This window comes from Sphingobacterium sp. UBA7855, from assembly GCA_002500745.1.
Taxonomy (GTDB): Bacteria; Bacteroidota; Bacteroidia; order Sphingobacteriales; family Sphingobacteriaceae; genus Sphingobacterium.
In genome coordinates, this window is record DLST01000010.1 from 57,672 (window position 1) to 115,342 (window position 57,671).

At 44.4% G+C, this 57,671-nt stretch carries 39 protein-coding genes (2 of these 39 cut by a window edge); 22 read left to right on the top strand and 17 right to left on the bottom strand.

Annotation, left to right across the window (positions count from 1 at the left end; all coding sequences use genetic code 11):
• Both B2107_RS06640 and B2107_RS06645 read left to right on the top strand, forming a co-directional pair.
• Window positions 1-129, top strand: partial view of a hypothetical protein gene (locus B2107_RS06640; RefSeq protein ID WP_293954258.1) — the 3' end only. Its footprint begins 426 nt before the window's first position; 129 of the gene's 555 nt are visible here — the last part of the coding sequence; its start codon lies beyond the left edge, outside the window; it ends in the stop codon at window positions 127-129.
• A gap of 507 nt (window positions 130-636) precedes the next feature.
• Window positions 637-1,506, top strand: coding sequence for a HEPN domain-containing protein (locus B2107_RS06645; protein ID WP_293954260.1), 870 nt, complete (start codon window positions 637-639; stop codon window positions 1,504-1,506).
• A gap of 2 nt (window positions 1,507-1,508) precedes the next feature.
• Here the strand turns inward: B2107_RS06645 and B2107_RS06650 are convergent, their stop codons facing one another.
• On the bottom strand, window positions 1,509-1,736 hold the full coding sequence (locus tag B2107_RS06650) for a helix-turn-helix domain-containing protein (protein ID WP_293954262.1): 228 nt from the start codon (window positions 1,734-1,736) through the stop codon (window positions 1,509-1,511).
• A gap of 555 nt (window positions 1,737-2,291) precedes the next feature.
• Here B2107_RS06650 and B2107_RS06655 point away from each other — a divergent pair.
• The 4 genes from B2107_RS06655 to B2107_RS06670 are packed head-to-tail and all read left to right on the top strand — an operon-like array spanning window position 2,292 to window position 8,679.
• On the top strand, window positions 2,292-2,645 hold the full coding sequence (locus B2107_RS06655) for a hypothetical protein (protein WP_293954264.1): 354 nt from the start codon (window positions 2,292-2,294) through the stop codon (window positions 2,643-2,645).
• 4 nt (window positions 2,646-2,649) lie between these two features.
• Complete coding sequence (locus tag B2107_RS06660) at window positions 2,650-4,044, top strand: TlpA family protein disulfide reductase (protein WP_293954266.1); 1,395 nt, start codon at window positions 2,650-2,652, stop codon at window positions 4,042-4,044.
• 6 nt (window positions 4,045-4,050) lie between these two features.
• A complete protein-coding gene (locus B2107_RS06665; RefSeq protein ID WP_293954268.1) occupies window positions 4,051-7,272 on the top strand; it encodes a SusC/RagA family TonB-linked outer membrane protein in 3,222 nt (1,073 codons plus the stop codon).
• Between the two features lie 42 nt (window positions 7,273-7,314).
• Window positions 7,315-8,679 (top strand): RagB/SusD family nutrient uptake outer membrane protein, encoded by a 1,365-nt coding sequence (locus B2107_RS06670; protein WP_293954270.1) that lies wholly within the window; start codon window positions 7,315-7,317, stop codon window positions 8,677-8,679.
• 59 nt (window positions 8,680-8,738) lie between these two features.
• On the opposite strand, the gene B2107_RS06675 is transcribed toward B2107_RS06670, so the two are convergent.
• The 3 genes from B2107_RS06675 to B2107_RS06685 form a co-directional block, all read right to left on the bottom strand.
• Complete coding sequence (locus B2107_RS06675) at window positions 8,739-9,056, bottom strand: hypothetical protein (protein WP_293939383.1); 318 nt, start codon at window positions 9,054-9,056, stop codon at window positions 8,739-8,741.
• Window positions 9,057-9,242: 186 nt separating this feature from the next.
• On the bottom strand, window positions 9,243-10,118 hold the full coding sequence (locus B2107_RS06680; protein WP_293954272.1) for a hypothetical protein: 876 nt from the start codon (window positions 10,116-10,118) through the stop codon (window positions 9,243-9,245).
• A gap of 25 nt (window positions 10,119-10,143) precedes the next feature.
• Entirely contained in the window at window positions 10,144-11,133 is a 990-nt protein-coding gene (locus B2107_RS06685) for a helix-turn-helix domain-containing protein (protein WP_293954274.1), read from the bottom strand.
• Window positions 11,134-11,762: 629 nt separating this feature from the next.
• On the opposite strand from B2107_RS06685, the gene B2107_RS06690 reads away from it, so the two are divergent.
• The 6 genes from B2107_RS06690 (at window position 11,763) to B2107_RS06715 (ending at window position 15,540) form a co-directional block, all read left to right on the top strand.
• The gene (locus B2107_RS06690) at window positions 11,763-12,506 is read left to right on the top strand and encodes a LytR/AlgR family response regulator transcription factor (protein ID WP_293954276.1); all 744 of its coding nucleotides are present in this window, start codon (window positions 11,763-11,765) and stop codon (window positions 12,504-12,506) included.
• Window positions 12,507-12,555: 49 nt separating this feature from the next.
• Window positions 12,556-12,843: a helix-turn-helix domain-containing protein gene (locus B2107_RS06695; protein ID WP_293954278.1), complete on the top strand. Its 288-nt coding sequence runs from the start codon at window positions 12,556-12,558 to the stop codon at window positions 12,841-12,843.
• A 592-nt stretch (window positions 12,844-13,435) separates the two neighbouring features.
• Window positions 13,436-14,077: a DUF6266 family protein gene (locus tag B2107_RS06700; RefSeq protein WP_293954280.1), complete on the top strand. Its 642-nt coding sequence runs from the start codon at window positions 13,436-13,438 to the stop codon at window positions 14,075-14,077.
• 91 nt (window positions 14,078-14,168) lie between these two features.
• Window positions 14,169-14,555 (top strand): hypothetical protein, encoded by a 387-nt coding sequence (locus tag B2107_RS06705; protein WP_293954282.1) that lies wholly within the window; start codon window positions 14,169-14,171, stop codon window positions 14,553-14,555.
• Window positions 14,474-15,088 (top strand): CHAP domain-containing protein, encoded by a 615-nt coding sequence (locus B2107_RS06710; RefSeq protein WP_293954284.1) that lies wholly within the window; start codon window positions 14,474-14,476, stop codon window positions 15,086-15,088. The genes B2107_RS06705 and B2107_RS06710 overlap by 82 nt, the downstream gene beginning before the upstream one ends.
• Window positions 15,076-15,540, top strand: coding sequence for a hypothetical protein (locus tag B2107_RS06715; protein WP_293954286.1), 465 nt, complete (start codon window positions 15,076-15,078; stop codon window positions 15,538-15,540). The genes B2107_RS06710 and B2107_RS06715 overlap by 13 nt, the downstream gene beginning before the upstream one ends.
• Window positions 15,541-15,722: 182 nt before the next feature.
• On the opposite strand, the gene B2107_RS06720 is transcribed toward B2107_RS06715, so the two are convergent.
• The 7 genes from B2107_RS06720 to B2107_RS06750 form a co-directional block, all read right to left on the bottom strand.
• Window positions 15,723-18,569, bottom strand: a complete 2,847-nt coding sequence (locus tag B2107_RS06720; protein ID WP_293954288.1) for a M16 family metallopeptidase — start codon at window positions 18,567-18,569, stop codon at window positions 15,723-15,725.
• 22 nt (window positions 18,570-18,591) lie between these two features.
• A complete protein-coding gene (locus B2107_RS06725) occupies window positions 18,592-19,725 on the bottom strand; it encodes a TlpA disulfide reductase family protein (protein ID WP_293954290.1) in 1,134 nt (377 codons plus the stop codon).
• Between the two features lie 12 nt (window positions 19,726-19,737).
• Entirely contained in the window at window positions 19,738-21,117 is a 1,380-nt protein-coding gene (locus B2107_RS06730) for a RagB/SusD family nutrient uptake outer membrane protein (protein WP_293954292.1), read from the bottom strand.
• Between the two features lie 18 nt (window positions 21,118-21,135).
• The gene (locus tag B2107_RS06735; protein WP_293954294.1) at window positions 21,136-24,345 is read right to left on the bottom strand and encodes a SusC/RagA family TonB-linked outer membrane protein; all 3,210 of its coding nucleotides are present in this window, start codon (window positions 24,343-24,345) and stop codon (window positions 21,136-21,138) included.
• A 54-nt stretch (window positions 24,346-24,399) separates the two neighbouring features.
• A complete protein-coding gene (locus tag B2107_RS06740) occupies window positions 24,400-25,497 on the bottom strand; it encodes a FecR family protein (RefSeq protein WP_293954296.1) in 1,098 nt (365 codons plus the stop codon).
• A 73-nt stretch (window positions 25,498-25,570) separates the two neighbouring features.
• A complete protein-coding gene (locus tag B2107_RS06745; protein WP_293954298.1) occupies window positions 25,571-26,161 on the bottom strand; it encodes an RNA polymerase sigma factor in 591 nt (196 codons plus the stop codon).
• 287 nt (window positions 26,162-26,448) lie between these two features.
• A complete protein-coding gene (locus B2107_RS06750; RefSeq protein ID WP_293954300.1) occupies window positions 26,449-30,453 on the bottom strand; it encodes a hybrid sensor histidine kinase/response regulator transcription factor in 4,005 nt (1,334 codons plus the stop codon).
• 313 nt (window positions 30,454-30,766) lie between these two features.
• Here B2107_RS06750 and B2107_RS06755 point away from each other — a divergent pair, with 313 nt between their 5' ends.
• From B2107_RS06755 to B2107_RS06785, 7 genes are all read left to right on the top strand, one after another.
• Entirely contained in the window at window positions 30,767-33,334 is a 2,568-nt protein-coding gene (locus B2107_RS06755) for a glycosyl hydrolase 115 family protein (RefSeq protein ID WP_293954303.1), read from the top strand.
• A gap of 2 nt (window positions 33,335-33,336) precedes the next feature.
• The gene (locus B2107_RS06760; RefSeq protein WP_293954306.1) at window positions 33,337-33,495 is read left to right on the top strand and encodes a hypothetical protein; all 159 of its coding nucleotides are present in this window, start codon (window positions 33,337-33,339) and stop codon (window positions 33,493-33,495) included.
• A gap of 53 nt (window positions 33,496-33,548) precedes the next feature.
• Window positions 33,549-35,543 carry an alpha-glucuronidase gene (locus tag B2107_RS06765; RefSeq protein ID WP_293954309.1) on the top strand — a complete coding sequence of 665 codons (1,995 nt, stop codon included), beginning with the start codon at window positions 33,549-33,551 and terminating at the stop codon, window positions 35,541-35,543.
• 183 nt (window positions 35,544-35,726) lie between these two features.
• Window positions 35,727-37,466: a glycoside hydrolase family 43 protein gene (locus tag B2107_RS06770; protein ID WP_293954311.1), complete on the top strand. Its 1,740-nt coding sequence runs from the start codon at window positions 35,727-35,729 to the stop codon at window positions 37,464-37,466.
• A gap of 79 nt (window positions 37,467-37,545) precedes the next feature.
• Entirely contained in the window at window positions 37,546-40,629 is a 3,084-nt protein-coding gene (locus tag B2107_RS06775) for a SusC/RagA family TonB-linked outer membrane protein (RefSeq protein WP_293954313.1), read from the top strand.
• An 11-nt stretch (window positions 40,630-40,640) separates the two neighbouring features.
• Window positions 40,641-42,602, top strand: a complete 1,962-nt coding sequence (locus B2107_RS06780; protein ID WP_293954315.1) for a RagB/SusD family nutrient uptake outer membrane protein — start codon at window positions 40,641-40,643, stop codon at window positions 42,600-42,602.
• A 71-nt stretch (window positions 42,603-42,673) separates the two neighbouring features.
• Complete coding sequence (locus B2107_RS06785; RefSeq protein WP_293954317.1) at window positions 42,674-44,554, top strand: sialate O-acetylesterase; 1,881 nt, start codon at window positions 42,674-42,676, stop codon at window positions 44,552-44,554.
• 171 nt (window positions 44,555-44,725) lie between these two features.
• Here the strand turns inward: B2107_RS06785 and B2107_RS06790 are convergent, their stop codons facing one another.
• Complete coding sequence (locus B2107_RS06790; RefSeq protein WP_293954319.1) at window positions 44,726-45,181, bottom strand: PA2169 family four-helix-bundle protein; 456 nt, start codon at window positions 45,179-45,181, stop codon at window positions 44,726-44,728.
• A 347-nt stretch (window positions 45,182-45,528) separates the two neighbouring features.
• Here B2107_RS06790 and B2107_RS06795 point away from each other — a divergent pair, with 347 nt between their 5' ends.
• Both B2107_RS06795 and B2107_RS06800 read left to right on the top strand, forming a co-directional pair.
• Window positions 45,529-46,515: a YihY/virulence factor BrkB family protein gene (locus B2107_RS06795; protein WP_293954321.1), complete on the top strand. Its 987-nt coding sequence runs from the start codon at window positions 45,529-45,531 to the stop codon at window positions 46,513-46,515.
• A 102-nt stretch (window positions 46,516-46,617) separates the two neighbouring features.
• Window positions 46,618-46,803: a CsbD family protein gene (locus tag B2107_RS06800; RefSeq protein ID WP_046675215.1), complete on the top strand. Its 186-nt coding sequence runs from the start codon at window positions 46,618-46,620 to the stop codon at window positions 46,801-46,803.
• Window positions 46,804-47,071: 268 nt separating this feature from the next.
• Here the strand turns inward: B2107_RS06800 and B2107_RS06805 are convergent, their stop codons facing one another.
• From B2107_RS06805 to B2107_RS06825, 5 genes are all read right to left on the bottom strand, one after another.
• On the bottom strand, window positions 47,072-49,402 hold the full coding sequence (locus tag B2107_RS06805; RefSeq protein WP_293954323.1) for a BamA/TamA family outer membrane protein: 2,331 nt from the start codon (window positions 49,400-49,402) through the stop codon (window positions 47,072-47,074).
• Window positions 49,368-54,689: a translocation/assembly module TamB domain-containing protein gene (locus B2107_RS06810; RefSeq protein WP_293954325.1), complete on the bottom strand. Its 5,322-nt coding sequence runs from the start codon at window positions 54,687-54,689 to the stop codon at window positions 49,368-49,370. The genes B2107_RS06805 and B2107_RS06810 overlap by 35 nt, the downstream gene beginning before the upstream one ends.
• A 91-nt stretch (window positions 54,690-54,780) precedes the next feature.
• A complete protein-coding gene (locus tag B2107_RS06815) occupies window positions 54,781-54,939 on the bottom strand; it encodes a hypothetical protein (RefSeq protein ID WP_293954328.1) in 159 nt (52 codons plus the stop codon).
• A gap of 245 nt (window positions 54,940-55,184) precedes the next feature.
• On the bottom strand, window positions 55,185-55,913 hold the full coding sequence (locus tag B2107_RS06820) for a PRC-barrel domain-containing protein (protein WP_286589780.1): 729 nt from the start codon (window positions 55,911-55,913) through the stop codon (window positions 55,185-55,187).
• A gap of 39 nt (window positions 55,914-55,952) precedes the next feature.
• Window positions 55,953-56,135 carry a hypothetical protein gene (locus B2107_RS06825; RefSeq protein ID WP_028071410.1) on the bottom strand — a complete coding sequence of 61 codons (183 nt, stop codon included), beginning with the start codon at window positions 56,133-56,135 and terminating at the stop codon, window positions 55,953-55,955.
• Window positions 56,136-56,718: 583 nt separating this feature from the next.
• Here B2107_RS06825 and B2107_RS06830 point away from each other — a divergent pair.
• Window positions 56,719-57,671 carry the 5' end (the start) of an ATP-binding protein gene (locus B2107_RS06830; protein ID WP_293954333.1) on the top strand. It continues 2,950 nt past the right edge of the window, so the window shows 953 of its 3,903 coding nt (coding positions 1-953); the start codon lies at window positions 56,719-56,721; its stop codon lies off the right edge, out of view.

Sequence of the window (57,671 nt, forward strand, 5' to 3'; positions counted from 1 at the left end):
CAAAATCCTTTTAAACTTTATCGTGATTTCTATATGCTCAACGAAAGACATGAATATCAACACGAAGAGTATGATGATACTACTGCGAGCGTGGCAAATGCGATGTTAGTTTTAGGTGATAACGTGTGATAGGAACTAATTTTCGGACGAGTATGTCGTTAAAGGAACAATATATCCCTATGTCCCCAATTAAGATATATTAGTGGTATCATAGGTGCAAAAAGGATGATGAATTTGAGATTTAATATGATTGATAATAATACCCTGATGTATAAAAATAAGTCAGTACTTAAGGCAATGCCAAACATGACTGGAAAACCAAACACATTTTACAAGTGTAACCTAATTTTCGGGATATCTTTGTTTCTTTTAACAATTACGGTTAGAACGAATGTAATCTATGATACTGTAGAAAATGTTAGTGTAGCATCCGCTATTATAACATTATGGAATTGGTTCATGCTCTTAAGTTTAGCTATTGCAGCTCTTCAGACTTTGGCACTTTCTTATAAGAATGGTGGGATTCAATACGTGTTTTTAAACATACTACTAGTGATCTGTTTGATTATTACGCTTATAGGTATGTTCCTTATTCCATCAGGAGCAATATTGTCATAATTTTCGTAAATTTACCCTATGAACCAACTGTCTCATTTACCCCAACACAAACAAGACGAATTAGCTGAAATCGTCGGAATTATCTGTGATATAACTAATCCGGCTAAGGTAATTTTGTTTGGAAGTCACGCCACTGGCAAGTGGGTAGAGGATGAGTATATCGATAAAGGAACAACCTATACCTATATTAGTGATTATGATATTTTGGTGGTTCTATCTGACAAGGAAAAAGGTGAGGAAGTTGAGGTTGCGAGTAAGATTGATAATCGTACAGGGAAGTTTAAAAATGAGGTAAGTGCGATTGTACATTCAATTTCTTATATCAATAGCGGTTTAGAAAGGGGGCAATACTTCTTTAGCGATATTGTCGAAGAAGGGATAACGCTCTATGATAGCGGAGAGTATTCTTTTGTCGAAAGTAAGCCTTTGACTAATGAACAGCTAAAGGAACTTGCTATTGAGGATTTCAATAAATGGGTTAAAAGTGGTTCAAGATTTTTGGAAGCCACTAAACTGCTGTATGATGATTTTTCTAAAAGGAATTTACCTTTGAACGAAGTGATGTTTAATCTTAACCAATCAGCAGAAAGATTTTATAGTGGCGTTTTATTAGTATACACCGGATATAAGCCTAAAACCCACCGTATTAAAGCTTATCGTAAATATGCTAAGCATGTCTCAGAAGATCTTTATCGAGTCTTTAGATATCCACCCACTGACGGTGAAGAAAATAGATTGTTTAAAATCTTAAACGATGCTTATATAGATGCCCGTTATAAAGACGATTATTATATTGCACCAAGCGATCTAAAAAAATTAATTAGTAAAGTTGAGAAATTAGAAGCTGTTGTCACTGACCTTTGCGAAGGCAGAATCAATTCCTTATAAGGCTATTTAAAATTACAGAGATCGTCAATCTTCACTTCCAAAGCTTTCGAGATTTGATGAATAATATAGATAGATGGCGTGACTCGGCCATTCTCGATCCTACTTATTGCTTGATAATCTTTAAAGCCAATTAACGCGGCTAATTGAGGTTGAGTTAATTCCTTATCTTGTCTTAATTCCTGAATCCGCGCACCTAGCTGTTTTCTGAATTTTATTTCCTTATCATCCATGTAAGCTAATGAATGGATAAAAAGAAATATTTTAATAAACATATTTGTTTAGTCTTAACTCTTTTTATATCTTTGTATAGTCATTCATTGGTACCAGCGTGAGAAACTGAAAACCCAATATGAATGAGAATTATAAACTTAAAAAAATACAAAAAATTCGTAGAGAGGGCCTCCCTCCTTTATATAAGGATATGGTCGCGTAGTTTCTCACGCTCAACCATTGAGCAGGGGAGGTTCCCTTTCTATTCATCATATGCTGGGAGTATAGTATTTAAGGATCAATTGATTCTTAAAATTTGCCCTCCGGAATAGTTTTTAAATAATTATTCCTTTTCGAATTCAGGTTCGGAGAGGAATAAATCAGTCTACAAAAAGTCTGAACTTCTTAAACTGATGCGGTATCGTTTTTATTAATCTCCGTGTAATTGTTTTATAACCGCATTTGAGACGCCATTTTATTTACCTCGTGTGACTTTTTTCAAAGGGACCATCATATGCGTTAATTTAACGCAATGGAATCATTTTGCTTAAAGTTATGCCCTAAAAACTTAAAAAATGAAACCCAAATGCAATTTCATTCTTGCCTTAGAAAGAACGCTTTATGACGTTCATCAATCTGATTACTACCCGCTAAAAGATATTGAAGCTTTTTGGAAGCAATATCCAATTGGTATGATCAAAGACGATCTTATTGAACTCCAGTCAAAAGTAAATTCAGAACAACTTTCTGCATTCTCACTAGACTTATTGAAAGCTCTTGTTGCTTATCTGTCAGCACATTTAAGCAATTTGGATTTGACTCCACTATCTCTTTCAGAAGTTTTCGAAACTAGCAAAGAAGAGCTAAAGGCATCCGAGGAAATCTCCGATTTCTTTAATCGCGTATCCCAATCCAATACCAATTCCTAAAATAATGAAAAAATTAACAATGCATTTAATTCGCTTTTTAAAGCCATTGAAGAATACAACAATGCTTCTGACATGCATTGCAGTATTTCATATGTTTAGTTTATCAGCTCAGACGCCCCGCAAGGACAGCGGGGCTGATGGGCTTCTTATCAGTCCGCTCAAAGTAGGGGATATCATTCCAGAAGAACTTTGGGATCTTTCATTAAAGGCTACTAACCATCCGGATGCTAAAACCAACATCTTCCTTCAAGATTACCAGCTTAAAAAATTAATTATTTTGGACTTCTGGGCCACCTGGTGCGGCCCTTGCATCAAAGGACTCAATCAGCTCGATAGTATCAAGGCAACCTTATCCAATGAGTCTATCGAATTTATAACTGTCTCAAATGAAGATGAAAAAAAGGTATTGAAAAAAATGACTGATAACCAGTGGAGATTCTTTTCTGTATATGGCGATAACAAGCTCTCTCGGTACTTCCCACATCAGGTATTGCCTCACTTGGTCTGGATCAGGGACGGGAAAGTAATGGCGATTACCGGGCATGAATATTACGATATCGCTTATTTTAAGAAAGCTTTGGCAAAGCCACTAAACCTGACGGAAAAAGTTGTCCCATTGATCTTTGATGCCAACAAATCTGCTTATGAAAATCTGGTAGAGTTTTCCACCGATAAATACCTTCATCGAAGTGTCCTGACTGAATACATCGAGGGCTTATCGGACAATCTTGTCCAACAAACGGATAGTACCCACCTCTACACAAATATGTCTCTGGCCACGCTTTTAGTACAGGCAAATCAGCCTGAAATTCCGATGGCAGGGCATTTAGGCCGCCTGATATTTAACTGCGCCGACTCAGTGAAAGATCGCATACTGATGCCTGCTAAAAGTTTAAATAAGATGGAACGTGCCATTTGGCTACGTGAAAATGGATATTGCTATGCCATAGAAAAGAGATCAAATAAGGGGACGGAATCTATAAAAAGGCAGATGATTGACGATATCAATGGGCTTCTAATGGATAAATGGAACGTCAAAGCTATGGTAAAGCCGACAAAAGTACCTGTATGGGCACTGAAAAGGATTGCCAAGGTGAATAAACTAAAATATCTAGGTAATGACAAGCCCAAAATATGGGATGATAATACACTTATATATTATAGAAATGTGGAGATCGCTGACCTGATATCCAATTTAAATTACATCAATCCTGATCTGGGTATTCCCATAGTCGATAATACTCAAATAGATTTCCCGATAGATGTGCAGATGACCGTCGATCGGGATCTAGCACGCAATCTGAAAGCGCTAAATTCAGATTTGGCCAGCTATGGATTGAAACTCGTACGTAGTCAGGCTACCTTAAATATGCTTGTATTTGAAAATTTAAAAAGATAGTATTTTATGAAAACTATAATTTGCATACTGTGTATGCTGCTGATAAACTTTGGTCGCAGCTATGCACAGTCAAAACATCAAATTCGGATACTTTCTGAAACTGATCATAGGCCTATTGCGCATGCCACAATGGATCTTTTGAATGCTAAGACTTCTTTAAAGGCTGATGAAAATGGTGCCATCACGCTGACACTAAAAGATTCCTTGCATGTCATTGTTCGCTCAATGGGTTTCAGATCAAAAACGCTTTGGCTATCATCAGCGATTAATACGATCCATTTAACTGAAAATAATACCATGCTCGACGAGGTGACTGTGAATACGGGGTATCAGTCTTTTCGAAAAAGTAAGGTGCCCGGTTCTTTTGTGGTTATCGATAGTGCATTGCTGAACCGAGCTATCGGCACTGATGTCATCGCAAGGTTGGAGGGTGTCACATCGGGGCTTCTATTTGACCGAAGAATGGATAATATCCCCGTATCCCAGCCGACATCACTTGTCGCGAACGGTAAACCTCTAAACCTCAATGTGAGGGGACTGAGTACAATTGAATCGGATATGGCTCCGCTGATTGTACTCGACAATTTTCCTTATGAAGGGGACCTAGCCAGTATCAATCCCAATGATGTGGAGAGCATTACAGTTCTGAAGGATGCTTCGGCGTCGGCCATTTGGGGTGCAAGAGCTGGAAATGGGGTTATTGTCATCACAACGAAAAAAGGACGTTATAATCAAGGGAATGCTATTTCCTTTTCGGCCAATCTCTCTTATAGCCCCAAGCCCGACCTGTTTAAAAATCAGAATTATTTGGCATCACGCTCGTTTATTGATGTGGAGCGGTTGCTATTTGATCAGGGTTTTTATAATACGGCACCGTCCAACCTCAATGCGCTAAGCCCTGTGGTTGAATATCTGCAACAGGCAAAGGACAAGGGCATAGATCCGAATGAAGTAGCTGCACAATTGGATAAATGGGCTGAATTGGATGTACGCAATGATTATGAGAAATATTTCTATCGTAACCGGATCAATCAACAGTATAGCCTTGGGATGAATGGTGGTACGGAGAGATTTAAGTATGTGGTATCGGGTGGCTTTGATAAAAACTTGGCTGATGTCCGTGGAAGTGGCTATCAACGGATCACCCTGCGGGCAATGAATAACATCAAGTTGACCAAGGATTTGGAGTTTTCTACAGAAATAAATTTGATAAAGAGCCTCTCGGATAACAATGGCTTGGAATATGGCGCAATACAGCAGGTTACAGGCAAACAATTATATCCTTATGCGCAGTTTGCCGATAGGGACGGGAATGCCCTGCCGATCATCAAAAACTATAGGCCCTTTGTCACCGAAAATGCGCTAAACGAGGGTTTGCTGGACTGGGCGTACCGTCCACTGGATGAATTAAATCTGGTGAAAAATCAACTAGAAAATAACGCCATCAGATGGAATGCGGGGCTGCGGTATCGGATCTTTGCGCCATTGTCACTCGATCTCAATTATCAGTACCAAAAGCTGGATGATAATGGGCGGATAGATTATGACAAGGATAGCTATTATGTCCGTAACTATGTCAATACCTATACGCAGGCAGATGGTACCCGGATCTATCCCAACGGAAACGAGCTTCGGGATACGTATGACCGTACGGTTTCGCATGCTTATCGGGCTCAGCTTAATTATAGCCAAAAGTGGAATGATCATGCCCTGACAGCGATAACGGGTCTGGATGTGAGACAGTCCCGTATGACCCGTAGTTTTTCAACCTTGTATGGGTTTGATCCGGATGTGGTCAGTTCGGTTACGCGACTGGATTTTGTTAACCGATACCCTACACGCCCGCGGGGTACAACAAGCCTGCTGCCTGCACCGCCCTCCGGAATGTTGGATTATCTGGACCGCTTTGTCTCTTATTACGCAAATGCGACCTATTCTTACCTTGATCGCTACACGCTTAATGCCAGTATCCGTAAAGACGAGTCAAACTTGTTTGGTGTCTCGACCAATCAGCGTGGAGTTCCCTTATGGTCGGTGGGAGGGCTATGGGAGATCGATAAGGAGCATTTTTATCGTCTTTCCTGGTTGCCTTCACTTCGCCTGCGTGCATCTTATGGTGAAAGTGGCAATGTCAATAAATCGGTATCGACCTTTACGACCGTGTCTTATGCCAATAATTCAACTACGGGATTATTACAAGGCACGATATCAAGCCCGGCAAATCCTTCGCTGCGCTGGGAAAAGGTGAAACAGACGAATCTAGGGCTTGATGTTTCGTTTCTTGAAAATAGGGTCAGTCTAAATGTTGATTACTACCAAAAGAAGTCTTCCGATCTGATCGGGCAGGTGGCCATAGATCCTACATTAGGCTATTTTATGGGCAGCAATCCGGCCATGAAAACCAACTATGCCGCAATGGAAACAAAGGGGGCGGATATTAAATTGAATACACGTAATCTCACAGGTAGAGTTAAATGGAATTCGGAACTGCTCCTATCTTTTGTACGCGATAAAGTCACGGATTTCAAAACAACAAATACCAATCTTGCTACTTATTTTACAACTTATAGCCCCCCGATTTTGGGCAGGCCACGCTATGGTCTATACAGTTTTGCATGGGAAGGATTGGAGCCGAGCACGGGTGACCCGCTAGTGAACTATAACAATACGATTGGTAAGGAATATACAGCCTATATAAATTCGTTAGGCTTGGATGATCTTATTTACCATGGCCCACAGAGCGCTCCGGTGTTCGGGAGCTTGAGAAATAGTTTTTCTTATGATCAATTTTCCTTTAGTTTCAATCTGACATTTAAGATGGGTTATTACTTCCGCAGGAATTCAATCAATTATTACAACCTTTTTTACAATGGAGCCGGTCATCAGGATTATGAGAAAAGATGGCAGCAGCCTGGTGATGAACTAATCAGCCAAATCCCTTCTTTTCCCAAGCAGTTCAATGATATCAATCGTGCGCTAATCTTTGAACGGTCGCCCGAGCTGGTCGAAAAAGGTGATCATATACGGCTGCAGGATATACAATTGGGCTATGATTTTAGCGGTAAACAATTAAATCGGTTTGGTATTCGCTCATTGCGCTTCAATATGTACTGCGCCAATTTGGGAATCTTATGGCGTAAAAATAAACAGGGTCTAGATCCTGATTATCCGACCACGGTCATTCTTGCCCGACCAAGTTATTCTTTTGGACTGCAGGCAAATTTTTAATAAACCCAAATAGATGTTTTATAATAAAATAAATAGATAAACATGAAATTTCTAACAACCATATGCTTTCTGGTGATAGCTAGTCTCTTTTTATTACTATCCTGCAAGAAAGATTTTCTAGATGCGAAGTACGATAAACGGAAAAATGTACCCTCGACCGTGAAAGATTATCAGGCGCTATTGGATAACGCATCGGTATTAAATGCGGGGCAACCGATTATGGGGGAATATGCAGGTGATGATTATGAAATACTTTTTCCACGTTGGCAGAATCTCACGAACCTCTATAAGTATACCTATATTTGGTCCGATGAATTGGAGGTCATAAATGACGAATTTGTGGACTGGACAGAGGGATTCCGTAAGATATATATTGCCAATGTAGTACTGGATGGCCTGTCGTCTTTAAATCAGAACAAGGTAAACGTAGCTGAGCGTAATGATTTTGATAATGCCAAAGGCGGAGCTTTATTCTACCGCGGATCGTGCTACTACCAGCTGGCGCAGGAGTTTTGCAAGCAATACGAGCCACAATTGGCTGAAGCCGATCTCGGTCTGCCGATTAGATTGACTTCGGATCTGAATATCCATGTAGATCGATGTACATTGTCGGCTACTTACAAGCAGATGCTTGACGATTTGCAGACAGCGGCTGTATTGTTGCCGGCTACTGTCTCGGTAAAAACCCGGCCATCTAAAGCCGCAGTGTATGCGATGCTTGCCAAAGTGTATCTACAAATGGGAGATTACGCTAATAGCTTTAAATACGCAGATTTATGTCTTAATTTGCAGCATGAATTACAGGATTTAAATGAATTAAACTTGACGGCAAGTTTTCCATTTGCCATGTTTAACAAGGAGGTGATTTTTCACGCTACGCTCTATTCCTCCGCAGGGATGACGCAAAGTAATGCGCTCGTCTCGGAAGAATTGTATCAACAGTACGAAAATGATGACCTACGGAAGATTGCTTATTTTAAGACTTCTGGCGATAGATATACGTTTAAAGGGTCATTTGCTGGAAGCGCCATACTTTTTGGAGGTATCACTACTGCTGAGCTGTTTTTAATCCGTGCCGAATCTAATGTGAGGCTTAAAAATATTGCTGCTGGAAAAGCGGATCTGCTTAATGTATTAACGAATCGGTATCGAAATAATAATATTGTACTCGGTTTAGATAATCAACAACAGTTATTGGCGAAGATTAAAGAGGAACGAAGGAAGGAATTAGTATTCAGAGGAATCCGATGGAGTGACATCAGAAGGTATAACATCTTTGATAAAGATAATATCAAAATCATTCGTAATTTGAATGGACAGGCGTTTGAATTGAAGCCTATGGATAAACGTTTTGTTTTTCCATTTCCGAAAGCAGCGATTGATTTTGGCGGATATGAAAATAACTAAACTAAAAAATCAGCCTAGTAAATTTACTAGGCTGAATTGCAGATATTCGTTATAAAATCTTATTGTTCATCTTTATAACGTTTGTTACTATTATCTGCATCATTTGGGGATGAGATTTCCGGATTGCCCATGCCATCTACTTGTTCGTCCGTAAGCCCAACAGCACAAAGTGTCGTAGGAATTGTGCTTGTACATTGAAGCTGTGGTAATCCATCTTCACCAGTAGGAATGGCAGAACCAAAGTTTCCGGATGGAGTCACCTCGAACCAATGAAGGTCAGCAAGTTTGTTGGTTTCTTCCTTTTTTAAGCCTGCTGACATTAACACTAAAGCAATCGCTCCTGCGGTAGCGCCTCCTCCCAGAAGAGACAATACCATTTTTTTAATTTTTTTCATACATCGTATGTTTAGTTTGGTTTGTAAATATTTGCCTCCAATTCATCGTATCGGTAGCAGTAAAGTTTTTTTGCTTGAAAAACTTTACAACACTAAATTACTACCTGATCTCACCCTCGCGTTAGGCCAAACTTGATTGATCGATAGGCCAAGTTTGATAAGGGCAATTTATAGATAGCCTTGATATTCGGTCAATAAATAAGGATATCCCTTTGGAAATTCACCATAGGTATGGAGGTAGGCGAGCACGATGGCGCACACTTCGCGCAGGTTAAACATTTCGATGATGGTCGGTAGGTCGAGCGGATCAATCGTCGAGCTATCGTAGGTACGGAGTATAGCATTGATATCTGCTTTAACCGATTCACGCCGCTGCTCTTTTTCATGGGAGTCGAGGTTACTGAATAATAGTTCTTGATATACGTTTTGAAGATCGACAACTTGTAAAATCTCATTGTGCCAATAATCGAGCTGAAAGCCATGTTTTAGCAAAATCCGAAATAATACCTCCAGACAATAGTGCAGTTCCATCGCCTCCATGTAGGGCGGCGAAAAGGTAAATACCATCAAATTCGCCCAGTTTTTATCAATTTCTCCATTCTCATGCGCCAATTGGATCACCAGATCTTCCATTGTCATTTCATCGAAATAATACATGTCGCCGTCATGATTTCGATAGAGGTTACTGACAAAAGTGATTTCAGTGAGCATGCAGGAAATTAAGTAAAATAGCTCTAAGTAATCGTAGCCAATCGGTGGAAAGCAGATGTATAAATAATCATCAAGGCTTAATTTTTCTTCGGGCTGATCCACATGCGCGCTAACATCAGAGGAGGGGTCTGTCTCCCATACACTTGCGCTATCACTTTCCAGATAACAGTCATAAAATAGCTGCCGGCTGTCCATGAGTTCCTGATGAAAGCTGCTTTCCTCCCAACCGCCAGGCGCCAACAGGCTCATCAGCTGCGGCAAAGCATCGTAAGCGTCTTGAAGGATGGCATGGGTAGTATTAACATCCAGTGTTTTTCTTTCTATAAAATTCATAAGAAAGTCGATTTAGTTTGATTTTTTATCGCGTATTTTGTTCGAGTTTTTGTTTAAACAGAGCGCTCGTCAAACCGGTCATCTTTTTAATAAATCGGTTCATTTCGCTCGGGCCACTAAATCCGACTTCATGAGCAGTAGTGCCCAGCTTATCGTGCTCCACAATAAGCTGCTCAATATAATCGAGAAGCAGCAGGTTGCGGTAGTCCTTCATACGGATACCGTAAAATTTGTGGAATTCGCGGCTGAGCTGTTGCGCGTCTGTCAGAAACACTGCAGCTACTTCTTTGATCAGCGCTTGAGCACCGCGCTGCAGGATCATAATATCCAGTAGCTGTCGGCAACGCACTGCAAGATGATTGTTTATGTCAGTGTCACCCAGAAGCTTGAACCGGCTTAGATCGATCAGAAAAATCAGATGTTTGAGGAGAATATGCTCGTTGTTGAGCGTATTGGGGTTGAGTATGCTGAAGAGGATACACAGGTATTTGACAGTAATGGGGCCCACACGAAAACCCACACTTTTGAGCGAAGTTGTTGACCCCTCTTTTTTTGCCTGAACCAGGTGTTTGAGAAATGAAAATTGTTGAATGGCCGGCGGCCTGAACATACCGGCATCCACAACAAAGCCAACCAGTATATGATGGCCAGTAGGTAAATGTAAACGATAATGGCCTGCCGCAACGTAAAAATAAGTCCCCTGAGAGGGAGACAGCTCGAAACGGAATGCCTGATCCAGCCTTTCCCCACAAATCTGCACCTCGTCCAATAGCGGATAGATGACATGAAGATCGTGCATGTAAACCTCAATCGTCAGATCGGTCGACTCGTTGATCCAGTACTCGTATGCGTAGAGATAGGCATATCGGCCGTCAAAAGTTTGTTCGCTGATCTGATTGTGTATGGATCGCCAATGCCTCTCCTTGGCATGGCGAATGGGGTAACTTAATGGATGTGGAGGATCATCAACGCGCTTATATTCTTTACTGAATACAATTTTGAAGGTTTTTTTCATCTACTAACAACTAGTTATTATATGATTTTATGAAGATCTACTGTAAAGACCAAATAAAATGGTACATAACGGTATTTTTCATGCAAATAACCAAAGTGTAGGGTAGATGACATTTTCAGATTGCACCTGACAGATTTATGCTGTCGTTGTCTTGCAGTTGACCATTTGTACTGTATGTACATTTTTTTTTGAAATCATTTTTCTTTGACGACATCTTTGTTGCCATTGGATCCAATAGAGAGTTTTAAAATTTCTGGCCGGGGAAGGTACAGCCCAAGGCCAGAAAATGGTTCAACAAACGATACGATGAAATGGAGTCAACATGTGATTAAATGTGAAGAGGTATAGATATGCAGCCCTATACCGAATGGGGAGTGTGCTTTTGCGAAAGAAATCACTCCCTTAATTAACCCAATTGATGTCGGCTATGTGAAGGACATACGTAACCGAAAAAAACATGGTATTTTCAGCGGCAATCCTGTAATTTTCTGTTTGTCGTAATTTCACCTTCCTGTTTTGAGTCTCAATTAATAATATTTTTGTTTATATTGAAATTAAATAAATATTTTAGGTAAATTTATTTTTCTAAACCTTTTTAAATTATAAAACCTTTGTTTTAATGAAATCGCATGGATAAGTTAAATTATAGACTATTGATCGTTGATGATAATCCAGACTCGTTGGTGTATATTTTAATGTCATTGAAGGAACTTCCTTTTATCAATGACGACATAAAAATTGTTCAAAAGCCCATAGAAGCCCTCAACTACCTAAAAGAAAATGAGGTCGATGTGTTGATGCTAGGTATGGATCTTGGCGATAAGGAGATTGATGGGATCAAATTGGCCAGTTTGATCCCCAATCCTCCTGTCATGGTTGCCTGTTCAGCACATACAGATTATGTATTTAAGGCAAATGAGGCTGGTTTTTACACCTATTTCAGTAAAAAGATCAGTTTCAATGTATTGAAGGCCAAAATGGAAGATGTGGTCGAAAAGGTGGATAAGAAATTGCAGGAACAAAGTAGAGAAGTGAAAAGTTTAACGATGAAAGATCTCAATAACGATACGATTCAAATAGACGTTGACCAGATTTTTTATGCGCAAGTAGACAACGATATAATCGATATTTATTTGGAAAAAGATAAGTATCAAGTTAAAGGAAGCTTAGGAGGACTGCAGGCTAACCTTCCAGCAGCCATGTTTGCCCGCCCCCGGATAAATACCTTGGTCAATCTTTCCAAAATTGACCTCTTGCGTTCAGGTGAACTTCATTTTGTCAAACCAAGAAATGGTTTCCCTATTACGGTGACCCGCTCTTATAAAGATAATTTTCGGCATCAATATGAAGTCTATAGACAGAATAATAAATAAAAACCGGTAGGGCTGCGCCATTTCATGGCATCAATCAATGCAATAATTTATGTTACAATTGAATGAAATCGTACAATTGCTGCGAGAAATTAACGACAAGCTGTCCTGCACAGCCTACCAAATCATGCCAAATGAAGGAACGCAGATAGGCTGGAATGTGGACGAACTGATGACTCGTATGGCTGTGGTATCACGCCTCGGGATCTCCGAACGTACGTACAACCGCTGGGTAAAATCGGGAGTACTCAAACCCATTTGCCTGGGCAACAAGCATTATTACCGCGAACAGGACCTCCAGGATGCGATTAAGCGAAGCATAAATCGAGGTATGATCTAACATTGTTTTCTAAGGCTGATCTTTGGGAAAAGATTGGCCTTTTTATTTCGAGTGCACGAAGTGAACCAAGCTAGTCGCTGCTTCCTCTTTGGGATTACGTTGGGATTAGACCGCCCCTCGGTTGCCTATTCTATGGTATTTCTCTGTTATCTGTTTGCTTACCCTATACCATTTCCTTGCTTATTCTTTGCCATTTGTTTGCTTATTCATTGGTCTTTCTTTGCTGTTTGGTTGCTGTTTCTTTGCCTATTGCTTGCCTATAGTTAGCTTTTTTACGGCAACTTACAAGCCATTACCTGGCCTTAATGCTAACTAATTAACCTACAAATGGTCTCAAATTAACCTCAAGCAGGTAAATAACGATCAATTCAAAAGCAGGCGAGTCTGTATGAAGATCGCTCGAAAAGCACAACGTTTTCCATCAAAATGCTGGATTTGATGTCGTCGGAAATGGCATTTTCAGTCAAGTGGCGTCAGATGGCGCCATAAAGCAAATTCCTTTCATACACCGCTTTACCTTAGTACCATGATATCAAAGTAGTGGCTGCCTGCAGCGCCACTTTAGGGTTTAACAATTTAAAAAAATAATAACATGGCAAGATTTGTAAAAGGGATTCACGGATCCTATAGCGGAAAAGTTGGGAATGTCGTCGGAAGTTCATGGCGAGGAATAGATTATGTACGTTCGTTACCAAAAAAGAGTAGCAAGGCTTCGTCAGAAGCGCAGCTGGCACAGCGGATGAAGTTTGGGATGACGACCAGTTTTCTCAAGTCCATCAAAGATATCCTGATGCTTGGGTTTTCAGACAGCAAGCTAAGGAACAAAACAGGCTATAATGCGGCCTTTCAACAGCTGATCAATCATGCTTTTCGGGGCAACTACCCGGATTTTACGATAGACTTCGCGGCAGTCAAAATTGCCAGTGGCAGTCTGGCAGCTTTGGTTGGCTTAGTTGTAGGTGAGGTGGCGCCTCGGGTGCTAAACCTGACCTGGGATCCGATCAACAATCGTTTTAATGCCTTTGATGACGATCAGGTGCTGGTCATTCTGTACGATGAAGCGGACAACCTCTTTTTTGCATATGAAGGTGCGACGAGATCGGACGCAGCGATAGATATCGTGCTGCCGGATAGCTATACAGGAAAGAAAATAGTGGGCTGGTCTTTTAATATCCATCGGGATGGGCTGATCACTTCAACGAGCCAATATTTAGGGGAGTTTGTGTTGAACTAGCTGCATCTGCATCAAGGGAGGCTGTTCTTTTAAGAGCACCTCCCTTTCATCCTGAATCCCATTTACTATTAACAAATTAAATACAAAATAAATGGAATCCATACAAAAACAACTGGTCTCGGATATCGAGGATATCTATTGGCCGCTAACAGGAAGACAGGTGCTTGGCATTGTACTGGTAGGTCTCCTCATATTTTTTATTTCAGCAGGGCTTTTGCTACAGGCGATCGATCCCACAGCGGGAATATTGGATCTTGGTGTCCTCTCCGTGCTGCTCTTTGCCGTATTGGCTGGCGCGGTGGCTATTTATTGCTGCTGCTGGCTCCAGGAAATACTGTGGCAGCCTTTTAAGTTTTTCCGTCAGGAATTTAGTTTTCACTTTAATCAATTGACATCATGGCAACAATGCATTATCTATTTTTCGGTTTTCTTTCTGTCGTTGTTCTCGTTCTTAGCCGTTTTGGCAATACTGCTGTAGGCGGCCATATACTGACAGGCAACAATGCTAAGCCCCTAGGCACCGCTTCCGCAGTGGTGCATGGAAATGACAAATCAGTAAAATGCTGCGCCAGCACGGGTGTACGCGAACGCATTGTCGATATTGCGGTACACGAAATTGGTGTGCAGGAAGCCGGAGGCAATAACGATGGCATACGGGTCGAGGAATACCTAGCGTATACTGGTCTTGGAAAGGGCCATGCCTGGTGTGCGGCTTTTGTCTCCTGGTGTTATGGCCAGGCGGGCCTTGCTGTTCCGCGCAATGCCTGGAGTCCGGCACTTTTTCCAATGGCCCGGCGTTATACAGACCAGCAGATCGGGCAGGGGAGTGTACGCCAGGCAGATCTTTTCGCGATCTATAGCTCCAGCCACCAACGTATCAACCATGTGGGGATTGTGCGAAAAAAGGAGGGCAATTGGATCGTGACTGTGGAAGGGAATGTGGACAATCGTGTGTTGTGCAAGCGGCGTCCTTTGGCTATCATTTATACTTTTTCAAATTGGCTGGATTGAGGGGAGGGGATATGGAAATGTACATGTACAAACGGTTGTTTTTTCCTATAGTCTTCTTGTTATTTTGTTCCTGTAAACTTTATCAAAGCGAGCGGAAAGAAGCTCTGCGGGAAGAACAAACGCAGTCAAAATACAAGCAGCAACTCGATATTTGGTACAGCGGACAGAGAGATAGCCAATCGCGGCATTGGCTTTTTTTGACGGATAGCAGTTTTCGCTTTCATCCCGATAGTGGTTTGATCGGTCAAAAGGGGCAGTTGGCCATGCTGGAATCTCAGGTAAAGATAAGTAATAAACAGGGGGCTTCTACAAACAGCAGCGCTAGCCGCGTAAAAACGCTGCAGCAGGAAAGCACAGAAAAATGGAGCGCATGGGCATTCCCCAATCTTTGGCTCATCGGATTGCTATTAGTGGCATTTGCACTGGCTTGGAAGTTTCGAAGCTTTTTTTAAAACATGATGTTGCTCGCAATCATCGATGGGCAAACATAAATTCCATTGATAGAGAATTTCCTTTTTCGGTCAATCAGGAGGTTTGGTCAGTAAACAAGAAAGCCGCAAAGAAGAATATTATTTGCGGCTTTCTTTTGTTCAGTGCTTATGACAATAATGCGATGTCAATAGCCCTTCTGTATTTATTTTTTTACTTCTGGAAGCTGAACGATCTTGATAACGTTTTGATCACTGATATAGCGTTTGGCAGCCGCTTTAACTAGCGCTGGGGTCAGCTGATCGCGCAACGATGCACGTTCAAAAATGCGGTGCATATCATCGCCATTATACAGGTTGCTGTACAGGTAATTCGACCAGAAATCATTTGTTTTTAGTGCGGATTCGTAGTTTAGCTTGTCATTCGCTTTGAATTTGTCGAGATTGGCAACAGAAGGTCCTGCAGTCTTTAATTTCTCAATTTCCTCAAGCGAATACTTCGCTAGTTTGTCCGCGTTGGCCACCGAACAGCTAAAAGCTACCGTAAGGGTATAACGGGCATCAGGCAGCTTGCTATAATCCATCTGGATCGATGGCGAATACACACCGCCTTCTTCTTCACGTAGCCGTTCCAACAAACGGATATCCAAAACTTCCCGAAAGGCCTGTAAAGCTATGTTATTTGCTTCACTATAGTCATATGGGCCCGAAAGAACAAGATAGACCATCGCTTTATCTTCTTTGCTCAGCGCCAGCTTTTTCTCGATCTTCCCCGCAGGGATATGAATGTTTAAATCACGGTAAGCAGGTGCCTTCGACGAGATGCTGGGTAATCCGCCAATATACTTGGCAAGCAACGGTTTTATTTTTTCAATGTCAAAGCTGCCAACAAAAGCAAAATTGTAGCCCGAAGCATTGGCAAAACGTTCTTTGTAGATGTCCAAAGCACGCTGCGGATTGATCTGATTGATCTTCTCCATGGTTAACCCCGTGCGACGAACATTATTGCCCGACAGGATAGCCATGACCGAGTCTTGGAATACAGCGTCGCCATTCTTATCGCGGTCTTTAAGCCCGTCTTTGGCATTGGCCAAGATACCCGCAACAATAGCGGTATCTAGGCGAGGCTCTGTAAAGTAGCCGTACATCATCTGCAGGGCAAGTTCCAGGTCTTTGTTGTTGGCATAGCCGCTCACGCCCTGGGCAGTCTCACTGATAAAGGGGGATGCCGAGGCCGTTCGTCCGGCTAATGATTTTTCAAATTGTTCGGCTGTATAGTTGCCCAGCCCGCTGGCAGCAATGAGGCCAACGGCATTGGTCGCGCTCTGAAAATCTCGATCATCGTAAAGTGATGTTCCGCCATAGGAATATCCTTGAAAGGTGATCTGATTGTTTTGGTAGTTGGTCGGTTTTAAGAGTACCCGGACGTCGTTGCTCAACGTCAAGGTCGTGGTTCCTAACCTGCTGTCTTTTTCTTCTTTAACAATTGTACCAGATTGAGCTTCCCGTTTGAGCAGTGGCAGATCGCTTGTTTCTTCGGTGAAGGCCGTCTGTTTTTCTTTGGACAAGGTAGCGATCCAACTGTTGATATCGGCCTCTTTCGGCAGATTTGCTTTATCCGCTTCAGGTGCAGTCACAATAATATCGCGGTTGCTATCGGTTAGATACTGTTGCAAGAGCCGCTGGATGTCCGAAAGGCTGACCACCGGAAGCATTTCGCGCGTCAATTTCATCTCATGATCGATACCCGGAGAGGCTACCCCGTTCAGAAAATGCTGAATATATTCCTGTACATATTGTTCGGAGGCAATCTTGTCCTTTTCTTCGAGCATATTTTCCATTTGGTTCATATAGGTATCCTTGGCGCGTTGCAGTTCTGCGGCCGTAAAGCCATATTGTTTCGCCCGCAAAAGTTCACGCCATACAGCGTCAAAACCTTCTCTCAGACGACCTGGTTTGGCCGTGAGTTCGATCTGAAATACATCTAGTCCACCCATAAAGCCACCCAATGATGCGCCACCGCTCAAAAAGGGCGGATTCGCTATGCGAAATAATGGACTATATCGCCCTGCCATCATGGTGTTAAATAAGGTCTTGATCAGGTTGTGCTTATAGTCGGCGAGGTTCTGTAATTTACGTTCAGGGTGTTTGATGCTGATATTGATGGATGTTGCGGTAATTTCAGGATCCGTCACCACCATAAATTGATTTTTGCCCTGCAGTGGAATGTGGTATGTTTTTCGAGCTGTTGGCTGCAAAGGATTTTTGAGCAACGAAAACTGTTTTTTCAGCGTTCGCTCGGTCTGGTCGACATCGATATCACCGACGACAATAACGGCTTGGAGGTTGGGGCGGTACCAGCTTTTATAAAAATGCTCAATTTCCTCATAAGGGAAATGTTGAATGACTTCTTCGGTACCAATTGGAATGCGCTGTGCGTACAGGGAATGATTGAGCGCAACAGGTAAAGTCTTGTCCTGGATGCGCTCACCCAGGCTCTTGCCGGCACGTTTTTCTTCCAATATCACGCCACGCTCTTTGTCGATTTCACGATGGGTCAGACTGATACCCTGCGCCCAGTCTTGAAGGATCTGAAATCCATTGCTGACGAGTTCGCCATCATTGGATGGTAGCTGCAGTTGGTAAACAGTTTCATTGAAGCTGGTATACGCGTTGATATCGGCTCCAAAGCTGATCCCATTTTTTTGCAGGTAGTCAACCAGGCTGTTGTCGGGATAGTGTGTCGTGCCATTGAAGGCCATATGCTCCAGAAAATGCGCCAGCCCACGCTGCTTTTCGTTCTCCAGGATAGATCCCACCTTGTTGACTAGATACATATAAACGCGTTCTTGGGGTTCGGTATTCTTACGGATATAATAGGTGAGTCCATTGGCCAGTTTACCATAACGGACACTTTTGTCAAAAGGTAAAGCGGTGGTATCGGCTTCGTGTTTTGCCCATACGATTTCCGTCGCTCCTGGGGTGCTGCTGCTATGGGCAAGCACCGGACTAAAACCTAACAGCGAAAGGTAGAGCAGTTTTTTTAAATGCATATAATTGTGATAAAATTGCGAATTAGAATATGTTTTTTAGTGTTTCATAAAGGGCGTCGCCGCGTAGGTTGATGCCGATGATTTTCCCTGTGGGATCCAAGAGGTAATTGGAGGGGATACTTTTGATATGATACGCTGCGCTCACCTGACCATCCGGATCAACCACATTGGTCCAGGTCATGCCATCGTCCGACACGGCTTTTTTCCAGCTGCTGAGCGCAAAATCTGTGGAGACACCCAATACTTCAAACCCGTTAACTTTAAAAGCATCGTAGGCTTTTGCTACATGTTCATTTTCCACGCGGCAGGGTACACACCAACTGGCCCAGAAATCAACGAGTACATATTTGCCCCGAAAGTCGGTCAGCTTTACCTGCTGCCCTGTAGTGTCAGCCAATGCAAACGCTGGCGCGATATCACCAATCTTTAGATTTTTAAGATTGGCAAGCTGCTCTTGGACCTCCTGGCCCAACGGCGAATCTTGAAGGGATGGTGTAAGTTTGTCAAACAGCTCCGATATCAGTTGCTGATTGCTGGGATCTTTCAGGAGTGCCTGTAGTTTAAAAAGGCTGAGTACATGATCCGTATGCTGCTGCACATAGTTGACCTGTGCTGTCTGTAGTGCCGCAGACCATTTGTTGAGGCTCGCGTCAATCGTGTTGATGGTAGCCCGTGCCGGCGAATCCATGCGAAAACTATCTTGGGAAAAAGCGTTCTCTGCCTCGAAATAGGCAGCCATTAGTGTACTGATGCTGTCCAATATCGTCTGATGCGTTTTGTCAAAACTTCTGGCTTCAGTATTCAATGTTGAGCCGGCAATATCCGCGTGGTTAAGCTGACCGAGTTTGCCCCGAATCGTTATCTTGCCAGGGTGTAGATAGAAATCGAGTGTTTCTGATCGTCCCCCCGTAGCATCCATGTAAAATAGATTCGCGATTTCAGGCCCTTCGGAAGTACCTTTAAAGCGAAAATGGCCTTGTTCCAGCCGGGCAGAATCAAGCGGGAGATCGCCACCAAAACGTTGAAGGAAAAGTTTTCCTTTTTGATTTTTGGGAACCCCCAAAAGTGTTCCCTGAAGCTGGTAGTTTGCTTTTTCCTGCGCCTTGACGAAGCATATGGAATAAAGAAAGGCAAAAGCTAATAACGTAACTCTCATTGTATATCGTGTTTAGTTGTTATATCCCGGATTTTGCGTTAATTGCCTGTTATTTTGGAGCTCAACGGTGGGTAAAGGGTAGAGCTGGGCAAACGTCTTCCAAGTGGTCGGTTTTGCTTTTTTCATCACGTTATCGGCTAGCCCCATGCGTTTGAGAGTAAACCAACGGTCGCCCCATTCGAAACAGAGTTCAACGCGACGCTCCTGCACGATGGCTGCTCTCGCCTGTGATTGGGATAATCCACTGGATAAATCCGTAAGTCCCGCACGCCTGCGTAGGATATTGACGTCATCAACAGCGGTTGAGAGACCAAGCTCCAGGCGTGCCTCGGCACGGTTGAGGTATTGTTCGCCCAGGCGCAACACCGAGGTATACTCATTGTTTGCAGATCCGGCTTCGCCGTCCGAACGGTATTTGTTGATCTGATAGCCGTTTACTGTTTCTTCAAAACGGACGAAGTTTTCTTTTCGTTTATCGTTCTCCTCAAAGGCTGGCAATAGACCCGTTGCATCTTCAGTTACGCCAAAGCTGGCAAACTCTCCTTTTATGCCGATGCCAATGGAGGCGCCCACACTGTTCCATAGCTGCAATATCTGCTCGGGATTGTTTTTGGTAAAGATATCCATTGGCTCGCCCCCGTCTGCACGATCAAAATGGCCCAGTTGAAACAACTGCGACTGTGCGATCACCTGACTGGCGGCCTGCTCGGCTTTGGTCCAGTCTTTGGTAAATAGGTATACGCGCGACAACAGGGCTAATGCAGCCCACTTATTGGCCTTCACGCGCTCGCCCGGGTAATCCGAACCTAAAAGCTGGCTGGCATCTTCTAGATCCTGAATGATCTGCGTATACACTGTTGCTACCGCTGCGCGCGGTTTGAGCCGTTCTTCCGGATAATTAGTCGTCAGCACCAAAGGAACATCGCCATAGAGATTGACCAAAAAATAGTAATTGAGGGCCCGCATAAATTTAGCTTGGCCGATGGCTTCATCTTTGCCAGCTTGCGTCATTCCCTTGGATTGCCCAACGCCTTCAATGATTGCATTGCTAACCCCAATGATGGAATATAGATTTCCCCAAAAGTCATTCGTCTGCCCCGAAAAGGGATTGAGGTTGTAGCTGTACATAAAGCTATACTCGGGGTTAAAGCTATTGATACCGGGTATCAGCTCGTCAGAAGATAATCCCGTGTTCAGTGAAAGATCATTTTGATAAGCGGCAAATCGGCCATACATCCCGACGACAACACTGTCGGCCATGGTGTCATTCGCATAAATTTGATCCGTGGTGTAGATGTATTTTGGTGTCACCTCCAGCAGTTTGTTGCAACTGCTCATACCTAAGGCAACAGGTAAAAGGAAGCTCAATAATTTGATATAGTTGGTTTTCATGTCCGTAGTCTAAATGGTTTAAAATGAAGTCCGTAATCCTAACGTAAACGTGCGCAGCATCGGCATGTCCACGCCGGTTTCTGGATCTGTACCCTTATAACTGGTGATGGTCAGTAGATTGGCTCCAGTCACATAGGCGCGTAGGTTTTTAAGTTTTAGCTTCTCGAGCATTTTACCCGGTACCGAGTAGCTGAGGGTAATATTGCTTAAGCGGATATACGACCCGTCCACAAAATTGGCACCGGATGAATTGTAATTGGACATGGTGCTGGAGTTGGTGGTATAAGCAGGAAATTTAGCATCCTCACCCGGATGTTGCCATCTGTCCAAGACAATTGCGGGGGCATTGATGACACTTCCGGCACTCGTAAATGGATAATTATAAATATGTGTGTTCTTTTTGAAACTTAAAAAGATGTCTAGATCAAAGTTTTTATAATTGAACGAGTTGCCAAAGCCACCAAAGAATGTCGGAATATTGTTTGCCAGAGGGACATAGTCATCTGGAAAACTGATAAAACCGTCGCCATTCACATCGCGGAATTGCGGTTGCCCATCCGCAGCATTGATTCCAAGATATTCATACCCCCAGATCAGATTTAATGGTTTACCGATCTGATAAGTGAGACTATTGGAAGAGCTTGCAAGGTTGGGATAAGACAAGAGCTTGTTGCGGTTGATGCTCATGGTAAAGTTTGTCTTCCAGGTGAAGGCCAAGGTGTTGATCGGCGTGGTCTGCAGGCTAAATTCCCAGCCGCTATTCTGTACATTGGCATCTAGGTTTTGGTTGACCGAACTAAAACCCACCTGTGTAGGTAATCCGTAGCCAACTAATTGATTACCCGACCGATTGCGGTAATAGTTTGCTTCAAAGATGATGCGGTCTTTCAAGAAGCCCATTTCTGCAGCAAGGTCAAGCTTCTTGTTGACTTCCCACTGATAATTTGCATTGAATGGGTTCTTAGGAAGATAGCCCTGCCCTTGATAATTTTCAAATATACGTTCGTAATTCACGAAATAGGAGTAGTCGCCAATATTATCATTACCTGTCAAACCATAGCTGCCGCGCAATTTGGCAAAACTCAAGCCAAACTGATTATCCTTTAACCAGCTCTCTTCGCTTAGGATCCACGCTGTACCGACAGACCAAAAGTTACCATATTTTTTTCCAGGACCAAAACGGGAAGAGCCGTCACGTCTGACGGTTGCATTGACGACATATTTTTGGTCAAACGTCCATCCCACACGAGCAAATCCCGAAAGGAAACGGTACTGAGTATCCTTGGGTTCGATATTGATGATTGGTGCGGCATGGATGTCTCTAATTTGACTATCGTCTGTATAGCCGTTTCCACTTGTGGTAATTGCCGAGTTACCGCGATGGATATAAGTACCCCCAAGAAGGGCACGAAATGAACTGCGCCCCACGATAAGATCATAATTCAGCTGAGGCTCAAAATTAAAGGTAGCCGTGCTAGCCTTGGTAAAAGTGTTGTTGCCCAAGATGTTTTCGGATGGTCTGAATGATCTCCGTGGATTGATCGCGAGCTGGTCCATTTTCATGCGGGTATAACCGGTATTGATTTTGGCTATAAGATTAGGTAACAACTCATAGCTCAGCGCAATATTGCTGATTAAATTTTTAGTTCTATTTTCAACCGTACGCTCCAGCGCAGCAATAGGGTTATCTATCGTCCAATTTAATTTTCCATCAGCATCGTAAAGGGAGAAATTTGGAGGCAGGGTCTGAAAGTTGGTAAACGATAGTGGAATGACTTCGTTTTTATCCGTGGCATAGCTCGCCGAAAGGGAAGCTTTAAATTTGCCGTCGTTACTGTGGTAGTCGAGGTTGCTTCGGAAGTTACCGACGGAAAGACCGTTTTTCTTTTGATATACAGTGTTTTCACGCCTAAATCCACCGCCAAGCAGGTAGTTGAAACCCGATGATCCCCCCGATAGGGATAATTCAGCATTGGATGTATGGGCGACATTGCCAAAATATTCTTTTTGCCAGTCGTGGTCCTCCGTTTGACTCCATTTCAGCAGGTCAGGGTAATCATTGGGCGTGAGTTCAATACCGTCGTTTTTTGCAGCCTCACGTCGCATCTCCAGATACTGGGCGGTATTGAGCATTTTTACATACTTGGCGATAGAGCCAAAACTATGGTAATAATCAGCACTGATGGTGGGACGACCGGGCTTACCGCGTTTGGTGGTGATCAGGATCACACCATTGGCACCCCGGGCACCATAGATCGCGGTAGCATCAGCATCTTTAAGTACTTCAATGCCGGCAATCGTGCTGGGGTCGATACTTTTAAAAGGACTTTCACCTAAATAGGAAGAGGTGAGGCCATTTGCACCGATATAGGCCAGTGAACTGCTATTAAAAGGAATACCATCAACAATGTACAAGGGTTGTCGCGCCTCACCATCCTGGTTGACGGTATTGATGCCCCGGATTTGCACCTGAGTCTGTATGCCGGGAAGGCCGTTTAAGGTATTGATCATCATACCCGGAACCCGATTTTGGAGTGCAATGAGCGGGTCTGCTGTTGGTGTTTTCTCAATGGTGGCCGCAGTGACGCTAGCGGTCGAACCTGTATTCAACCGTTTGGATACCTCCTGCCCATACGATAGTACGCTGACTTCATCAAGCAGGTTTTGGGTCTGCAAAAGCTGCATGCTAATGATGCTTTGGCTTGGGGCTACAGCAAGTTGCCTCTCTTCGTAACCAACGGAACTGAAAACCAAGGTGTCGGTATGATTGGTCCGCTCGATCTTAAAAGCGCCTTTATCATTGGTGAAAGTGACTTTGTCGTTGCTTTTGTTGTAAACGGTTACCAGTTCTACGGGGCCGGATTTGTCCCGTACAGTTCCGTTCAACAAAAGCTGTTTGGCAGGTTGCTGTTGTTTTTGATGCTGTTGGCCGCTTTTCTCCCGTGGAAGAATGGTGATCTCTCTTCCAACGATTTTAAAGGTGAACGGTAAATCCTTAAAGGCTTCTTCAAGAACATCACGCAAGGCTTTATCCTTTGCCTGAACTTTGACAACGGTATTGAGGTCGATCTGATTGCCAGACGCAATGATGTTATAGCCTGTCTGTTGTCGGATGGTTGAAAAAAGTTCTTTGAGCGTCGGTTTTCCCTGATAATTGAGCTGTTGACCAACGACTGTGCTACCAGCAAGAAGCGACGTGACCAAGAGCAAGTTTTTTAGACGATTCATCGGGTCTTTGATTTAGGTTAATGTGTTTAGATTTCTGTGTAAAAAAAGGCTTCGTTATTTAATTTTGTGAACAGCTATTTTGCCGTCACGATAGTTAAAGTTTAATTGACCGGTGCTTTCCAAAAAGGTAAGCGTTTTGGTCAATGATTGATTTTTGTCGATAGATCCCCAAAACACAAGCTGTTGCGTAGCGGAGTCTTCATATTCAAAATCTACATTGTACCACCTTGAAAGTGTAGCCAAAATGGCATCGAGCCGTTCGTTGTCAAATAGGAAATATCCTTTCTTCCAAGCCGTCGCTGCTTCGATATTGGCCGGTAGAATCTGGATCGATGTCTTGGAGATAAGCGATCGCTGTCCGGGTACAAGCAGGCGTTGATTTACATCGACCGAACCTTCAAGCAGCGTAGTTTCCACAAACTCGTGGTTGTCGTAGCTGTTGATGTTGAATGTGGTGCCCAATACCTTCACTTCCTGGTTTCTGGATTTCACGATAAAGGGTTTATGTGGGTTTTTGCTTACTTCAAAATAGGCTTCTCCTGTTAACAAGACTTCCCGTTTGTCGGTAGCAAATTGCATTGGATAGCTGATTGTCGATGCAGCATTCAGCCATACTTTACTGCCATCGGGCAGGTTAACCTGATATTGACCACCCCTGGGAACTTCAACGGTCAATTTGCGCGATTGCAATTCCATAGCGCTGATAGGCGATCCATCTAAATAGACGGCTGTTCCGTTGACGATCTTAACACCCGATTTGCCTCCCTTGAGTGCGATGCTTGACCCGTCTTCCAATTTCAGGATGGCCTTTTCTTGTCCGGGTTTGAATTGATCTATCGCGGCTAGGGTATCGCGATGCGATTGTCCACGCGGGATAAAAAGTAACGCAAAAGCAATCAGCAGGACAGCAGCTGCAGCGCTGATCCAAGCGGCTCTTCGGTACCATGGATTACGCGAGGATGGCTTTGCATCAAGTTGTTGCTGGATTTGAAGGAGTATGGTATTTTTACGATCTTCCTGCTCGGCGCTATCCAGTTCCCATTCTACAGCTTGCTGCGCTTCGTACCACGATTCTATCAGCTGGTTTTCCTTCGCAGAGCTGATACCGAGTTCGTACTTCAATAAGATTTCCGCAATGTTTTTCTGTTCCATGAGCGCCAGTGTTTATAGTATAGTTGCATCAAACCGTATTTGGTGGTAGATGAATATTAAAAAATAATGAATTTTATTTTAAGTCGATGAGGAGGAGGAGCAGAAGCGAATAGAGCCCCTGTTTCTTGAGGTTATTTCTCAGAATGTTCAGTGCGTTGCTGATTTGTTTTTTGACCGTTTGGTCAGAGATGTCCAGACGTTCTGCAATTTCTTTATAACTAAGTTGTTCCTGTCGGCTCAATAGAAATACCTCTTTCATTTTTGCTGGGAGCCGTTCAATTTCTCCGTCAATGATCTGCTGCAGCTCTTTACCTTGCTGCTGGTCGCTCAATGAAAATCCGGTAACGTCAATATATTCCAAAATTGATGCAATCAATTTTTTTTGATTGCCTTGAGTGCGGTGATAGAAAAGAGCGCTTTTACGGGCAGCCCCATATAACCAGCTGTGAATATCCTGTATTTCGGACGATTGAGTTTTGTTCCAGAGATTGACGAAAATATTCTGCAAGAGATCTTCTGCATCGGTCTGGTCTTTCACCAGTTTGGACAGGTAGATAAGTAGGGGATCCCAATAGGATTTAAAAATAAGGTCGAACACCTGCCTGTCACCCTGCTGTAGGCGCTGAAGGATATATTTAGATTCGATCTCATTTTTAAGATTCACGTTAGTCGTAATAGGTGACGACAAACTTAGATAAATTTGTTATTAATTGCAATATAAGGTCCCGCTCGATTTTTCATGCCGACCTGTTTAAAGCGAACTTTTTTTTTTCTGCTGTTTCATTCCAATGGCTCCATCCAGATTGCTTTATTACCGTCATTCTCTCTGGACGATCCAAAGAATAGCTAGATACTCTTCTGCTTGAATCTAAGTTTTTGAAAATTTCTTAAAAGTTCTTATGCTGATAGTGGTATTTTTGATCTTTAAAATAGTTTAGATTATTACATCGCTTAATTTTCCTTATAGCTATGCCGCTGAATATATTCAGTGGGGCTCAATCCATACATCTTTTTGAATAGTGTAGTGAAATGCGTCTGATTGGTAAATCCGAGCGAATAAGCTACCTGAGAGATATTCATTTTTTTCTCCAGCAGCAACTTTTCAGCTTGCTGTAACCGGATATTACGAATAAATTCACCGGTCGAAATACCCGTCAGCGATTTCACCTTACGGTGCAGCTGTACACGGCTCAACCCTACTTCATCGGCTAGAAACTGCACATTGAACGCCGAATTCTCCAGGTATTGGTTCACTGTTTTGACAATACGTTCCATCAGCTGCTCATCGCTAGACTTAAAGGTGATGGTTTTTACCTTACCTTCCTGCTGCTGCGCGCCCGAAAACTTTCCTTTAACCTTCATGCGGTTTTTGATGAGATTGTGTATAACAAGGTGAAGCTCATCCACCATAAAAGGCTTTGTCAGGTAAGCATCTGCGCCGCGACCAATGCCTTCCAAACGGTCTTCCTGATTGGTTTTTGCTGTTAGTAGCACCACAGGAATATGGTTGGTGGTGCTATTACCCTTGAGCTTTTTGACCAACATATAGCCATCCATTAATGGCATGGCAACGTCGGAAATAATCAGGTCGGGCTCCTCAGCAAGGGCGAGCTGAAACCCCTCGCCACCATTTTCGGCAAGCAGTACTTTGTAGGATGGTGAAAGTTCCTGCTGCAGATAGTGTAAAATGTCGCGGTCGTCGTCAATGACGAGCACTTTATAGCCTGTTTTTTGATAATCGTTCTTTGGATGTTGGTCAGTTGCCGACACTGGGCGGCTCTCGTGTTTTAACGTCAATGCATCAGTTGGTCTAACTGGAGCAAGATCTTCCTGCCGCAGATGCGTGTTGCCCATCGGAAGACGGATCACAAAAAGGCTACCGCTGCATTCACTTCTATTTTCGGCATGTATCTGTCCACCGTGCAGTTCAACCAGCACTTTGGTCAGATGTAGACCAATGCCCGAACCCTGCCGCTGATAAGTACTATGCGCAGCAGACTGGTAGTACCGCCTAAAAACATCGCGAAGATCGCTTGTGGCGATGCCGCTACCCGTATCACTGACAACAAGTTCTAAGATTTCACTTCCCTTTTCCCGTTGTTGAACGGTTAGGGAAACCGCAATTTGACCACCACGCGGAGTAAATTTAAACGCGTTGGAGATCACATTATGCAGTATTTTTTCAAAGCTGTTGACGTCGATCCAAATTGGAATATCATCGGCCTCGTTGTGTACGGATAGCTGGATCTGATGGCTGAGCGCCTGATCCTCAAAAATGCTGATGATCTGCTTGACATAATCTACAGCATTGATTTGGCAAAATTTGAGATTCATGTGCCCGCTTTCCAGCTTTCGGATATCAAGCAACTGATTGACTAGACTCAGGATGCGCTGTGCATTGCGATTCATGTTCTGCAGCGTAGCTCGGGTTTGTGGATCTGCTGCATTTTTCATGAGCTTATCAATCGGACTCATGACTAACGTCAGCGGCGATCGGATCTCATGTGATACATCAGTAAAAAGCTGTAACCGGAAAGCATGCAGACGTTCGAGCCGCCGCTCATGCAGATATTTACTGATTAGGAATATAATACCGGTCGCAAGTAGGATATAAACGAAGTAAGCTAGTCCACTTAAATACCAGGGCGGTTGGATATGCAGCGTCACCATAAGGCTTGGCGAGTAGATGCCAAATTTACAGGCGCGTATTTCCAATTCATGCTCCCCCGAAGAAAGGTTGTTGTACGTGATCAGGTTTACTCCCGGAAGCGTAGCATTCCAGCTTTTGTTGATGCCTTTGATGCGGTATTCGTAATGTACATTTTCTGGACTGTTAAAATCCATCGTGGATAGTTCAAAAGTGAAACTGTCGTCGTTGCTATGGAAGAAAAATTGATTTGCAGCCATCAGGTCATCTTTATAGATTACGCTTCCACTGGGGGCCATGCCCGGCTTAATGGGCTGGTTCTTGACATACAGATTGGTAATGAGGACAGGATGTGGATAGGTCTGCAGCTGTATCTTTTCTGGAAAAAATGAAGTAATCCCCTGCCGTCCGCCGTAGTATATTTTTCCTTGCGTATCCTGAAAATGCACGCTGCGGTTGTAGGACCGATCGACCAAGCCGTCTCCGGTATAGTAATTGACAATTTTACCTGAACCGGCATTCAGACAGTTGATACCCTTGAATGTGCTACACCAAATATTTCCTTTCTTATCACTGCCTAAGCCAGTGATCACATTGCTGGATAGTCCGTTATTAGTCGTGTAAATGCTGACCGATCCTGATTTCTTATCGATTTGATATAGGCCGTTGTAAGTGCCTGCCCAGATGTGACCTAAATGATCGTCCAATAGAGAGATGGTGATCTGTTCGGATAATCGATGGGCTGTATACTGTTGAGAGAAGCTCTTTGTGGTAGGATCAAAACAGCTCACGCCCTTATGATGCCCAAGCCAGATAAGACCATCATCAGCGCATAAGACGGTAGCAATCCAATCATTGGCTAAGGCGCCCTTTGTCGAACTGCTGGTATTCATACTATAACTTTGAGCAATTTTTGTATCGAGGTCGTATTCCACAAAGCCCGATCCGAATGTAGCAATATAAATCTTATTGTTTTTGCCTAAGGCGAAAGATTTGACCTGTCTGGATGGGCAGATATCCCTGAGGGTGGATTGTCCTGCTACAGGATCAATTTGTCCAAGGCCTTTATCATAAGAACTGAACCAGATCGTACCGTCCGAAGCCACTTCCAGTTTATTGATATCCGCTATGGTATTTATTTGTTGATGTGAAATGCCTTGACGGTCAGTTTTAAAAACGCCTTCTCGCTCCACGGCATACCAAATGTTACCTTGGTGATCACGTGTAATGGCACTGATGATGTTTTGATCTGTTTTTTCCCGGCCTGAGATACGCCAAAATTCAAACTGTTTGCTTTGCACGGGGATAAAAACCAGGCCCCGTTGAAACCAGCCAAGCCAAAGATTATTTTCTCGGTCCTGCAGCAGCGCACGTATCCGTGCATGTCGGTAGTCATTATCCAAATTAGGAAGCTCAGCTTGTGCAGCAATCAGTGGCTTTTTTTCCAGATCCAGATACCATAGCCCATCGCCCTCGGTACTGATCAGCAGATGGTTTTTCCGGCCTTTTGATAGTTGGATCTCCGTTACGGTAGACTGCAGTTTCGACTTGTATTCAACCGCTTCAAATGTATTGTTTTGCGGATCATAGCGGCTGATCTTTGAGGGCGACGCAAATAGGAGCTTGCCGTCATGTTGCTGCACGATGTCATAATTGCCGCCCTTCGGCATCGGAAGTAGATCCGAAACGATTTGCCTTGCCCGCTTCTGGTCGGCAGAAACCTGCGAGACCCCTACACGGTCTATAGCTACCCAAATCCTGTTCATCCGGTCTTCAAAGAGACTGCGGGCAAACATGCCGCCAACCAGCGTATTGAGTCGCGGTAACGATAGCGCCTCTCTACGGCTAACTTGAATGTCGAAGATACCCCAGCCTGATGTCGCTACCCAAATGTGACCATTTTTTTTATGGATGATATCTGTAATGTGCGGTGCAATCTGATCGGGAAAATGGATTCGAACAAATTGGTCACTATTTTCATCGTAATACTGCAGTCCATTATTGCAGCCCACCCAGAGTCTTTTGTCGCGATCAAGATAAAGGATGATGATATTATTGCTCGATATGGACGTGCTGTCCTGCACATCGTGTAGATATTGTACAAAACGGGTACCGTCAAACTTGTTGAGCCCATACTCGGTACCTGTCCAGATATAGCCGTGTTTGTCCTGACTGATACTGGTGGTCAGATTGGATGAAAGTTCGCCAAAACCATAATCCCTATTGTCATAGATGCGCGTGGCCTGTCCATGGGCATACCCTATAAAAGCAAATAGTAATAAGATTATCGAAAAAAGATCCCTCCGCATTGGTATAATTGGTTTATGCTTTTGAAGATACATATTATTGCGCAACCCTGAAAAGAAAAAAAAAGCTTATGGGTTAATAAACCCTGTTTTACATGAAGATGTAACAAATTGAAATAAATATGAAACGTCAATGCAAGGCGTTGCAACAATGACCAAAGGGAATGTAACAGGTACAAATGCGCCGTTTTATCAAGAGTACTACTTTTAGGTTGCTGAAAATGATCATCATGCAACATTCCTCACGGTGCGAGTATAGCATGGGTAATGGAGGTGCTGCAAGTGCTGAATTCAGGAAGGGAAAAAACCAATTATAATGGAAATCATCATGTTTACTCACCATCGCTTTTGGCGAGCATTTTTGGTCGCTGTGCTGATCTACTGCTGTGGCAGCAATGCCCATGCTGTGTTGCCGAGTTACAGAGATACGGCGGCCCGCGATTTTATAGTTCACGAAGCAGGTCCCGGTTTCCTGGCCTTAGTCAATAATGGGGTGCCTTTGTCTATGCTTGTCGACCCGCAAGATCACAAGGGCGTATTGCGGGCTTACGAAAATCTAAAAAAGGATTTTATACAGGTTACGGGTCATGGTCCCGACCAGCAAAACAACGGGCGCTCTAAGATCATTATCGGTACCTATGGCAACTCGAGCCTGATTGACAGTCTCGTGCATAAAGGTCTTTTGGACAGCAGTACGCTTGCCGGAAAGCGGGAAAAGTTTGTGATGACGGTGGTCAATGAGCCGTTGTGGGGAATTGATTCAGCGCTGGTTATCGCCGGCAGCGACAAAAGGGGGACGATCTACGGCATTTATGAGCTGTCTGCACAGATTGGTGTTTCGCCCTGGTATTACTGGGCAGATGTGCCAATCCGCAAAGCAACCGCATTGTACGCCAAGCCAGGTCTCTACACACAGGGGGAACCAAAGGTTAGCTACCGAGGTATTTTTCTGAATGATGAAGCACCAGCATTAAGTGGTTGGTCCAAGGCGACGTTCGGTGGATTTAATGCAGATTTTTATGAAAAGGTATTCGAACTGCTATTACGCCTGAAAGCCAATTACCTCTGGCCTGCAATGTGGGGGAGTGCTTTTTATGATGATGATCCAAAAAATGGACCACTGGCGGATGAAATGGGTATTATCATGGGGACCTCGCACCATGAGCCGATGGCTAGGGCGCAGGCGGAATGGAAACGCTACGGCAATGGCGGAGCCTGGGATTATGCTAAAAATAAAGCCGGGTTGCAGAAGTTTTGGCGTAGCGGTATAGAACGTGCACGAGACTGGGAGTCTATCCTGACCATTGCCATGCGCGGTGATGGGGATGAACCCATGAGCGAAAAGCAAAATGTCAGTCTGCTGGAGCAGATCGTCCGCGATCAGCGACGCTTGATTGCGGAAGCCACAGGACGGACGGCAGCCGAGACACCACAGCTATGGGCTTTATACAAAGAAGTACAGGATTATTATGATAAAGGCATGCGGGTGCCGGACGATGTAACACTACTGCTTTGTGATGACAATTGGGGCAATGTACGCAAGCTGCCGGAACATAATGCCTCGCCACGAAAGGGCGGTTATGGCATGTATTACCATTTTGACTATGTGGGTGCCCCACGCAATGCGAAATGGATCAATGTGTCCCAGATACAGCGGATATGGGAGCAGATGAACCTCACCTATAGACATGGCGTAGATAGAATATGGATCGCTAATGTCGGCGACCTCAAGCCCATGGAATTCCCCATTTCATTTTTTCTGGATATGGCCTGGGATCCAGACCGGTTTAACGCCAGCAACCTGATGGATTACACCCGCGAATGGTGTCAGCAGCAGTTTGGCGAAGCGTATGCCACAGAAGCGGCCAGCATGATCAACCGCTATACCAAATATAACCATCGGGTTACCCCCGAACTGCTGAACGAGCGTACCTTTAGTCTCACGCATTATAACGAATTTGACAGTGTTGTCAACGATTACAACAGGTTGGCCATGGAGGCCTCGCGACTCCATTATTTGCTGCCAGATTCCCTAAAGGATGCCTTCGATCAGCTGGTGGCTTTTCCAATCAACGCCTGCGCGAACTTGTATGAAATGTACCATGCTAAAGCGATGAACGACTACTATTACGGAAGGAACGATCGCAGGGCAAATGACTGGGCCGATAAGGTAAAGGCTTGCTTTCTGCGCGACTCACTTTTTACCCACCATTACAACCATTCCATTGCCAAAGGGAAATGGATTCACATGATGGATCAGGTGCGCATCGGCTACAGCAGCTGGAATGAACCGCCTAAGGCTATCATGCCTGTGGTTCACTACCTGCCGGATACTGCCGTTCAGGGTTCGCCAAAGGTATTTCTGGAGACCGGCGGCTATATCGCCATGGAGGCCGCTAGCTATGCTGCAGCAAGCAGCGCACCGGGGGTACAATGGGTTGAGATTCCAGACTTGGGAAAGACCGTGTCGGCCATGACAACACAACCCGTTACAGCTAGCCTCGGAAATAACACCGCCCTAGAATACAAGATCCGCGTGATAGAGAAGCGAGAAGCAAAGATCATAGTACTGTTGTCGCCCACGCTCAACTTCAATGGAAACCGTGGGCTGCGCTATGCGATATCCATTGACGGCGGTCCCGAAAAGCTGGTCAATTTTAATGGACATTATAAGGGCGAACTGGGACAATGGCAGGCACGCCGTATTATCGAAAGTGTGTCAGTACACAGCTTGCTGCCGGGACAACATACCCTTCGAATCCGATTCTTGGATCAGGGAATCGTGTTGCAGCGCATACTCATCGATTTTGGGGGGCTGAAACCCTCTTATCTCGGTCCGCGGCAGAGCGCAGCAGCACAGTCGATAGACACGTACAGTAAATAAATATGAATAAAAAAATAATTGTAGTCATGGAAAACAACACACATTACTTACTTCCTAACTTCAGCCTTAATCTGTACGGATCAAAAGGTGGACGTAACGTACGAATATTTGAAATTGCATACCCTGATACAGTCGGTATGCTAAAGGTGGAGGGAAGCTGATGGGAAATGTGATCCGATATGGTGTCTGCCTATTGTTAGCCGTGTTGTGCTATATGGCAGGTCAGGCAGAAGACGGTAGCCGACTTTGGTTGCGCTACAGCAAGGTCGAAGATAAGGAAGCTGCACTGCGCAAAATTCACTGCTCACTCCGTGATCCTGTGGCCAATACTGCAGTCCAGGAGTTACAGCAGTACTGGCGCAAAGGTGATGTAACGCTGGTGCTGGATAAAAAATGGCCAAAATACCAGCCTGACGGATATCGTATCCGTTCGGAAGCGGGTAAGACGATTATTCGTGCAGGCAACAGTACCGGCCTGCTTTACGGAGCTTATCACTTGCTGCGGTTACAGCAGATCGGGAATGAGCTTACGCAGCTAGATATCGTTGAAACGCCGAGTTACCGTTTACGCATGCTCAACCATTGGGACAATCTGGACGGTACAGTTGAGCGGGGCTATGCTGGCTACTCGCTTTGGAAGTGGGACGAATTACCTGCAATAAAGTCGCCTCGCTACGTTGAATATGCCCGTGCAAATGCGTCCATTGGTATCAATGCGGTTGTGCTCAATAACGTCAATGCGTCACCACTGATCCTGCGCGAAGACTATATAGAGAAGGTAAAGGCTTTAGCGGATAGCTTCCGTCCTTACGGTATCCGCGTGTTTCTATCCATTAATTTTTCGTCACCGGCGATTCTGGGCAATCTTCAGGATTCGGATCCGCTAGATCCCAATGTGGCACGTTGGTGGAAGGACAAGGCAGATGCAATTTATAAGATCATACCTGATTTTGGTGGCTTTTTAGTGAAGGCCAATTCAGAGGGGCAACCTGGACCACAGGATTATGGCCGGACGCATGCCGATGGCGCTAATATGCTGGCCGCTGCGCTGAGACCTCACCAGGGGTTGGTCCTGTGGCGTGCTTTTGTGTATAACCCTTCGGCTGAGGATCGCGCCAAACAGGCTTATCAGGAGTTTGTGCCACTAGACGGCAAGTTTGACGACAATGTAATCCTACAAATCAAAAATGGGCCGATCGATTTCCAGCCGCGTGAACCGTTTAATCCATTGTTTGGAGCGATGCCAAACACGAGCCAGATGGTCGAATTTCAGATCACTCAGGAGTACCTCGGGTTTTCTAATCATCTGGTATACCTCGCTCCGCTGTTTAAGGAGACGCTCGATGCCGAAACCTATACACGAAAGGAAGCGAGTACGGTGGCCGGGCTAACGCAAAAAGGGCCGAATCCACAGCTATCGGCGATTGCAGGTGTTGCCAACATCGGCGCGGACCGCAATTGGTGTGGTCACCACTTTGCCCAAGCCAACTGGTACGCCTTCGGAAGGTTAGCTTGGAACAGCGGCTTATCCAGCGACAGCGTGGCGCGGGAGTGGCTCGCTTCAACCTTTTCGCCAGATTCGACCCTCGTTGCTCCGCTGTTGAAGGTGATGCTGGAATCGCGTGAGGCGGCAGTCAACTACATGATGCCGCTGGGTCTGCACCATATATTCGCTTTCGAACACCACTATGGTCCCGAACCCTGGGGCGATATTCCCGGTGGAAGACCCGATTGGATGCCTTGGTATTACCATAATGCAGATTCGCTGGGGATCGGATTTGACCGGACAGCATCGGGCAGCAATGCCGTTGCACAGTACCATAGCCCACTCAAGGAGAAGTTTGCAGAGCTGGGCAGCTGCCCTGATAAATATTTGCTCTGGTTTCACCATGTACCCTGGAGCTACAGCATGAAAAACGGTCGCTCCTTATGGGACAACCTGTGCTATGCCTATCAGGCAGGTGTGGATCAGGTACGGTATGTTCAGCGTATATGGGATGGTCTTGAACAAAAGGTGGATGCGGAACGCTTTGAGGATGTGCAGGCAAAATTAAAAATTCAGGCAAAGGATGCCGTATGGTGGCGCGATGCCTGCCTGTTGTATTTTCAGACTTACTCCAAAATGCCCATTCCACCTACCCTGGAGCAACCGGTGCATAGGCTGGACGAATTGAAAAAAATTAAACTAAATCTTAAACACCATAATTAGCTCCTTTGGATAAAATTATTAGCGTTCTTCATCGAAGTAAAAACCGCCAAAAAAATAGTATTGGCCGTTGGCGAACGGAAGAACGTAACAAATTGAAATGCTTTTGTTACATATTTTAATTGTTGTAAATACACTTAAAAGTATGTTTGTATTCAGATAAACCAAATTATAAATAAACCAATCATGTTAAAGCGGAAAGGGAAAATCATGCTGGGCATGTCCGTCGTTATATTGGCGACATTAACGGCATTCAGTACAAAAGAGTATAAAAGAGAACCGCAGAAAGATCGTCTTTCTGGTCCTGTATTTTCGGATTTTGTTTACAAAGGTGGAGACGCAATTTATAAGGAAAACCCGTTAAAGCCGGGGCAGTTTTATTCGCCTATTCTTCAGGGTTGTTATCCCGATCCGAGTATTACGCGTAAAGGCAATGATTACTATCTGGTTAATTCATCCTTTTCGATGTTCCCAGGTGTTCCGATCTTTCACTCGGTTGATCTGGTCAACTGGAAACAGCTGGGGCATGTCCTCGACCGTGAATCGCAGCTAAAAGTGGGTACATCAGGAATTAGCGAGGGAATATATGCCCCTGATATCGTGTACAATCGGCATAACGACACCTTCTACATGATTACGACCCAAATCGCTTCGGGCATCGGAAATATGGTCGTGAAAACCAAAGACCCCAAAGCTGGAAACTGGTCCGATCCAATCAAGCTGGATTTTGATGGCATTGATCCGGCACTATTCTTTGATGATGACGGCAAGGCCTATGTGGTGCACAACGATGCGCCTGATAAAGGTAAGCTGCGCTATGAGGGGCATCGTGTCATCAAACTCTGGGAATACGACACACAGAAGGATCAGGTCATTAAAGGAAGTGAACGTATATTGGTGGATGGCGGTGTGAATCCAGCGGATAATCCCATCTGGATCGAAGGTCCACATATTTATAAAAAAGCAGGAAAATATTACCTGATGTGTGCAGAAGGAGGGACGGGTAGCGATCACAGCGAAGTGATCTTTTCGAGCGAACAGATAGCAGGGCCTTACACTCCGGCACCCAAAAATCCGATACTCTCACAGCGACATCTCGATAAAACTAGGCTCAATCCGGTGGAATGGGCTGGACACGCTGACTTGGTTGAGGGTCCGGGTGGATCGTGGTATGGTATTTTTCTTGGCGTCAGACCCAATGAAGTCAACCGGGTCAACACGGGACGTGAAACATTTATCCTCCCGGTAGATTGGTCCGGTGAATGGCCTATCTTTCAAGGCGGCATGGAGCCCCTTAAACCTAGTGCTCCAATGCCTGCCGGTGTGGAAAACAAAGGAAATGCTCCAGGTTATTTTCCCAACGGGAATTTTACGTTCGCCGACCCGATGACTGCAGCGAAGCTCGACCACCGTTGGGTTGCTCTACGTGGAGCCCGCGAACAATTTGTACAGCAGTCCGATAAAGGTACCATCCTAAAGCCATATGCCGTTGATATCAGTGAACAAAAGCCATTATCCGCCCTCTTTTACAGACAACAACATAAGAACTTTGAGAGCACAGTATCGCTAAACTATGTGCCGTCTGCGCCCTCGGATCTCGCAGGTATCACCTGTCTGCAGAGTGAAAAATACCATTATGTGCTAGGACTGACAAAACAAGGCAAAGAAAACTATATCGTACTGGCTAGAAATGAGAACGGTAGCACCAAAATCCTCGCGAAGGAGAAGATCAATCTGAAAGGGGCTGTGCAATTAAAGGTCAAGGCGGTTGGCGATGCCTATCAATTTTCCTATGCCCTAGCACCCGGCCAGTTTAAGCATATCGGCAATGCGGTATCGGGCGACATCCTGTCGACAGACGTTGCTGGCGGTTTTACAGGTGCGCTGATTGGTCTGTACAGTACCACAGCCAATAAAATCAGGTAGCTGCGATTACCTACAAAAATGTATTGAAATAACGATTATAAACAGAAGTGAAAACAAAATTTTCTTAAATCCCTAAATTATGAGAATGACGAGATTTACTATTTTTGTGCAACTAAAAAGAGGATTACAATGTATTCTGCCCTTGCTCTTTTTGCTGGCAGCCCTGCAGGTGGCTTTAGCACAAGATAAGCTGGTAAAGGGCCTGGTCTCGGATCCGAAGAGACAGCCCATTGAAGGGGTGACCGTATCCGTTAAGGGCGGCACCAAAAGTACCATCACCGACAAAAGTGGTGCATTCGCCATCGAGGCGGGCAGTGGTGCCGCATTGGTTTTTACCAATGTAGGTTACAAAACGACCGAAGTCAAAGTACCTGGCAGCGGAATGGTGCAGGTGACCCTGCAGGCTGACGATATTGCCATGGAGGAAGTGGTGGTCATCGGTTATGGTACCCAGCGTAAAGAGGCCGTCACAGGATCGGTGGCTTCGGTAAGTGGCGCCACGATGAATGAAGTGCCTGCAGCCAACATTAGCCGTGCCCTACAAGGACGTATTGCCGGAGTTAATATGCAGCAGAACTCCTCAAAACCGGGATCGCCGATGCAGATTCGCATTCGGGGCACACGCTCGCTGACTGCCGATAACAACCCACTTATTGTACTCGATGGAATTCCATTTGCAGGCTCCATCTCCGACATTAATCCAGCAGACATTAAAAGTGTCGATGTGCTGAAAGATGCTTCGGCAACAGCCATCTACGGTTCGCGTGGTGCAAATGGTGTTATCCTGGTAACGACCAATAAAGGTCGTATTGGACAGGCGGCACAATTGGCCTACAACGGTTTCACTGGCCTGCGCACGGTGTTTTCCAAATATCCGATGATGTCAGGTCCGGAATTTGCCGAGATGCGCCGCTATGTGGGACAATTTCAAAATACCCTCGATGAGTCGGACGATACCAATACCGATTGGCAAGATCTCTTTTACAAAAATGGAATGGTCAATAGCCACGATATCAGTGTCAACGGCGGAGCAGAGAAAGGCAACTACAATTTTGGAGCGGGTTACTTTCGCGACGAAGGCGTGGTACCCTTGCAGAACTATACCCGATACAATTTACGTGCAGCGCTGGATCAGCAGGTAGGCAAAATATTCAAATTTGGGTTTAACCTCAACCAGAGCTATAGCATCACCAATGGCAATAACCTGGGGCTTTTTGGTGTGCTCAGCGCGACACCGATTGCTAATCCTTTTAATGCGGACGGCAGCTTGAAGTCGCGAATCCAACAGCAGATTTCTGGACAACAATGGGTACATACCCGCCAGTCCTACGAAGCACTGGGGGATAGTTACATCAACCAGCAGCGCGTGTTCGGTTCGTATAATAATATGTACGGCGAAATCCAGATCCCTGGCGTAGAAGGACTGACTTACCGCACCAATCTTGGACTCAATTTCCGCCAGAACAATGACGGAAGTTACACAGGACAGGGAGTCTTTAGCGGTACCCCCGACAATGTGTCCACTGCTTCGGTCGCAAACGGCAGAACGGTACAGTGGGTCATGGAAAATCTCTTGACCTACGACCGCACCTTTGCGCAAAAACATAATCTAAACCTTGTAGCATTGTATTCTGCCGAACAGAATACAAGCAACAGTACGCTAATATCGGCACGCGATATTCCAATCGATGCGTTCCAGTTTTATAACCTTGGCCGTGCTCAGGGGGAGATCATCGTAGATCCCAATCAGCAGGGCTATGCCAAAAGTAGCCTGATGTCTTTAATGGGCCGCGCCATGTATACTTTCGACAACCGCTATATGCTAACGATGACCATGCGCCGCGACGGTTCTTCCCGCCTGGCGCCGGGGCACAAATGGCATACCTATCCGGCGATTTCAGCAGGTTGGAACGTTCACAACGAGAAGTTTATGTCATCAGTATCTTGGGTAAATCAGCTTAAGCTGCGACTAGGCTATGGCGAGACCTCTAACCAGGCTGTCGATCCGTATAAAACGCTTGGGCTCCTGAGCACAAGACCGTATAATTTTGATACGCAATTCCTGACGGGTTATTACATGTCTGAATTACCTAACCCGATCTTGGGATGGGAGTTTTCCAAAACCTATAACTATGGTTTGGATTTCGGACTTTTCAAGAACAGGCTGAGCGGTACCTTCGAGTACTATGTTCAAAATACAGACAATATTTTGTTACGTGTAGGGCTACCACCGACCAACGGCGGTGGGAGTTATATGGCCAATATCGGAAAAACACAGAACAAAGGCTTTGAGCTCTCCCTCAATGGGGCGGTGATCGACAACGAAAGTGGCTGGAAATGGGATGTGGGGGTCAATTTGTATGCCAATCGCAATAAACTTGTTGAACTGACCTCTGGAAGTCAGCGCGATGAAGGCAACCAGTGGTTTGTGGGCCATCCAATAGACGTCATCTTCGACTACAAAAAGATTGGACTATGGCAACAGGACGATCCATATAGGGATATTCTTGAGCCAGGGGGCAATGTGGGAATGATCAAAGTGGAATACACCGGTGAGTACGATGATAAGGGTGCGCCAACACGTGCCATCGGTGCAGCAGACCGTCAGATCATTCATATTCAACCCAATTTTCTGGGAGGATTCAACACGCGTCTGGCTTATAAAAATGTCGACCTGAATGTGGTGGGAACTTTTCAGAACGGCGGTAAACTTATCAGTTCGCTCTATGGTAGCACCGGTTATCTAAACCAGCTAAATACCCGCTCAGGCAACAATGTGAGTGTCGAATACTGGCGCGAAGACCGTACGGATGCCAAATACCCTAAACCAGGAGGTATACAGAGTGGTGACAATCCCAAATATGGCAGTACCCTTGGCTATTTTGATGCCTCTTATTTAAAGGTGCGCACAATCAGCATGGGTTACAATTTTAAACAGAAATGGGTAGAACGCATGGGAATCGGCCGACTGCGGGTATATGCGACGGTGGAAAATCCATTTGTCCTCTTCTCGCCCTACAATAAGGAGTCTGGGGGCGATCCAGAACCCAATTCTTATGGGGACGAAAATGTGGCCGTGGGTGGCCTGAGAAGAATCCTTGTGGTGGGTACCAATACGCCAGCGATGAGAAGTTATATTTTGGGATTAAATCTTTCATTTTAAAACATTCAGGCATGAAAACTTTCAATTCAAAACTTATTATAGGACTATGCGTCGGTTCACTCATGCTCGGCATGAACAGCTGCTCCAAATTTTTGGATGAACAGCCCAGGGGAATCTTTACACCTGGTGATTTTAAGACAGCAAATGGTATTAATAACAGTATTGTGGGACTTTATGCCCACCTGCGCAATATATATGGACAGGCGTATTATTACAATGCCTGTCTGACAGGAACAGATGAAGTGACGTATGCCCAAAGCGCCGACGAAAATTTTCAGGTAATGGACTTTTCAGGTCTCAGTACCATGACGGCTGTAAATAGCCGGGCGGATGTGGCGTGGCAGGCCGCCCTGCCGAACATCAACATGGCTTCGGGCATCATCGAAAATGCACCGGCAGTAGGTACATCGCCGGCGATCATTGCCGAAGCGCATTTTTTTCGCGCATTTGACTATTTCCTGCTTGTGCAAACCTTTGGCGGCGTGCCGCTCGACCTGGGTGGGGGCGAACTAAAATATAGTACGTCTGTAGAGCGAAAATCAACCCGCAATACCGTGGCTGAGGTGTATACACGTGCCATCTTTCCCGATCTACTGCAGGCAATAGAAGATTTGCCGGAATCACCGCGCTTAAAAGGTGCTGCCACAAAAACTGTTGCCCGCTTGTATCTCGCAAAGGCCTATCTGACCTATGCCTGGTGGCTGGAAAATCCTAAAAACATACCCACTTATCCCGAAACCGCTCGCACGGATCCTGCTGGTAAAACCAGTGCATGGTATTTCCAGCAGGCTTACGACATAGCGGTTGGCGCAATAGAAAATCCGGGACCTTTTGCTTTGCAGCCCACGTTCTATGATGTCAATGTCGGAACAAATGACCGAAACAACGAAATCTTGCTCTTTGCCGATCATACTGAGAGCAGTGAACTGTACAATGGTGGAAGTCTCAGCTATGGAAGCGGTGGTGCACCGGATAACTTTGCGGGCTGGATGATGACCTGGAATTACCCTTCGCTGACGAGTTCGAAAACTACCGAATGGGCTACAGCCGACCTTGTCAATTCGGTACAACGGGAGGCAGCACAAGCACTGGGACGTCCTTGGACACGGATGGCACCGACCATCAATGTGGTCACCGAAACCTTTGCCGATAAAACCAACGACTCGCGTTACGACGGCACCTTCACAACAGTATACCGCGGCAACTGGGATAAAGCCAATATCAGCAATCCTTCATTGTTCAATGCCAACAATATGCCGGTCAAACCAAAGGAAGCAATCTTGACTTTCTTGAATGAAGAACCGCAGACACCCATCAACTACGACAATAAAACCTATAAGAGTAGTATCGGCGCTGGGGTATTGCCGGGTCGGGCCGATTATGTGATCTCTCCAGAGGGCATCAGCCGTCGCGTTTATCCGGGGCTGTGGAAGTTGGGACCTTACCGTACGGACAACGGCAATGGTCTCGGCCAGCCTAACGCGGGCAGCACCCGGCCGTTTAATATTGCCAAATTCTCGGAGTTGTATTTTATCGCTGCCGAAGCAGCGGTAAAAGGAGCTACGACCAAAGCAGGCAAAAGTGCTCGCGATCTGGTCAATGTCATCCGCGGGCGAGCGGGGGTATGGCGTTGGGATAACAATGGAAACATGGCCAAGGAAGCCAACCATCGTGACGACATGACCGCAGCGACACCCGCGCAGATCACACTCAGCTACATCCTGGCGGAGCGTTCCCGTGAGTACTATGGCGAGGGCTATCGCTGGTATGATTTGGTACGTACCCAAACCTGGTCTGATATGGCCAAAACCTACCGCATTGCAGGTTCTAATGTTGGCGACCACACAGCGGTGACCTTTACCCGAACCATACAACCTTTTCATTATCTGCGACCTATTCCGCAGGGACAGCTGGATGCTATGGATATGTCGGCAGCTGAAAAAGCAGCTTATCAGAATCCCGGTTATAATTAATGGGCCTGCTGCGCTTGCCATCCGCGTAGGATGGCAGGCGCAATGGCTCTATCGCTATACTATTCCATCGCATGAAAATAAAAAGAGGAAGATTTTGTGTGGTTTTGCTATCTTTAGCATTACTCTTCTGTGCCGGAGTTTCTTCCGCAGCGATACGGCTACCCGCACTGATTGCGGATCGCATGGTATTGCAGCGTGATACGGAACTGAAAATTTGGGGATGGGCAGACCCCGGTGAAAAAATAACAGTACGTTTCCGGGATAAAAACTATCTGACGGAGACAGATGCTACAGGCAACTGGGCTGTTAGGCTATCCGCACAAAAGGCGGGGGGGCCTTATATGTTACAGGTGAATGAAATTACAGTCCGGGATATTTTGATTGGCGACGTATGGCTCTGCTCGGGACAATCCAATATGGAGACACCAATCGCGCGGCTGGTAGAACGGTTTCCGGAGATTAACGTGTCCAACAACCATATGATCCGTTATTTTAAGGTGCCAACACAGCACGCGCTAGAAAACCGAAGCGAAATTGCCGATGGTGGGCGATGGTGCTCCGCAGTAGCTTCGGAAGTCATGAATTGGACCGCACTGGCTTATTTCTATGCGCAGCAGAGCTATGCACATAACGGCGTGCCCGTCGGTATGCTTGTCTCCAGCCTCGGCGGATCTACCATCGAAAGCTGGATTAGCCAAGAGCAATTAAAGGAATTTCCGAAGATGCTGCTCGACCGTCCAGCACTGGACAGTATGCGCTTGGCCGAACGTGACCAAGGGATCGACGATTGGATAAAACCCGAATGGGATGATAGCAATTGGCCCACTTTTACGGTACCGGGCTTGTGGCGCGAGCAGCAAGTGGAAAGCAAGGGGGTACTTTATTTCAGAAAGTCGTTTGAATTGCCCGCCGACCTATCAGGTCGATACGGAATGCTTTATCTAGGTACCATGATCGACAGCGATTCGGTATTTGTGAACGGACGTTTTGTGGGAGCCACAGGCTATATGTATCCACCCCGTAAGTATGCTGTGCCAGCGGGCATTTTACGTGAAGGTTCAAATCTGGTTACGATACGCCTTCGGTCAACTAGTGGAAACGGCGGCTTTGTAGCGGGCAAGTCCTATAAACTGGTCGTAAATGATAAAGAGATCAATTTGGCAGGGCAATGGAAATACCGGGTCGGTATGGATATGGCGTTATCCAAAAGTTATCGCGCGCGACTTAAAAATAAAAATGAGGTCGGGTCGACGCTCTATTATGGAATGATCTACCCATTGAAGGATGTAAAAGTAACTGGTGTCATCTGGTATCAGGGCGAAGCCAATTCAGATGCGCCGCAGAACTACGAACGGTACCTTAAGCTGCTGATCAAAGACTGGCGACTCACATTAAATCGGCCCCAGCTGCCCTTTTTGCTCGTACAGTTGCCCAACTACATGCCTCAACAAGAACGTCCGTCTGAATCGGGGTGGGCGCGCATACGGGAGGCACAGTTCAAAGTAGCCCAAGAGGTGCCCTATACGGCGCTGACAGTCAACTACGATATTGGCGAATGGAATGATATTCATCCTTTAAATAAAAAGGACGTAGCTGCACGGCTACTGCTAGCCGCCCGAAAGTTGGTGTATGGTGAGAAATTGGTCAGTGCAGGACCATCTTATCAGCGTATGGAAGTTAAAGGGGACAAAATCCTAATCTTTTTTACCAACGAAGGAAGTGGTTTAGCGATCAGAGATGGCAAGGAGCTCAAGCATTTTGCTATTGCTGGACAGGACGGCAAATTTAGATGGGCTAGAGCGATTATTAGTGGTCATACAGTGGTTGTAAGCCATCCGGATGTATCCCATCCTGTGGCGGTACGTTATGCATGGGCCGATAATCCAGGCGATGCGAACCTCGTAAACAAAGAAGATTTGTTGGCTTCCCCATTTAGAACAGATAATTGGTAAGCCATACGCGAGCCTGGATGTTGTCATTCATAGGGAATTAATTCTTTGTCTAACGCATGGTACATGTCATTGTCTAACGCATGGTACATGAAAAGCTTAGTACATTAAAAGAAAGACTGGCCTATACATGCGCCAGTCTTTCTTTTTAATGTCTTTTAAATCATCTCAGATTTAGAGATCGCGCATAATTTTAATATTTTCATGCGCTTCCCGTTGCTGGCTGAGTTGAATCTGAATCAGATTTTTAGCACCAACAGATAACTTATCCGCTTCCTCGAGCGCTTTGCTGTAAACCTCGCTAAAAGCAGTCTCGCCACGCTCGCATTGCTGCAATAAATCCTGTAAATCGCCGCGCGACAATTTTGATTTGATCACCATCCATAACCGAAAAAGTTCGCCACTCAATTTGGTGCGATCCGTAGCATATTGACCGGCAAGCTCAACCAGCGGAGTGAGTTCAGTGATAAACTTTTCAGACTGCGCGATGCGTTCTTTGAACACAGCCTCATGGGCGCCATCGCCCTGCTCATTGGCTAAGTCAATAGCAAGTTCGTAACCTTCGATGCGGTCATTGTTGATCTTAATAAGGTCATTTAAAATATTGGGGTCGTTCTGATTACTTTTCATTTTTTTCTTTATGCTTTTTGTTTTCCTTTATATTGTTTTTTCTATACATGCTATATTGTCTTTCTTTCTGTGCTATCTCACTTATTATATTAATTCCCTTTCTATACTATCTTCCTTCCAGTGCTATCTATTAACATGAACACGGAAGATTAATCATTAGTTTGTCTTTATTTCTTTGATGATAATAAAATACCGGTAACCCTTGATTTTGAGTGGTTTTAATTCGAATGATAATTGACTGTTTCCTATGCTCATGGTGTATAAGAGCATAGGCCATGCAAAATTTTCTCATAAAAACAAACGTTCTGCCTGGTTAAAGAGTTTATTTCTTAAAAACACTAAATACAATGGATATAAACAAGGAAAAGAAAAGCAAGCTACAAACGTATTGGACGATATTAAAAAATACCGTATCCGGATTTACAAATGAAGACTCGATGAAATATAGTGCGTCCCTATCGTACTACACCGTTTTTTCCATCGGACCAATTTTGGTTTTGATGATTTCATTGGCCGGAATATTCTATGGAGCCGAAGCAATTCAGGGGAAAGTTTTTGACGAACTGAATGGATTGGTAGGAAACAATGCTGCTAAACAGATCGAAGAGGTCATCCAAAACCTCCAATTATCGGGCAAGTCCAACATGGCACTGGTCATCAGTATTGTGACGCTAATTATCGGTGCAACGACCGTTTTTGGCGATATGCAAAATTCGATTAATAAAATATGGCACGTGCGGCCAAAACCTAAGAAAGGATGGTTAAAAATGATTCAGGATCGATTGCTGTCATCGTCGCTGGTGATCGGGTTGGGCTTTTTATTAGTCGTCACATTGATTGTCAATGGAATAATCTTGGCCTTAACGGGGCAGTTGCAACGCTATTTCCCAGATATTACTGTTGTGCTGATGAATGTAATCAATTTTGCCATTTCCTTTATTGTCATTGTAGTACTCTTTAGCGTTATTTTTAAAACCTTGCCGGATGTGAAGATCCAATGGAAGACGGTGCGTGCAGGCGCCTTGTTTACGGCCATTTTATTTGTCATCGGTCGCTACCTGATCGGAATCTATTTGGAACGGTCAGCAACGCAGGATACCTACGGTGCGGCTGGTTCATTTGTGCTTATTCTGCTTTGGGTATATTATACGGCGGCAATACTTTACTTCGGTGCGATATTTACGCGGGAGTATGCAACTGAGATGGCTATCCCAATTGAACCTTCTGAATTTGCGGTACATGTAGAGACTCAGGAGATCGAGCGCGATGTCGATGAGATCCCACCGGCACCGCTGGATGCAGAGGAAACAACAATTGATACAACGGAGCAATAACACCGTAAAAGAACAGGAATATTTTTAACATTTGATAACATTTTTTTTAAAACGATTAAAGCTATAGGCTGTTATATCTATAAAAAACGAAAGGAAAATATTATGAGTGAATTAACATGGAAAGGTCGTTGGAACGAAATTAAAGGTAAGGTAAAACAGCAATATGCAGATCTTACAGATGATGATTTACTATACGCAGAAGGTAAAGAGGACGAATTGGTAGGTAAACTTCAAAAGAAAACAGGAAAAACACAAGATGAGGTGAATAGCTGGTTAAACGGCTTGTAGCATAGTGTTTTTATGGTAAAGGCGGATAACAGCAATGTTATCCGCCTTTTTTATGGCCGCTTTCTGTAAAAAAGATAACTACTTAAAAGACTTACGTTTATAAGAACAGCAAAACTGTTAGAATAGATAATAGTGCTAAAGTTCTACAATAAGCTTCAGCAGCATCAAGGGCGAAAGATCGTCCACATTCTTTTCCTTCCAACCGCTGATTAGCTGGGTTAAGCATAGAAATTACGCTTTATAATGCTCAGCTGCTTAACACCATCCCTTAGAATGGGTAACCGATCGCAAGGTTAAACATGAGATTGTCTTTACGCCATCTTGAACTTCCAAAATCGATATCCTTTAACACCCAGCGCTCACCCTTAGGTAAATAGGGTACGCGGAGTGGAATGGAAAAGTCGGTACGCAGGATGAGGAAGGTAAAGTCGAAACGTAAACCTAGTCCGCCGCCCACAGCGAGCTCCTGGAGAAAATCTTTACTAAATTTCCCTCCCGGTTTGGTTTCATCTTCACGTTGAAGCCATACATTCCCCGCATCAATAAAGGCCGCCCAATGGATTGGACCAGTAATTTTTGCGCGGTATTCGGTATTGAGCTCCAGTTTGATATCACCTGTCTGATCGGCGTAAAAAAGACCATTACCAAGACGTTCTGGTGCCACCGTACCGGGTCCGATCGCACGCGCACCAAAGGCACGGATACTATTGGGTCCGCCTACATAATATTGTTTCAAATAGGGGAGGGAACGCGAATTGCCGTACGAGTAACTCATCCCGATACTTACCCGCGACGCAAGCTGTGAATTTTCGCTAAGCTTGAAATAATGCCTGCCGTCAACGCTTGCTTTAATATATTGCGAAAAGTACGCGTCGAAGAGCTTAAAAGTTTTGCCCTTATTAAAATCCGCGCCTTTGATCAATCCCAGAATATTGCCCGAAAAATCCAGATTTCCCTTAAAATAAAAAGTGTTTTGCAGATGTTTTTTCATGGTATTCTGAAAGGTGAAATTGTAGTTGGGACCAATCGTAAATTGGGGGTCGATCACATGGCGTAGCGCGGGAATGGTATCCATCTGATTTTTGTAGCTTTCTGAAATACCCCGCGGTTGCACATAAGTAATTTCCATCAATGCAAGATCATGCTGTTTCTCTTCGTTCTCCTGCCAGGTATACCCATAGTCCAAAGCAATGGAATTAAGGGTATAGGCCTTTCTCCGATTTAAAAATTCGTAACGTGCTTTGATATAGGTATTCGGAATAAATTGGCGCGACGGATTTATGGTACCAAATGGCGTTAGTATGCGTGGGAAAGTCAAGGTAGCCTCAGTCCCGTAGCGGAAATAGCTGGAGTTGAGATCAGCATTGCCACCCGTCTGTAATTCGTAACCGCCGAATACATTGATATTAAGCTTTTCGGCACCTTTGAAAGCGTTGCGCAAGGTCCAGTTCACATTGACTTCGGTCCCGTTGTACACGCTGGCCATTTTGCCAAGTAGCTCTACCCGTATGGACTTCTTGGGTAGCGGTGTAAGGTAATAGTACACATCAAGCGCATTTGGTACTTCTTTGCTATCGACAAAATTGTTTTTAACAAATTTCCAGCTATTCAGGTTCACGAGATGGCTGATGGTCCTGTTGTGGCTATCCCTGTTATAGAGGTCGCCTTCTTTGAAAAAGATGTGATTCGCAATAACGGGTTTGCGAAAGGTATGATTTGGATCGATAAAGTAATAACTGCTGTCAAATAATTCAGCATTTCTGGCCGAACGTTGGTATCCCGTACCAGTCTCGTTATAGTTGGGGTAGATGTAAATCTTATTGATCTTGGAAGGCACCCGTGCCTGTTCAGGCGTTTCTTTTTTGACCGTCACATAGAGGTTAACTTTGTGGTCGCCGATTGTACTATCTACCTGCACGAGGATGTAGTCTGGACTAAAGTAATAGTAGCCTTTGTTTTTTAATACATTGTCGATGCGGTCCCTTTCATTGAGCACCACGTCAAGACTATAATTGTTATTAACCCGCAAGAGGCTCTCGCTTGAATTCTCCCGAATATCGCGGCCGAGTTGGGTGGTGCTGTCAACGTCGAAAGTGACGGATTTTATGCGGTAAATCAAGTTTGGGGTGGCGGTATAGTCTACCGTAGCTTTTTTATTTTCGACAATGGTATCTGAGGTGACTTCTGCATTAAAAAATCCAATATTCTCCAGTCGATTGCGGAGAAGATTTTCATTGTATTCTCGATTGACATCGCTTAGCAGTACCGGTTCTTCGCCGATTTTTTTGAGAAAACGTTTGATAAAATTGCTTTGGGCAGTGTCACCGGCCATGTTATTAAAATAGAGTTTATAGGGCATTCCCAGCACCCGTTTATTGGGCTTAGGTCGAAGCGACTCTGCCAAATAAGTCGCCAGCTTTTCCTTGTTTTTCTTTGAAATGGTATCCGATGCTATCTTGACATTCCCTTTCACATATAGACTCTCGCCTTCAGGCAGGTTTTTAGTCGAAGAACAAGCAGCAATTAGTCCCCCTATTGTCACTAAGGCTATAAGCCATTGTAATTTAATTTGCATGGTAAGCCCTTTCCTCATCTTCATTTTTAATCGCTGTAGTTTTAATCGTATCTAAATTTTTCGGCGCATTATTTTTTTGCGTCCTATGTGTTGTACTGTCCACCTCCTGGCGGCGTTGCTGTTCTTTTTTCTGCTCTTCAATCCGTTTGCGGTATTCTGGGCTATGCAGCATTAGACTGTCGCGTATCACTGTTCTAACGCTGTCGCGATACGCTGAATCCTGCTCCATACGATCCACATCAAAGCGTTTCCTAAACTTCTTGCTGCCGGTGTCGTAGAACTCCTTCAATTTTTTGGAGCGCATAAAGATCTCCTTGAATCTGTTGTAGTCCATGTTGATAATGAAACCGATTCCGGTTTCAACAAATTGCCCCTGTAGGGTAACTTGATATTGATTTTTACGGTAGAAGCGCGCAAAGTAGCGTCCATCTTGGGAGAGTTGATAATCCAGTTGAATATCACCCGCGATGTTATTGGAAGCCTCTCCGGGACGGGAATTTCCTTCTACCTCAAAATTAGATCCGATGCTGACTTTCAGGCGGTCGTTGAGTAACATTTTGGAGACGCCAATGTTCAGGTCGGTACGCGTCTGAGCCGCACCCGTGCTGTAATCGTCTTCCGATGTGAGGTTGAAATCAAGCTCCACTCCAGTAATCAGGTCTGAAGCCAGTCGGTTAAGCTGAGCACTCAAAAACGAACTGACGCTATTCCGTACCAGTGCTTCTGTACCACCGCCGCCGGAAAGGCTTTCAAATGGATTGGCAGACATAAACCGGCCGAGTACAATTAATGAAAACACCTGTTTATTAAGATCGGACGGATTGTCGCGCAATGTTGTTAATGCGTTGTCCACCTTACTGATGACATCCTGCGATACAATGGCATTATTAGCATTCAGGTCGATGTCGAAATTAAGCTGTGGCTGAAACAACTGGTCCGAGATCTTCAACAACACGTCAAATGGAATCTTTTGTTTATATAAGTTAGCATTTTGGGTACCGAGCTGTGGAGCAACCAATTCTAAGGTTGGCGCCTTCAAAGTGTATACGGCTGTTATGTTCAATTGTGCGTCCAAAGGATCGCCATTCCAGGTTATTGTGCTTCCTTTTTGAAAGGTAAAATCTCTACTGACGGGTCCAAAGCTAAATGAATAACTTCCTTTCTCCACGGTAAATGTCCCTGACATCGTAATTTTACCGCTGGCATCCACGCCGGCATTGAGTTCGGCTTCCCCCTGAATGTTGAGAGCGTCCTGCGAACCTGCATCGAGTAAAATCTTAAATTTGGCATCTTTATCGGTCTGTAAATTCAGGTCGACATCTATTCCAGTGAGTTTCGTTACGGTCATCGAATCTAGTCTGGCAAGTGCATTTGCAGTGGCGGTATCCCGTTTGTCGACAAATTCAACCACCCCTTTCCGGTCGGCCATCCCAGGTTCATTGTTGGGCATGACCAGCGTAAAGTCGGTGCTATCGAGTACCTTGATGGTTCCATCCACAATTGGTTTGTCCAGATTTCCGCCGATTTGCAGATTGGTGCCAAGATACATTTTTCCATAAAACATATCGTTGTCCGCTTGCGTGGAATTCAGTACTTCAAAGTTGTCCATCTCGATGTTGAGGTCAAAGTCGAAATCGGTGTAGGTCTGCGTACGGATCGAACCACTAACTTGAGCCATATTCCCTTTGCTATCTTCAAGCTCGAAATTTGGAAAAGATATGCCGTTTTGGTCGAAGCGGATCTGTTCATCTTTTGCTTTAAAAAGTGAATTGAGCATGGCAACATTGAATTCGGCCTCCCTAAAATTAAGGTCGCCCCTAATCTGTGGTTTTGAAGGCGACCCCGTTATTTTTAGCTGACCTTCGAGGTTGCCCTTGGCGTCTTTCAAGTTACCCATACTAAAGGCCTGCACGGTCTTCATGGTTAGCGGTGCGACATCCAGCGTAAAGTCAAGCGTGGCATCACCCTGTGGTGGATTGATAAAGTCTCCGCTAAGGACGAGGTTATTTCCGTTTTCGGTAATGCTCACATTGGCATTGTAGGTGTTTTCACGTGCATTGTTGACTTTGATATTGATATTTCCGACGGTATCTTTTCCGAAGTAAAACTTATCTACCACAAGATCGGCAACAAACACAGGACTACTTTCGAGTCGGGATAGTGTGGTTTGTCCGTTGATACCACCGCCCACATCGAGACTGTCGCTCATCACCATTTTGGTCAGCGTCTCAATGCGAAAATTGTTGAACGCTACATTTAAAGGTGAATTGAATAGGCTATCCTGGGAAGCAATGCGGAGTTCCTGGCCCTTGTTACGCAGTACAAAATTGTTGGCCAATATCCCGGCACTACCAAATTTAAGCGTGTTGTTGGGGGCCACATCCCACTTATCGTAATTGAGCATTAAGCCGTCCTGCAGCAGGCTGAATTCGAATAGTCCATTTCGCGCCTGCATGTCTGCCCCAACGTGATATTGCTCTTTATTTTGTTTATCTTTGATCCATAGCCCCATGTTAATCATGTTTTGCGCGACCTTTCCGCTGAAAACCGTATTGGTAAGCTCAATACTGCTGACTTTAACCTTGTTGATAAGCGCCGAATAGTAAAGTGCGCTATCGAGACTATTGATATCCAAGGTCACATTGTTTATTTCTGTACCGCCGTAAACGATGCGCGGTGCATCTAACTTGGCTGAGAGGTTTTTGGACGCGCTGTTAAATAGACCGTCCAAACTGATGGCTTTCATTTCAGTGAGTTCTGGAAGAAAATCCTGAATCAGTCTATTTCGTGTCAGCTGTGCCGAAAATTCGATGCGCTGCGGCGAATATGGTGGAATCGAAACGGGTTTTTCAGGTTTATAATATACCTGCAGAAGATCCTGAACGGCACTTTGCAGTTCCAGAATTTTGTATTGACCAACCAGGTGGGCATTTAAAAAATCAGATTTCAAGATCAGCTGGTTGCGGCTCGTATCGGCCTTGGCCAGTAAGGATACAGAGTCCAGCGCATAACGATCGTTGTTGTATCGGATTAGCGAGTTGGTAATATGTGCTTCACCGTTGAGGAAGTTTGGATCAGCAGTGGTAAAATTACCAGTTAGCTTACCCCGGTAGGTGAGAGCATCCGGCATTAAGTTTAGCTTTTGCAGATTGATGCTATCTACGGCTAGTTCAAAGGCCACCTTAGGATACTTAGCCCTCGTATTGGCCGTAGCGTTCAGTTTCAGTTTGATATTTGGGTCGGGACTTAAAACGGATGCTTTGATAGCGCCTTTATCTGCCGAAAGCGTCATGCCGATATCGTGATAGCGGTAGCCCATAGCGTCGAGCCTGTTCACTTTACCATCAAAGTTTGCCATAAGTTTCTTGGGGTCAGTTCCCTTTCCCTTAATCTTTCCTTCAAACGAAAGAATGCCCAATGTACTGTCCATCTGCATAATCTGACCGATATTGAGGTCACGGACGCTGACTGCTGCATCGTAGCTGGTATCCTGTTTGGCCATATTGACCTTTCCATCGAGTTTGGCTGTCCCTTTTTCAGTAACCAGTGCAAGTTTCGTATTAAAGGCAGTCATTCCGCCTTTGAAAGTACCACTAAGGCCAATGGTGTTGGGGAATTGAATGCCACTCGGCAACATGGACTTAGCAACTAGTTTTTCGATATCCGAACGGCCTGTGGTCAGTTTTTTCAGATTCAGGTCTACCGACAACTTATTCATATCGGGAAGTCCTTTTAGATGAAGACTGGCGATCAGCCGCGTATTTGATAACGTTTGAAAATCGATTGTAGGGATATGAAGGTCATTTACACGGCCGACAATACGGGTATCAATATAAAATTTCTTATCGAGCAACGGCTTCATCACTTGCATGGTATCGAGGAAGGGTGCAAGAAATCGGATATCTCGCATATCGATATGACTCTTGCTGATGTTGGCGTTCACGGTGATCAGTTCTGGTTTTTTGGCAATCAGATCTAGGGAAGGGTAACTGATTTTGACATAGTTTCGGATCAGTGTCCGCGGAGTTTCTGCATATAGGTTTTTGATTTCGGCACCGGTATTGGTATAGTTGAAATCGGCTTTCAGCTGTTTGATAACGAAGCCGGAATGATCTGAAGCTACAAGCTCTTTCAATGATCCGCTGATGGAATCTGCGCTATAATATAAATCAGTCAGCTGCGTTTTAAGACCTGGCATGTGGATGTTAAAATAATCGAAACCCTTCATGCGGGGCTGGTTGTCATCTCTAAAACGAATAGTGGTGTTATTGACGCGGATGTCTTTGGCCGATACCACCCAATTCATTTTTCCAGTCGCACTTGAATCTATTTGCGCTGCATCGGCTTTCTTCGGGTTAGCTTTTCCCTCTTGGGAAAGCGTTTTTTGAATTTTTCCCAGCAAGACATTGTTGTCCGACCCGTCTAGATCAAGCTTTTGAATATCCACAAACTCTTTGTTCAGATCAATTTTATTGAGGTCGGCATAAAAGCTTTTTATTTTAAATTCGGACTTAAGTGCGCTGGCCTGATCTTCATATCGGACCAGAACATTTTTGAGGTCTGCCACTTGAATGCCAACATCGGGGAGGAGGGACGTCGTCTGCGCGGTTTTATCGGTGATCCCAAAGTCTTCAACAGAAGGACCTGAGCCATCCACGGCGGGTTTCCATTGCTTAATGGTCGCATTTAGTCCGTCTATATTAATTTTGGGAAGCTCAAAGGCCATGTTGTTCGTGAGGTCAAACTTCTTTATATTGGTGTTTAAACTGCCCAAATACACGTCGGCGCCGGTACCGATTACTTCGTCGGTATAGACAACATGTATTTTTGAAAATTTAATTTTATCGAGGTTAAACAGCAGGGCAGAAGTAGTATCAGCAGTAGGTTGACTTTCTTTTTCAGACGCAAAAGCTTTAACGATATAATCGAAATTAAAGGCGCTATCGGGTAAAGTACGTTGTATTTTGGCCGTAACACCCTCAACTTCCAAACTTTGGATTTCTACTGTATTTTTCAATAATTTTAGCATATTGATATCCACCGCAATGCTCTTTCCAGCAACTAAAGTGTCCTTACTCTGATCTTCGAGATAGATGTTTTCCAAGACCAGCTTTTTTGGAAAATCAATATTGATATAGCCAATTCTAACGGGGGTGCCAATCTTGCCTTCGACATAATGGGTTACTTTTCCGGCAATATAATTCTGTATCGTGGGAAGACGCAGCAAAAAAATAATTAGAATGAAGAGTCCAATGATTCCGCCAATAATCCACAATAATGTTTTTAAAGCAATTCGGGTAAATCTGTTCAATGTGTTGTCTGATTTAAGTTTACACATAAGACAACATAACCATACAAATGGTTTGGAATTTATAGATAGATATCGCTATAATGTCATTTTTTTACCACAGCATATACGTCAGGATGATTAAAAAGCCTCCCCGGATAAGTAATTCTTGCGCCAGTTCCTCGCGGTCCAACTTATACCAGCTATATTTTTCGTAATATCTACTGATCGTTTTCCTGTTTTTTTCGCTGACAATTTTATAATTTGTTTTCATAACCGATTTATATTGATGTCTTGTAACAGCATGCAATTATGGTGCAATTTTGGCGATTTGTTAGGGAATTTAGGTAGTTGATGTGGTGGTTTAGGTTATAAAATACACTGTCAAGGCGTATTTAAACGCTGCGCCTCATTTCACATCAAAGGGAGTGTTTTATCTATACACTCATTCCGGCTTTGCTAATAGCGTATCGAAGCCGGAATGAGTATATGTAAATGAGTATATGTAATAGCGTTTGTTTATCGTTCGTTGTTGTTGCGTGTACCAGGTTCATACGCTGTCCCATGTTCGTATCGAGCAGCCACTCTTCTAGTCCGTTGAGCTTGATCAGAAGGAAGTGTATCCATCTGTTTTCCTTCGCTATAAAAAGTATCTTCGCTAAAGTGGTAATGCGTATAAAATGTGGATGGATCATAACTATTGTCACTTACGACAAATCCAACATTTCCGGTGCCTTCAAAGATGTGCCGGATAGATAATTCCGTTTTCGGATCGACATGGTGCTCCTGGTAAGCAGGCAGTCGAATGACCTGATCTTCAGTAATGGATAGAACCACCACCTCTCCATCATCAGCAGGATTGTATAGATAATCGGTTGCGGGCTCTTCTGTCGGAATCTCGTCGACAGTAAAGATCACGCTATGATTAATCGGCTCAACGGGGGGAGTTGGGTAAGCGGTATCATTACTCGCCTGAATCTTCGTGCCGTCATAAAGCGAGGCAAGACCGATGGGTACAAGTATTTTTTTATCTTCCTCCACAACAAATTCAGCATCATTCAGGTCGATGATAAGATAGCGAACCTGTTGGCTCTGCGGATCAAACAGCAGATCTGTCACCTGTCCGATCAATTGACCAGCCTCATTTTTCACTTTCCATCCGCGGATATCAGGTTCTCCATCGACTATTTCATAATCGCTTCCGCCGAGTTCAATCAAATGATTATAATTTTTGTCTTCTATTGCCATGTTTTTAGTTTTTGAGTTATTCAATTATTTCACGAGGGTCTAAAGAGTATCTCTTAGTGGCGCTGTGGTGTTTACACTGGTGTCTGGAGTAGCCTCGTTTAATTGTGCGCCGCTGTTGTAGCGGTTTACAAAATAGAGAACCAATCCCAATGCAAGGAGTGATAGCAGGAGCCATAGCCACCAAGGTGCTCCATTTTTAGGTTTTACTTCTAAATGTGCCATATATACTTTTTTAAAAAGAACAACACTTCATTGGCTTCGTTTGAAAAAAAAATTATGTATAGGTTTAGCTGTTGTAATTTGTTAGCTGTAATGCACGATTGGTATGAGCGATGTAGCTGGCTGAACACGTATGAGCTTAACGTTGAAGGTTGCGTGTTTTATAGTGTTTGATGTGACACAATAAAAAAAATAAAAATAATTTAAACGATTTGCCGTGGACACTGTTATTTGATCGGAAATGTATTAATTAGTTAAATAAACGCAGGTTAAAGGATTGTTTTTTGTAGAGGCTAGGTTCGTGGTTGACCTAGCCTTTTTTTTGTTTAAATGATTCCTAACTTTTTTTATCTCTTATTTCTTAACAGCAGCAAATGAGAATCAACTGGTAACCAAATTGACCTATTTTACACTGCTCGTTCAGTGCTTGTTCAGTAATTACTCAGTGTGCACTGAATAAGCAATGACGAATTACTGTCTAAAAATTGAATAAAAATTGCTGTTAGGGATAAGTTGGTGTTAAGTTGTAGGCATATGATGGATTCCATAAGAATTAACTAAGTTTGTAGCATAGCGCTTTTAAGTAATGCAATCTTTTTATTTCTATTGTTTATTTTTTTGTTCCTTAATCAGTACTTCGGTTGTTGGACAATCGCTGGATTATCCGTCTTTCCGAAATATTTCTTTGGGTACGAACGCAAATACCGTACATTCATTTGCGCAAGATAGTTTGGGAATGTTATGGCTGGGAAGTAACAATGGCCTATTTAATTATGATGGCTATGCGCTGCAGCCACTTACGGGGACTAAAGATCCTTTTCAGACCTTTGTATACTGTATTGAAATGGTTGATGATAAGCATTTTGCGTTGGGTACGGGACAAGGCGTGCTACTCTATAATTACCAGTTAGACCGTTTCGATCCTTTCCCTTCAGGAGGCCCTTCTGATGTCAGATCACTTTTGGTCGTGGGCAATACATTGTGGATCGGTTCCATTGGTGGTTTGTACTGCTATGATATCAAGACGCATAAACTTGTCGACTATACCAAATCATTTCCCGCGAATAAAGCCAGATTTGCCGTTTACGCACTTGATAAGATAGACGATAGCATCTTGATAGGCACGTATAATGGACTTTTTGAGTTAGATGCAGTCCATAAAAAAATTGTTGCCTTAACACTGCCCGATTATAAAAATGGAAGCAACCAATTTGTAAATTCCATATTTTCTGTTCCGGAGTTAAGCAAAACGTTTATTGGGACGGAATACGGGCTATACTTGTATGATGCTAAAAAACATGTGCTTCGTAAAACTCCTGTATTACAGAACCATCCGATCAAGGCGATGGCCTCGAAAGATTCCAACACTTTATTGGTCGGGACCGACGACGGTCTTTTTACTTATCAGCTGAAGGAGCAGATCGTGAAGCGGATCAAACATGATTCCCGTAATAGAAACTCGCTAGCCAACAATATCATATGGAGTATATTTAAAGACCGAGCGGGAAATATTTGGTTAGGTACGGATTTTGGTTTTTC

Bases quoted from the DNA above. Each gene is read 5' to 3' on its own strand.
- B2107_RS06645 (WP_293954260.1), top strand. From the start codon at position 637: ATGAACCAACTGTCTCATTTACCCCAACACAAACAAGACGAATTAGCT.
- B2107_RS06650 (WP_293954262.1), bottom strand. From the start codon at position 1,736: ATGGATGATAAGGAAATAAAATTCAGAAAACAGCTAGGTGCGCGGATT.
- B2107_RS06655 (WP_293954264.1), top strand. From the start codon at position 2,292: ATGAAACCCAAATGCAATTTCATTCTTGCCTTAGAAAGAACGCTTTAT.
- B2107_RS06660 (WP_293954266.1), top strand. From the start codon at position 2,650: ATGAAAAAATTAACAATGCATTTAATTCGCTTTTTAAAGCCATTGAAG.
- B2107_RS06665 (WP_293954268.1), top strand. From the start codon at position 4,051: ATGAAAACTATAATTTGCATACTGTGTATGCTGCTGATAAACTTTGGT.
- B2107_RS06670 (WP_293954270.1), top strand. From the start codon at position 7,315: ATGAAATTTCTAACAACCATATGCTTTCTGGTGATAGCTAGTCTCTTT.
- B2107_RS06675 (WP_293939383.1), bottom strand. From the start codon at position 9,056: ATGGTATTGTCTCTTCTGGGAGGAGGCGCTACCGCAGGAGCGATTGCT.
- B2107_RS06680 (WP_293954272.1), bottom strand. From the start codon at position 10,118: ATGAATTTTATAGAAAGAAAAACACTGGATGTTAATACTACCCATGCC.
- B2107_RS06685 (WP_293954274.1), bottom strand. From the start codon at position 11,133: ATGAAAAAAACCTTCAAAATTGTATTCAGTAAAGAATATAAGCGCGTT.
- B2107_RS06690 (WP_293954276.1), top strand. From the start codon at position 11,763: ATGGATAAGTTAAATTATAGACTATTGATCGTTGATGATAATCCAGAC.
- B2107_RS06695 (WP_293954278.1), top strand. From the start codon at position 12,556: ATGTTACAATTGAATGAAATCGTACAATTGCTGCGAGAAATTAACGAC.
- B2107_RS06700 (WP_293954280.1), top strand. From the start codon at position 13,436: ATGGCAAGATTTGTAAAAGGGATTCACGGATCCTATAGCGGAAAAGTT.
- B2107_RS06705 (WP_293954282.1), top strand. From the start codon at position 14,169: ATGGAATCCATACAAAAACAACTGGTCTCGGATATCGAGGATATCTAT.
- B2107_RS06710 (WP_293954284.1), top strand. From the start codon at position 14,474: ATGGCAACAATGCATTATCTATTTTTCGGTTTTCTTTCTGTCGTTGTT.
- B2107_RS06720 (WP_293954288.1), bottom strand. From the start codon at position 18,569: ATGCATTTAAAAAAACTGCTCTACCTTTCGCTGTTAGGTTTTAGTCCG.
- B2107_RS06725 (WP_293954290.1), bottom strand. From the start codon at position 19,725: ATGAGAGTTACGTTATTAGCTTTTGCCTTTCTTTATTCCATATGCTTC.
- B2107_RS06730 (WP_293954292.1), bottom strand. From the start codon at position 21,117: ATGAAAACCAACTATATCAAATTATTGAGCTTCCTTTTACCTGTTGCC.
- B2107_RS06735 (WP_293954294.1), bottom strand. From the start codon at position 24,345: ATGAATCGTCTAAAAAACTTGCTCTTGGTCACGTCGCTTCTTGCTGGT.
- B2107_RS06740 (WP_293954296.1), bottom strand. From the start codon at position 25,497: ATGGAACAGAAAAACATTGCGGAAATCTTATTGAAGTACGAACTCGGT.
- B2107_RS06750 (WP_293954300.1), bottom strand. From the start codon at position 30,453: ATGCGGAGGGATCTTTTTTCGATAATCTTATTACTATTTGCTTTTATA.
- B2107_RS06755 (WP_293954303.1), top strand. From the start codon at position 30,767: ATGGAAATCATCATGTTTACTCACCATCGCTTTTGGCGAGCATTTTTG.
- B2107_RS06760 (WP_293954306.1), top strand. From the start codon at position 33,337: ATGAATAAAAAAATAATTGTAGTCATGGAAAACAACACACATTACTTA.
- B2107_RS06765 (WP_293954309.1), top strand. From the start codon at position 33,549: ATGGCAGGTCAGGCAGAAGACGGTAGCCGACTTTGGTTGCGCTACAGC.
- B2107_RS06770 (WP_293954311.1), top strand. From the start codon at position 35,727: ATGTTAAAGCGGAAAGGGAAAATCATGCTGGGCATGTCCGTCGTTATA.
- B2107_RS06775 (WP_293954313.1), top strand. From the start codon at position 37,546: ATGAGAATGACGAGATTTACTATTTTTGTGCAACTAAAAAGAGGATTA.
- B2107_RS06780 (WP_293954315.1), top strand. From the start codon at position 40,641: ATGAAAACTTTCAATTCAAAACTTATTATAGGACTATGCGTCGGTTCA.
- B2107_RS06785 (WP_293954317.1), top strand. From the start codon at position 42,674: ATGAAAATAAAAAGAGGAAGATTTTGTGTGGTTTTGCTATCTTTAGCA.
- B2107_RS06790 (WP_293954319.1), bottom strand. From the start codon at position 45,181: ATGAAAAGTAATCAGAACGACCCCAATATTTTAAATGACCTTATTAAG.
- B2107_RS06795 (WP_293954321.1), top strand. From the start codon at position 45,529: ATGGATATAAACAAGGAAAAGAAAAGCAAGCTACAAACGTATTGGACG.
- B2107_RS06800 (WP_046675215.1), top strand. From the start codon at position 46,618: ATGAGTGAATTAACATGGAAAGGTCGTTGGAACGAAATTAAAGGTAAG.
- B2107_RS06805 (WP_293954323.1), bottom strand. From the start codon at position 49,402: ATGAAGATGAGGAAAGGGCTTACCATGCAAATTAAATTACAATGGCTT.
- B2107_RS06815 (WP_293954328.1), bottom strand. From the start codon at position 54,939: ATGAAAACAAATTATAAAATTGTCAGCGAAAAAAACAGGAAAACGATC.
- B2107_RS06820 (WP_286589780.1), bottom strand. From the start codon at position 55,913: ATGGCAATAGAAGACAAAAATTATAATCATTTGATTGAACTCGGCGGA.
- B2107_RS06825 (WP_028071410.1), bottom strand. From the start codon at position 56,135: ATGGCACATTTAGAAGTAAAACCTAAAAATGGAGCACCTTGGTGGCTA.